Source organism: Neobacillus sp. S1115 (genome assembly GCF_055385565.1).
The window spans coordinates 5253990-5311660 of the sequence record NZ_AP038275.1 but is presented as its reverse complement, the minus strand read 5'-3'; the positions used below and the strand labels follow the sequence as shown (position 1 = coordinate 5311660).

The 57671-nt window shown below is 42.4% G+C and carries 61 protein-coding genes and 1 tRNA gene (2 of these 62 cut by a window edge); 40 read left to right on the top strand and 22 right to left on the bottom strand.

The window, feature by feature from the left end; translation table 11 throughout:
• The 22 genes from ACZ5B7_RS26175 to ACZ5B7_RS26070 all read left to right on the top strand — a co-directional run.
• A protein-coding gene (locus tag ACZ5B7_RS26175) for a DUF4097 family beta strand repeat-containing protein (RefSeq protein ID WP_464491519.1) crosses the window boundary here: on the top strand, nucleotides 1-381 show its 3' end. It extends 726 nt beyond the left edge of the window; 381 of the gene's 1107 nt are visible here — the last part of the coding sequence; its start codon lies off the left edge, out of view; the stop codon is at nucleotides 379-381.
• Nucleotides 382-449: 68 nt separating this feature from the next.
• On the top strand, nucleotides 450-818 hold the full coding sequence (locus tag ACZ5B7_RS26170) for a phage holin family protein (RefSeq protein ID WP_423799585.1): 369 nt from the start codon (nucleotides 450-452) through the stop codon (nucleotides 816-818).
• A gap of 168 nt (nucleotides 819-986) precedes the next feature.
• Complete coding sequence (gene hprK, locus ACZ5B7_RS26165) at nucleotides 987-1922, top strand: HPr(Ser) kinase/phosphatase (RefSeq protein WP_213144203.1); 936 nt, start codon at nucleotides 987-989, stop codon at nucleotides 1920-1922.
• A 66-nt stretch (nucleotides 1923-1988) separates the two neighbouring features.
• Entirely contained in the window at nucleotides 1989-2804 is an 816-nt protein-coding gene (gene lgt, locus ACZ5B7_RS26160; protein WP_213144204.1) for a prolipoprotein diacylglyceryl transferase, read from the top strand.
• Nucleotides 2805-2866: 62 nt separating this feature from the next.
• Nucleotides 2867-3802, top strand: coding sequence for a nucleoside recognition domain-containing protein (locus ACZ5B7_RS26155; protein WP_464491518.1), 936 nt, complete (start codon nucleotides 2867-2869; stop codon nucleotides 3800-3802).
• Nucleotides 3802-4440 (top strand): pyrophosphatase PpaX, encoded by a 639-nt coding sequence (gene ppaX, locus ACZ5B7_RS26150; protein ID WP_464491517.1) that lies wholly within the window; start codon nucleotides 3802-3804, stop codon nucleotides 4438-4440. The genes ACZ5B7_RS26155 and ppaX overlap by 1 nt, the downstream gene beginning before the upstream one ends.
• Nucleotides 4441-4463: 23 nt before the next feature.
• Nucleotides 4464-5000, top strand: coding sequence for an acyltransferase (locus tag ACZ5B7_RS26145; protein ID WP_464491516.1), 537 nt, complete (start codon nucleotides 4464-4466; stop codon nucleotides 4998-5000).
• Nucleotides 5001-5409: 409 nt separating this feature from the next.
• Nucleotides 5410-6579 (top strand): ATP phosphoribosyltransferase regulatory subunit, encoded by a 1170-nt coding sequence (locus ACZ5B7_RS26140; protein WP_464491515.1) that lies wholly within the window; start codon nucleotides 5410-5412, stop codon nucleotides 6577-6579.
• A complete protein-coding gene (hisG, locus tag ACZ5B7_RS26135; RefSeq protein WP_464491514.1) occupies nucleotides 6576-7205 on the top strand; it encodes an ATP phosphoribosyltransferase in 630 nt (209 codons plus the stop codon). Before ACZ5B7_RS26140 ends, hisG begins: the two co-directional genes overlap by 4 nt.
• 3 nt (nucleotides 7206-7208) lie before the next feature.
• Nucleotides 7209-8483 carry a histidinol dehydrogenase gene (gene hisD / locus ACZ5B7_RS26130; RefSeq protein WP_464491513.1) on the top strand — a complete coding sequence of 425 codons (1275 nt, stop codon included), beginning with the start codon at nucleotides 7209-7211 and terminating at the stop codon, nucleotides 8481-8483.
• Between the two features lie 12 nt (nucleotides 8484-8495).
• Nucleotides 8496-9083, top strand: coding sequence for an imidazoleglycerol-phosphate dehydratase HisB (hisB, locus tag ACZ5B7_RS26125; RefSeq protein WP_464491512.1), 588 nt, complete (start codon nucleotides 8496-8498; stop codon nucleotides 9081-9083).
• 61 nt (nucleotides 9084-9144) lie between these two features.
• Nucleotides 9145-9771, top strand: coding sequence for an imidazole glycerol phosphate synthase subunit HisH (gene hisH / locus ACZ5B7_RS26120; RefSeq protein WP_464491511.1), 627 nt, complete (start codon nucleotides 9145-9147; stop codon nucleotides 9769-9771).
• The gene (gene hisA, locus ACZ5B7_RS26115) at nucleotides 9768-10496 is read left to right on the top strand and encodes a 1-(5-phosphoribosyl)-5-[(5-phosphoribosylamino)methylideneamino]imidazole-4-carboxamide isomerase (RefSeq protein WP_464491510.1); all 729 of its coding nucleotides are present in this window, start codon (nucleotides 9768-9770) and stop codon (nucleotides 10494-10496) included. The genes hisH and hisA overlap by 4 nt, the downstream gene beginning before the upstream one ends.
• Before the next feature lie 21 nt (nucleotides 10497-10517).
• The gene (gene hisF / locus ACZ5B7_RS26110; protein WP_213144213.1) at nucleotides 10518-11279 is read left to right on the top strand and encodes an imidazole glycerol phosphate synthase subunit HisF; all 762 of its coding nucleotides are present in this window, start codon (nucleotides 10518-10520) and stop codon (nucleotides 11277-11279) included.
• 67 nt (nucleotides 11280-11346) lie between these two features.
• Nucleotides 11347-11976 carry a bifunctional phosphoribosyl-AMP cyclohydrolase/phosphoribosyl-ATP diphosphatase HisIE gene (gene hisIE / locus ACZ5B7_RS26105; protein ID WP_464491509.1) on the top strand — a complete coding sequence of 210 codons (630 nt, stop codon included), beginning with the start codon at nucleotides 11347-11349 and terminating at the stop codon, nucleotides 11974-11976.
• Between the two features lie 347 nt (nucleotides 11977-12323).
• On the top strand, nucleotides 12324-13820 hold the full coding sequence (locus ACZ5B7_RS26100; protein ID WP_464491508.1) for a tetratricopeptide repeat protein: 1497 nt from the start codon (nucleotides 12324-12326) through the stop codon (nucleotides 13818-13820).
• A gap of 125 nt (nucleotides 13821-13945) precedes the next feature.
• A complete protein-coding gene (gene trxB, locus ACZ5B7_RS26095; protein WP_423799571.1) occupies nucleotides 13946-14896 on the top strand; it encodes a thioredoxin-disulfide reductase in 951 nt (316 codons plus the stop codon).
• Between the two features lie 356 nt (nucleotides 14897-15252).
• The gene (locus tag ACZ5B7_RS26090) at nucleotides 15253-15711 is read left to right on the top strand and encodes an 8-oxo-dGTP diphosphatase (RefSeq protein WP_213144217.1); all 459 of its coding nucleotides are present in this window, start codon (nucleotides 15253-15255) and stop codon (nucleotides 15709-15711) included.
• Between the two features lie 21 nt (nucleotides 15712-15732).
• The gene (rapZ, locus tag ACZ5B7_RS26085) at nucleotides 15733-16629 is read left to right on the top strand and encodes an RNase adapter RapZ (RefSeq protein WP_213117727.1); all 897 of its coding nucleotides are present in this window, start codon (nucleotides 15733-15735) and stop codon (nucleotides 16627-16629) included.
• Complete coding sequence (locus ACZ5B7_RS26080) at nucleotides 16626-17609, top strand: gluconeogenesis factor YvcK family protein (protein WP_464491507.1); 984 nt, start codon at nucleotides 16626-16628, stop codon at nucleotides 17607-17609. Before rapZ ends, ACZ5B7_RS26080 begins: the two co-directional genes overlap by 4 nt.
• A 106-nt stretch (nucleotides 17610-17715) precedes the next feature.
• Nucleotides 17716-18666 (top strand): DNA-binding protein WhiA, encoded by a 951-nt coding sequence (whiA, locus tag ACZ5B7_RS26075; protein ID WP_213144220.1) that lies wholly within the window; start codon nucleotides 17716-17718, stop codon nucleotides 18664-18666.
• Nucleotides 18667-18742: 76 nt separating this feature from the next.
• A complete protein-coding gene (locus tag ACZ5B7_RS26070) occupies nucleotides 18743-19000 on the top strand; it encodes an HPr family phosphocarrier protein (protein WP_213117730.1) in 258 nt (85 codons plus the stop codon).
• A gap of 726 nt (nucleotides 19001-19726) precedes the next feature.
• On the opposite strand, the gene clpP is transcribed toward ACZ5B7_RS26070, so the two are convergent.
• Nucleotides 19727-20329 carry an ATP-dependent Clp endopeptidase proteolytic subunit ClpP gene (clpP, locus tag ACZ5B7_RS26065; protein ID WP_378583067.1) on the bottom strand — a complete coding sequence of 201 codons (603 nt, stop codon included), beginning with the start codon at nucleotides 20327-20329 and terminating at the stop codon, nucleotides 19727-19729.
• A 246-nt stretch (nucleotides 20330-20575) separates the two neighbouring features.
• Between clpP and ACZ5B7_RS26060 the strand changes: the two genes are divergently transcribed.
• Both ACZ5B7_RS26060 and ACZ5B7_RS26055 read left to right on the top strand, forming a co-directional pair.
• Nucleotides 20576-20647, top strand: a tRNA-Arg gene (locus tag ACZ5B7_RS26060).
• A 643-nt stretch (nucleotides 20648-21290) separates the two neighbouring features.
• Nucleotides 21291-21518, top strand: coding sequence for a hypothetical protein (locus ACZ5B7_RS26055; protein ID WP_464491506.1), 228 nt, complete (start codon nucleotides 21291-21293; stop codon nucleotides 21516-21518).
• A gap of 680 nt (nucleotides 21519-22198) precedes the next feature.
• Here the strand turns inward: ACZ5B7_RS26055 and ACZ5B7_RS26050 are convergent.
• On the bottom strand, nucleotides 22199-22351 hold the full coding sequence (locus tag ACZ5B7_RS26050) for a hypothetical protein (protein ID WP_464491505.1): 153 nt from the start codon (nucleotides 22349-22351) through the stop codon (nucleotides 22199-22201).
• A gap of 588 nt (nucleotides 22352-22939) precedes the next feature.
• On the opposite strand from ACZ5B7_RS26050, the gene ACZ5B7_RS26045 reads away from it, so the two are divergent.
• Nucleotides 22940-23647, top strand: a complete 708-nt coding sequence (locus ACZ5B7_RS26045; RefSeq protein ID WP_464491504.1) for a hypothetical protein — start codon at nucleotides 22940-22942, stop codon at nucleotides 23645-23647.
• 296 nt (nucleotides 23648-23943) lie between these two features.
• Here ACZ5B7_RS26045 and ACZ5B7_RS26040 read toward each other — a convergent pair whose 3' ends face one another.
• From ACZ5B7_RS26040 to ACZ5B7_RS26020, 5 genes are all read right to left on the bottom strand, one after another.
• Nucleotides 23944-24096, bottom strand: coding sequence for a hypothetical protein (locus tag ACZ5B7_RS26040; RefSeq protein WP_464491503.1), 153 nt, complete (start codon nucleotides 24094-24096; stop codon nucleotides 23944-23946).
• Nucleotides 24097-24156: 60 nt separating this feature from the next.
• Entirely contained in the window at nucleotides 24157-24951 is a 795-nt protein-coding gene (locus ACZ5B7_RS26035) for a hypothetical protein (RefSeq protein ID WP_464491502.1), read from the bottom strand.
• A gap of 362 nt (nucleotides 24952-25313) precedes the next feature.
• Nucleotides 25314-25640: a hypothetical protein gene (locus ACZ5B7_RS26030; RefSeq protein WP_464491501.1), complete on the bottom strand. Its 327-nt coding sequence runs from the start codon at nucleotides 25638-25640 to the stop codon at nucleotides 25314-25316.
• A 252-nt stretch (nucleotides 25641-25892) separates the two neighbouring features.
• A complete protein-coding gene (locus tag ACZ5B7_RS26025) occupies nucleotides 25893-26225 on the bottom strand; it encodes a hypothetical protein (RefSeq protein WP_464491500.1) in 333 nt (110 codons plus the stop codon).
• A gap of 84 nt (nucleotides 26226-26309) precedes the next feature.
• Nucleotides 26310-27512 carry a glycosyltransferase gene (locus ACZ5B7_RS26020; protein WP_464491499.1) on the bottom strand — a complete coding sequence of 401 codons (1203 nt, stop codon included), beginning with the start codon at nucleotides 27510-27512 and terminating at the stop codon, nucleotides 26310-26312.
• A 158-nt stretch (nucleotides 27513-27670) separates the two neighbouring features.
• Between ACZ5B7_RS26020 and ACZ5B7_RS26015 the strand changes: the two genes are divergently transcribed.
• The 5 genes from ACZ5B7_RS26015 to ACZ5B7_RS25995 all read left to right on the top strand — a co-directional run bounded on the left by ACZ5B7_RS26015 (nucleotide 27671) and on the right by ACZ5B7_RS25995 (nucleotide 32530).
• Entirely contained in the window at nucleotides 27671-29080 is a 1410-nt protein-coding gene (locus tag ACZ5B7_RS26015) for a glycosyltransferase (RefSeq protein WP_464491498.1), read from the top strand.
• Between the two features lie 3 nt (nucleotides 29081-29083).
• Nucleotides 29084-29368, top strand: coding sequence for a hypothetical protein (locus ACZ5B7_RS26010; RefSeq protein WP_464491497.1), 285 nt, complete (start codon nucleotides 29084-29086; stop codon nucleotides 29366-29368).
• Nucleotides 29365-30492 (top strand): glycosyltransferase, encoded by a 1128-nt coding sequence (locus tag ACZ5B7_RS26005; protein ID WP_464491496.1) that lies wholly within the window; start codon nucleotides 29365-29367, stop codon nucleotides 30490-30492. The genes ACZ5B7_RS26010 and ACZ5B7_RS26005 overlap by 4 nt, the downstream gene beginning before the upstream one ends.
• A 152-nt stretch (nucleotides 30493-30644) precedes the next feature.
• Nucleotides 30645-31610 carry a GDP-mannose 4,6-dehydratase gene (gmd, locus tag ACZ5B7_RS26000; protein ID WP_464491495.1) on the top strand — a complete coding sequence of 322 codons (966 nt, stop codon included), beginning with the start codon at nucleotides 30645-30647 and terminating at the stop codon, nucleotides 31608-31610.
• Nucleotides 31607-32530 (top strand): GDP-mannose 4,6-dehydratase, encoded by a 924-nt coding sequence (locus tag ACZ5B7_RS25995; RefSeq protein ID WP_464491494.1) that lies wholly within the window; start codon nucleotides 31607-31609, stop codon nucleotides 32528-32530. Before gmd ends, ACZ5B7_RS25995 begins: the two co-directional genes overlap by 4 nt.
• Nucleotides 32531-32661: 131 nt before the next feature.
• Here ACZ5B7_RS25995 and ACZ5B7_RS25990 read toward each other — a convergent pair whose 3' ends face one another.
• The 11 genes from ACZ5B7_RS25990 to ACZ5B7_RS25940 all read right to left on the bottom strand — a co-directional run bounded on the left by ACZ5B7_RS25990 (nucleotide 32662) and on the right by ACZ5B7_RS25940 (nucleotide 44030).
• Nucleotides 32662-33948: a glycosyltransferase family 2 protein gene (locus ACZ5B7_RS25990; RefSeq protein WP_464491493.1), complete on the bottom strand. Its 1287-nt coding sequence runs from the start codon at nucleotides 33946-33948 to the stop codon at nucleotides 32662-32664.
• Nucleotides 33941-34726, bottom strand: coding sequence for a cephalosporin hydroxylase family protein (locus ACZ5B7_RS25985; RefSeq protein WP_464491492.1), 786 nt, complete (start codon nucleotides 34724-34726; stop codon nucleotides 33941-33943). Before ACZ5B7_RS25985 ends, ACZ5B7_RS25990 begins: the two co-directional genes overlap by 8 nt.
• Nucleotides 34727-34764: 38 nt before the next feature.
• Complete coding sequence (locus ACZ5B7_RS25980; RefSeq protein WP_464491491.1) at nucleotides 34765-35670, bottom strand: NAD-dependent epimerase/dehydratase family protein; 906 nt, start codon at nucleotides 35668-35670, stop codon at nucleotides 34765-34767.
• Nucleotides 35667-36197, bottom strand: coding sequence for a dTDP-4-dehydrorhamnose 3,5-epimerase (gene rfbC / locus ACZ5B7_RS25975; protein ID WP_464491490.1), 531 nt, complete (start codon nucleotides 36195-36197; stop codon nucleotides 35667-35669). The genes ACZ5B7_RS25980 and rfbC overlap by 4 nt, the downstream gene beginning before the upstream one ends.
• A gap of 1 nt (nucleotide 36198) precedes the next feature.
• Nucleotides 36199-37431 carry a methyltransferase domain-containing protein gene (locus ACZ5B7_RS25970; protein ID WP_464491489.1) on the bottom strand — a complete coding sequence of 411 codons (1233 nt, stop codon included), beginning with the start codon at nucleotides 37429-37431 and terminating at the stop codon, nucleotides 36199-36201.
• Nucleotides 37432-37435: 4 nt separating this feature from the next.
• On the bottom strand, nucleotides 37436-38509 hold the full coding sequence (gene rfbG / locus ACZ5B7_RS25965) for a CDP-glucose 4,6-dehydratase (protein WP_464491488.1): 1074 nt from the start codon (nucleotides 38507-38509) through the stop codon (nucleotides 37436-37438).
• A 1-nt stretch (nucleotide 38510) separates the two neighbouring features.
• Nucleotides 38511-39281, bottom strand: coding sequence for a glucose-1-phosphate cytidylyltransferase (gene rfbF / locus ACZ5B7_RS25960; RefSeq protein WP_464491487.1), 771 nt, complete (start codon nucleotides 39279-39281; stop codon nucleotides 38511-38513).
• 407 nt (nucleotides 39282-39688) lie between these two features.
• The gene (locus ACZ5B7_RS25955) at nucleotides 39689-40567 is read right to left on the bottom strand and encodes a hypothetical protein (RefSeq protein WP_464491486.1); all 879 of its coding nucleotides are present in this window, start codon (nucleotides 40565-40567) and stop codon (nucleotides 39689-39691) included.
• Nucleotides 40568-40887: 320 nt separating this feature from the next.
• Entirely contained in the window at nucleotides 40888-42177 is a 1290-nt protein-coding gene (locus tag ACZ5B7_RS25950) for a hypothetical protein (RefSeq protein WP_464491485.1), read from the bottom strand.
• A 573-nt stretch (nucleotides 42178-42750) separates the two neighbouring features.
• A complete protein-coding gene (locus ACZ5B7_RS25945) occupies nucleotides 42751-42921 on the bottom strand; it encodes a hypothetical protein (protein WP_464491484.1) in 171 nt (56 codons plus the stop codon).
• A 38-nt stretch (nucleotides 42922-42959) separates the two neighbouring features.
• Nucleotides 42960-44030, bottom strand: coding sequence for a hypothetical protein (locus ACZ5B7_RS25940; RefSeq protein WP_464491483.1), 1071 nt, complete (start codon nucleotides 44028-44030; stop codon nucleotides 42960-42962).
• A 358-nt stretch (nucleotides 44031-44388) separates the two neighbouring features.
• Here ACZ5B7_RS25940 and ACZ5B7_RS25935 point away from each other — a divergent pair, with 358 nt between their 5' ends.
• Nucleotides 44389-45771 (top strand): sugar phosphate nucleotidyltransferase, encoded by a 1383-nt coding sequence (locus tag ACZ5B7_RS25935; RefSeq protein ID WP_464491482.1) that lies wholly within the window; start codon nucleotides 44389-44391, stop codon nucleotides 45769-45771.
• 70 nt (nucleotides 45772-45841) lie between these two features.
• Here ACZ5B7_RS25935 and ACZ5B7_RS25930 read toward each other — a convergent pair whose 3' ends face one another.
• The 4 genes from ACZ5B7_RS25930 to ACZ5B7_RS25915 all read right to left on the bottom strand — a co-directional run bounded on the left by ACZ5B7_RS25930 (nucleotide 45842) and on the right by ACZ5B7_RS25915 (nucleotide 47498).
• Nucleotides 45842-46126 carry a hypothetical protein gene (locus ACZ5B7_RS25930; protein WP_464491481.1) on the bottom strand — a complete coding sequence of 95 codons (285 nt, stop codon included), beginning with the start codon at nucleotides 46124-46126 and terminating at the stop codon, nucleotides 45842-45844.
• Between the two features lie 177 nt (nucleotides 46127-46303).
• Entirely contained in the window at nucleotides 46304-46531 is a 228-nt protein-coding gene (locus ACZ5B7_RS25925; RefSeq protein WP_464491480.1) for a hypothetical protein, read from the bottom strand.
• A gap of 74 nt (nucleotides 46532-46605) precedes the next feature.
• Complete coding sequence (locus tag ACZ5B7_RS25920; protein ID WP_464494571.1) at nucleotides 46606-46881, bottom strand: hypothetical protein; 276 nt, start codon at nucleotides 46879-46881, stop codon at nucleotides 46606-46608.
• 8 nt (nucleotides 46882-46889) lie between these two features.
• Nucleotides 46890-47498, bottom strand: a complete 609-nt coding sequence (locus ACZ5B7_RS25915) for a hypothetical protein (RefSeq protein ID WP_464494596.1) — start codon at nucleotides 47496-47498, stop codon at nucleotides 46890-46892.
• Nucleotides 47499-47796: 298 nt separating this feature from the next.
• Here ACZ5B7_RS25915 and rpoN point away from each other — a divergent pair, with 298 nt between their 5' ends.
• The 9 genes from rpoN to ACZ5B7_RS25870 all read left to right on the top strand — a co-directional run.
• On the top strand, nucleotides 47797-49119 hold the full coding sequence (gene rpoN, locus ACZ5B7_RS25910) for an RNA polymerase factor sigma-54 (protein WP_464491479.1): 1323 nt from the start codon (nucleotides 47797-47799) through the stop codon (nucleotides 49117-49119).
• Nucleotides 49120-49613: 494 nt separating this feature from the next.
• Complete coding sequence (locus ACZ5B7_RS25905) at nucleotides 49614-49862, top strand: glutaredoxin family protein (RefSeq protein ID WP_464491478.1); 249 nt, start codon at nucleotides 49614-49616, stop codon at nucleotides 49860-49862.
• Between the two features lie 142 nt (nucleotides 49863-50004).
• Nucleotides 50005-51027, top strand: coding sequence for a sugar-binding transcriptional regulator (locus ACZ5B7_RS25900; protein ID WP_464491477.1), 1023 nt, complete (start codon nucleotides 50005-50007; stop codon nucleotides 51025-51027).
• Between the two features lie 68 nt (nucleotides 51028-51095).
• Complete coding sequence (gene gap / locus ACZ5B7_RS25895; protein WP_213144245.1) at nucleotides 51096-52103, top strand: type I glyceraldehyde-3-phosphate dehydrogenase; 1008 nt, start codon at nucleotides 51096-51098, stop codon at nucleotides 52101-52103.
• A 165-nt stretch (nucleotides 52104-52268) separates the two neighbouring features.
• Nucleotides 52269-53453, top strand: a complete 1185-nt coding sequence (locus ACZ5B7_RS25890) for a phosphoglycerate kinase (protein WP_464491476.1) — start codon at nucleotides 52269-52271, stop codon at nucleotides 53451-53453.
• 152 nt (nucleotides 53454-53605) lie between these two features.
• The gene (gene tpiA, locus ACZ5B7_RS25885) at nucleotides 53606-54367 is read left to right on the top strand and encodes a triose-phosphate isomerase (RefSeq protein ID WP_464491475.1); all 762 of its coding nucleotides are present in this window, start codon (nucleotides 53606-53608) and stop codon (nucleotides 54365-54367) included.
• Nucleotides 54360-55892, top strand: coding sequence for a 2,3-bisphosphoglycerate-independent phosphoglycerate mutase (gpmI, locus tag ACZ5B7_RS25880; protein ID WP_464491474.1), 1533 nt, complete (start codon nucleotides 54360-54362; stop codon nucleotides 55890-55892). Before tpiA ends, gpmI begins: the two co-directional genes overlap by 8 nt.
• A gap of 180 nt (nucleotides 55893-56072) precedes the next feature.
• Nucleotides 56073-57371: a phosphopyruvate hydratase gene (gene eno, locus ACZ5B7_RS25875; protein WP_213144249.1), complete on the top strand. Its 1299-nt coding sequence runs from the start codon at nucleotides 56073-56075 to the stop codon at nucleotides 57369-57371.
• 289 nt (nucleotides 57372-57660) lie between these two features.
• On the top strand, nucleotides 57661-57671 hold the 5' end (the start) of the coding sequence (locus ACZ5B7_RS25870; RefSeq protein WP_464491473.1) for a DUF6241 domain-containing protein. 532 nt of this gene lie beyond the right edge of the window; the window shows 11 of its 543 coding nt (coding positions 1-11); its start codon is at nucleotides 57661-57663; its stop codon lies beyond the right edge, outside the window.

Sequence of the window (57671 nt, the reverse complement as noted above, 5' to 3'; positions counted from 1 at the left end):
AGCCGCTTTGATGAGCTCGAGGCCGAGACGATAAATGGTGCGATAAAGCTTGACGGTGATTTTAAAAAGGCGGAGGCCCAATCCTTTAATGGACACGTCAGCGTGAACTTGAGTGGTGACCGCTGCGAATGGATTCATGCCAAAACAACGTCAGGCCCAATTGATTTGTATATTCCGGAGAGTCTGCCGGTAAATGGTGAGCTTAAAACTAATCTTGGCGGCTTTAATCTAAAGCTTGTCGGCGTACAGATTTTAGAGGAAAAGAGCGAAATGATTCAAAAATCGCTTCGCTTCCAATCCGTCAATCATCCTGATAAAATGTTAAAAATATATGCGGACTCTAAATCGGGTTCAATTTCGTTGCAAAAATCTTTTGAATAATTAGGGCTTTTGCTAATATATTTAAATGAACAAGCTTTATTAATTTTTGGTAATAGGGGTTTGGTTACATGAGATGGCTAATAGGATGTTTGATCAATGCAGTATTGTTCATGGCGTTTGCCGGTTATTTTGATGACAGCTTGTACCTGACAGGATTTTGGGCTGCGCTGCAGGCCAGCATCCTTTTGTCCATCTTAAATATATTAGTGCGTCCGCTTCTGATTCTGTTCACCCTACCGGTGACGGTTCTGACAATGGGGTTGTTCCTGTTCGTGATTAATGCGATGACGCTTGAGCTGACAGACTATTTAATGGGAGATGCATTCGAAATCTCCGGTTTTGGCATGGCCCTCTTTTTCTCCTTGCTCATGTCGCTCATCAATATTATCCTTCAAAAAACGATTATGGACTCAGACAGATCTTCAAGGAAAAAATAAACGAAATACCCGCCCCTAACTTGGGGCGGGTATTTTTGTATGGAGACACGTTACACATTTAAACAACTAAAGTATGGTTTCGATAAAAAAAATGTTAAAATAGGAGAAAATTGATTTTTTGATGTAGTTTGTTTTGAAATGAGTGGAAATTTGAAGGAGGTAGCTTCCTTGCCTAAGGTCCGTACAAAAGATGTGTTAGAAAAATTTCAGCTTGAATTGATTTGCGGAGAAGAGGGTATTAATCGCCCGATTACGATGAGTGATATTTCCCGGCCTGGAATTGAAATGGCCGGTTACTTTGAATATTACCCGGCAGAACGCATTCAGCTTTTAGGAATGACAGAGTTATCTTTTTTCGAAGAGCTTCCTGAAAGAGATAAAGCTTCCAGAATGGAGCGGCTATGCACCGATATCACACCGGCTATTATTGTGACGAGAGGCTTGGAGGTTCCTCCTGTGTTAATTGAAGCAGCAGAGAGGGAATCAGTACCGGTTCTCAGAACCACTTTAAAGACGACCCGGTTCTCAAGCCGTCTGACCAATTATTTGGAAAGTAAACTGGCGCCTACCACTGCTGTGCATGGGGTATTGGTGGACGTTTACGGCATTGGTGTGTTAATTACCGGAAAAAGCGGCGTTGGTAAGAGTGAAACAGCGTTGGAGCTTGTTAAGCGCGGACACCGTCTCGTTGCCGATGACTGCGTGGAAATCCGTCAGGAGGACCAGGACACACTGGTGGGAACGTCGCCGGAATTAATTGAGCATTTATTGGAGATTCGCGGTCTCGGTATCATCAATGTGATGACGCTGTTCGGTGCTGGGGCAGTCCGCAGCAACAAACGGATTACTCTTGTCATCAACCTGGAAATCTGGGATGCCAAGAAGCAATATGACCGCCTTGGCTTGGATGAAGAGAAAATGAAAATCATCGATACTGAGGTAACGAAGCTGACCGTACCGGTCCGTCCAGGACGGAACATTGCCGTCATCATTGAAGTGGCAGCGATGAACTACCGCCTCAAACGTATGGGTGTCAATGCCGCTCAGCAATTTACCGACCGCCTGTCCGACGTTATCGAAGATGTCGAGCATGAAGAGATGTAAAGGGTAGGAATTCGTGGCGGAACTAATGAACCACATGAACAGTTTTTATAGGAAGAGGAGAGTTAGATGAACGAAAATATTCAGCCGCTTAACCCCATTGCCTTTTCGCTTGGTCCCATCCAGGTGCATTGGTACGGGATTATCATAGGCTCCGGCCTTGCTCTTGCGTTGTACCTGGCAATTCGTGAAGGAAACCGCCGCGGTCTCCCGAAGGATACGTTTGCCGATTTAATGCTTTGGGCGATTCCGATTGCCATCATTTCTGCCCGCATTTATTATGTTATTTTTGAATGGGGCTATTACAAAAACCACCTGGCGGACATTCCGCAAATTTGGAACGGTGGAATTGCTATTCACGGCGCCTTGATTGGTTCCGTCCTGACGGCATACATTTTTTCGAAAAAACGGGGGATTTCTTTTTGGAAAATTGCCGACATTGCAGCGCCGAGCATCATCCTCGGGCAGGCTATCGGCCGCTGGGGCAATTTCATGAACCAGGAAGCCCACGGCGGGGAGGTTACCCGCACATTCCTTGAAAACCTGCATTTGCCGGAATTTATTATTAATCAAATGTACATTAACGGGGCTTATTATCATCCAACATTTTTATACGAATCTCTTTGGGACTTCGCCGGTTTTATCCTGTTAATGCTCCTTCGCCGCGTTAATTTCCGCCGCGGGGAATTGTTCTTAACGTATGTGATCTGGTACTCCATCGGCCGCTTCTTCGTCGAAGGCCTTCGTACCGATAGCTTAATGCTCGGCAGCCTGCGCATGGCACAAACCATTTCAATTGCGCTAATTGTTGGTGCGATTATCATTTTAATTTACCGCCGGAAAAAACAGCTGTCGGAAACAAGGTATTTGGAGCAGACAAACTAGGTTCTTAAAATTATTAGATAAAATGAAACCACATGTAAAACATAAAAGGGAGTTTTGGGGAAATGCTGTTCAACTCGATTAAAAATGGACTGCTGTCCGGCTTAAAGACAACTTGGACATTGGGGAAAATCATTTTTCCAGTTACGCTGATCGTCGCCGTGCTGCAGTATACACCAGTATTGCCGTGGATCATCAAGCTGATTTCCCCGCTGATGAAGCTTTTGGGACTCTCTGGAGATGCCGCCATTCCGCTTGTTCTTGGCAATTTCCTAAACCTTTATGCGGCAATCGGAGCCATATTGACACTCGATTTTTCTGTAAAAGAAGTGTTTATTTTAGCCGTTATGCTATCCTTTTCACACAACTTATTTATCGAATCCGGTGTTGCGATGAAGGCTGGCGTCAAGCTTTGGGTCGTCCTGACAACAAGGCTGGGATTGGCGATTGTTTCTGCTGCGGTGATCAATCTTGTCTGGCATGGCGGCAGCGCCCCAGCCAAGTACGGCTTAATCGAAGCGCAAACAGGGCATCCATCAAGCTTCGGCGGAATCTTTTTACAAGCGATTGAAAAAGCGGGCCTCGGTATCCTGCAACTCGCGATGATTGTTATTCCGCTTATGGTGGTCATTCAGATTTTGAAGGATATTAACTGGTTGAAAAAGTTTTCGAAAACGATGGCTCCTGTTACCAAATCGCTTGGAATGAAGGAGAATACCTCCACGACCATGGCTGCAGGTCTCTTGTTCGGGCTGGCGTACGGTGCAGGCGTCATGATTCAAGCCGTTAAAGAGGACGGAGTCAGCCATAAAGACGTGACCTTAGCATTTATTTTTCTCGTCGCCTGCCATGCAGTTGTCGAGGATACATTAATTTTTGTACCGTTAGGCATCCCGGTTTGGCCGTTGTTCTTAATCCGGCTGGGGGTAGCGATTATCTTAACCTTAATCGTCGGCACCATTTGGCGGCGGTCAGGTCTACTAAGAAAGGAAGCGGCATAGTGAAAATTACTACAATCCTATTTGATTTGGATGGAACTTTGATTGATACAAATGAATTAATTATAGCATCGTATTTGCATACATTGGAGAAATTTTATCCCGGCAAGTATCAGCGCGAGCATGTTTTGCCGTTCATGGGACCAACTCTCAGTGAGGCGTTTAGCACCGTAGACCCCGAGCAGGTAGACGATATGATTGCTGAGTACCGGGCATTTAATGTTGCAAATCATGATTCCTTTGTGAAAGAATTCCCTGGTGTATTTGAAACCATTCAAGCTTTAAAGGAAAAGGGCTATAAGCTTGCGATCGTTACGACTAAACGTCTTGATGTGGCGATGATGGGGCTGCGCTTGACGAAGATGGATTCGTTTTTTGAAACGGTCATTGCTTTGGATCATGTCACCAAGGTCAAACCTGATCCAGAACCAATTTTGAAAGCATTGGAACAGCTTGGTTCGTCTCCATCTGAAGCGATGATGGTCGGCGATAATCTCCACGATATTTTAGGTGGAAAAAATGCTGGGGTGTTGACGGCAGGTGTCGCTTGGTCGGCTAAAGGCCGCAATCACATTGCCGAGCAAAATCCAGATTACATCTTAGAGGAAATGCCGGATTTGTTAAAAATCCTTGATAAATAAAGAGTCCTCGGAGAGTGAGAAGTATGAGGAAAACGACCCGCTACCCTGTTAAGGGCGCGAACTCCCTTTGGCAGGTTTACAAAACGGTGTCTTTCTGGAAGGTTGCCAAAAATTTTATTGTTATTCAATTGGCGCGCTATACTCCTTTTATGAGTGTGAAAAACTGGCTGTATCGAACTTTTCTCGGCATGAAGGTAGGGGAAAAGACTTCGTTTGCTCTGATGGTTATGCCGGATATCATGTTCCCGGAAAAAATCAGCGTCGGCCGCAACACGGTCATCGGTTTTAATACGACGATCCTCGCCCATGAGTATTTGATAAAGGAATACCGCTTGGGTGAAGTTATCATCGGAGATGAAGTGATGATCGGCGCTAACTCACTTATCATGCCCGGGGTGACGATTGGCGACGGGGCCATTGTCTCAGCGGGTACGATGGTACATAAGGATGTTCCACCCGGCTATTTTGTCGGGGGTAACCCAATGCAGGTCATTTATACAAAAGAGCAGCAGGCCGATCGCTGGGCCGATGATCCGATTTATGGGAAAAAGAATAATTGAAATGGAAGTCTGGTCTGGGGTGTTTGACCAGGCTTTTTTTGATAGTTGGTTTTTGTGGTTTGGCGGATACTTACAGGGGTTAGGCGGATTTTCAGATAAAGTTGGCGGATACGTTTCCTAGTTTGGCGGATATTGGACTATGTTTGGCGGATAACACTCTAAAATTGGCGGATAGTTGCCAGTCTGATCTTTTGAAAGCAACCTTTTTGGAGTATAAAATCCAGAATCCGGCGAATAATACATAAGATTTGGCGAATCAGCCAATACCCCCAGCCAGAAATCCCACAAAAAGTCTTTATATTCAATGTTTTTTCATTGACGAAAACCACGACAAGGTTTAAACTACATATAATTAACTTTAATTCTCTAATACATTAGCAGACTAAAGTGTTCGAAAAGGATGGGAAAGATGAGCCGCTTGTTTATGTTTGAAAAGCCTTTAGGGATGCGGGATACGCTCCCAGAATTATATGAAAAAAAGCATCAAGTACGTTCCTCAATTGCGGATACGATGAAGCTTTGGGGCTATCAATTTATTGAAACCCCGACTCTTGAATACTATGAAACCGTTGGTGCAGCATCGGCGATTCTCGATGCCCAGCTTTTTAAATTGCTTGATAAAGAGGGGCATACCCTCGTTTTACGGCCGGAAATGACAACTCCGATTGCACGCGTGGCGGCTTCCAAACTGTTAAACGAGGACCTGCCGGTTAGATTGGCGTACTCGGCAAATGTATACCGGGCCCAGCAGCGCGAGGGCGGACGGCCCGCTGAATTTGAGCAGATTGGTGTCGAATACTTGAATGACAATACTGTCTCCTGCGACGGTGAGACGATAGCTTTATTAATTTCTTCTTTAAAAAAAGCAGGCTTGTCAGAATTTCAAGTCTCAATCGGACATGTCGGGTTTTCCCAGGAACTGTTCATGCAGATTCTTGGCACCAACGGCAGGGCGACAGCACTAAGGAAGTTTTTATATGAAAAAAATTATGTCGGCTATCGCGAAAGCGTACAGTCGTTCAACCTCTCTTCGATTGATAAACAAAGGCTGTTGAAGCTGCTTCAGCTAAGGGGTGGCGAAGAGGTGATCGAATACGCCTTGGACGTTATTGAAAATGACAAAGGCAAGCAGGCAATCACAGAATTACAAGAGCTGTGGGATGTCATTAAGGATTATGGTGTCGAAGAGCATGTGAAGTTTGACTTTTCAATCGTCAGTCATATGAGCTACTATTCTGGCATTTTATTTGAGGTTTATGCCGGGAATGTCGGCTTTCCGATTGGCAACGGCGGCCGCTACAGCTTACTTGAGAAGTTTGGAAAAAATGCAACTGCAACAGGGTTTGCGGTCCGGCTTGATATGCTGCTCGAGGCAATGGGAGGCGGCCAAACGGAAACTACCGGGCATTGCATTTTGTTCAGTCAGGAACGGCGGAAGGAAGCCTTCGAACTCGCTCGGAAACTGCATGAGGAAGGAACCAGAACAGTGCTTCAGGATATTACAGGCGTTAAAGACATAGATGCTTTTACTAAAAAATTCGCCGATACGACCTTTTTAATCGGAGGTGGACAGCGATGAACGATGTATTGACGATTGCCATGCCAAAGGGCCGAATTTTTGAAGAAGCGGCGGAATTGCTGCGGAAAGCAGGCTATAAACTTCCGCCGGAATTTGATGATTCCCGTAAACTCATCATCGATGTTGCCGAGGAAAACCTGCGCTTCATTCTCGCAAAGCCGATGGATGTGGCTACCTATGTCGAGCACGGCGTTGCCGATGTCGGGATTGCCGGAAAAGACGTATTGCTCGAAGAAGAGCGCGATGTCTATGAGCTTCTTGATTTAAAAATCAGCTATTGCTATTTAGCAGTTGCTGGTCTGCCTGATACAAAAATGAACGAGGTAGCACCAAGAGTGGCGACGAAATATCCGAATGTTGCTGAAGCTTATTTCCGTGAGCAGGGGGAGCAAGTCGAAATCATTAAATTGAATGGCTCCATCGAACTCGCCCCGATCATCGGGTTATCTGACAGAATTGTTGACATTGTCTCTACTGGCCGGACCCTAAAGGAAAACGGGCTTGTGGAATACGAAAAAATTGTTGATATTACGTCAAGACTCGTTGTAAATCCAGTCAGCTACAGAATTAAAGATGCGCAAATTGACGACCTAGTCGCACGTCTTCATGAAGTTGTGGGGGGTTAATAAATGAAAATACAAAGAGTGCAGGATTTAGTTTCGATAAAAAGGTCGATTGAAGCCGGGACCTCTGAGCAGCAGGCGGTTGTAAAAGGAATTATCGCCGATGTCCGCAGCCGTGGGGACGAGTCATTAAGTGAATATACAGAGAAATTCGACCGTGTAAAGTTATCTTCTTTTTCCGTAACAGAAGAGGAAATTGAAGAAGCCTACGGGAAGGTTGATGAGCAATTTATTTCCATCGTTCGTGAGGCAGCGGAAAATATCCGTACATACCACGAAAAACAGCTTCGTCCTTCCTGGATGACGACGGAGGAAAATGGCACAATTCTTGGTCAAAAAATTACCCCGCTTGATTCAGTCGGCGTATATGTGCCGGGCGGAACGGCTGCTTACCCTTCATCGGTGCTAATGAACGTGGTTCCAGCAAAGGTTGCCGGTGTGAAAAGGATTGTCATGGTTTCCCCGCCGGATGCGGATGGGAAACTTCCTGCAGCGGTACTTGTTGCCGCAAAGGAAGCAGGTGTAGTAGAAATTTACAAGGCAGGCGGAGCCCAAGCCGTGGCGGCGTTAGCGTACGGTACGGAAACCATTCAAGCCGTAGATAAAATCACCGGTCCGGGAAATATTTACGTTGCGCTTGCTAAACGCGAAGTATTCGGCGATGTCGACATCGATATGATTGCCGGCCCAAGTGAGATTGCTATTTTAGCAGACGAAACAGCCATGGCAGACGAGGTGGCAGCTGACCTGTTATCCCAGGCGGAGCACGACCCGCGGGCCTGCAGTGTATTGGTAACACCTTCATTGGAGTTGGCCGAAGGGGTTGCAACAGAGGTTGAAAAGCAGCTTGCTGTGCTGCCACGAAGAGAAATTGCCGCCCGATCAATTGCGGATTATGGAGCTATCTATGTAACGGAAAATATCGATGAGGCGGTTGAAACGGTTAACCAGCTAGCGCCAGAACACCTTGAAGTGATGACAGCAAACGCAATGGAGCTGTTGGGGAAAATTCGTCATGCCGGAGCCATTTTTATCGGACGATACAGTTCTGAACCAGTTGGCGACTACTTTGCCGGACCGAATCATGTGCTTCCGACAAATGGAACGGCACGCTTTTCGAGCCCGCTCAACGTGGATGATTTTCAAAAGAAATCCAGTGTCATCATATATAGTGAAAAAGCATTAAAGGCTAACGGTGCAAAAATTGCAGCATTTGCCAGAATGGAAGGGCTTGAGGCCCACGCTCGCGCCGTTGAGGCGAGACTAAAAAACGATAACTAGTGGGGTGAGCTCATGGAACGAGTTGCAAGTGTGGATAGAAAAACAAATGAAACGAAAATAAAGCTGACGTTTGATGTGGATGGCGAAGGAAGTTCCAACCTGGAAACAGGGGTACCATTCTTAAGCCACATGCTCGATTTGTTTACAAAACACGGACAATTTAATTTAACAGTGGATGCAAATGGTGATATTGAAGTCGATGACCATCACACTACGGAGGATATCGGCATTTGTCTGGGACAGGCGCTTCGTGAAGCCCTTGGCGACAAACGTGGTATCAAACGTTATGGCAATGCATTTGTTCCGATGGATGAAGCATTGGCGCAGGTAGTGGTCGATCTTAGCAATCGCCCGCATTTGGAAATGCGGGCGGAGTTCCCTGGCCAGAAGGTAGGAACCTTCGATACCGAATTGGTTCATGAGTTTCTCTGGAAGCTAGCCCTGGAGGCCCGGATGAATCTCCATGTAACCGTCCATTATGGAAAAAATACACATCACATGATTGAGGCTGTTTTTAAAGCACTTGGCCGGGCACTCGATGAAGCCACAACCATTGACCCGCGCATCAAAGGTGTTCCATCTACAAAAGGAATGCTGTAGATTTTAGAAAATTCGGGGAGTAACAGGCACCGCGTGCCACTGTACCAGAAAGGATGTTTATATGATCGGTATTGTAGATTATGGCATGGGGAATTTATTTAGTGTAAGCAAGGCGCTGGAACGTCTGGGGGCAGATTATTTCATTTCAGCCAATCATAGTGAATTGCTTGAGGCTGATGCCCTGATTTTACCTGGGGTTGGTGCCTTTCGTGATGCGATGGAGCGTCTGCCTGCAAATACAATCAAGGAATTTGCTGCCACTGGAAAACCGTTACTTGGTATTTGCCTTGGCATGCAGCTTTTATTTGAAAACAGTGAGGAAAATGGTTTTACGGAAGGTCTTGGTCTCTTGCCGGGCAGTGTCCGCCGTTTCCCTGGCCGCTCCAAGAACGGTGAACCATACAAGGTTCCCCACATGGGCTGGAACCAGCTTAAGTTCGTGAATGCATCGCCGCTAACTAGCAATTTGGAAGAGGATTATGTCTACTTCGTTCATTCTTATTTTGTGAATGCGGAAAACTCAGAGGTCCTCATTGCCAAAGCGGATTACCATGAACTGGTTTCCGCTGTTGTCGGCCGCGATAACATTTTCGGAATGCAATTCCATCCCGAAAAAAGCAGCCGGCTTGGAATGGCCCTGCTTGATAATTTTTTAAAAATAGCAGTTGAAAGGAAGGCAGTACGATGACTTTCACCATTTATCCCGCAATTGACATGCGGGGCGGGAAATGTGTCCGCCTTCTGCAAGGCGATTACGACAAAGAAACAGTTTACGGCGATTCTCCATTTGACATGGCTCATACCTTTGCGTCTGATGGTGCCGAATGGATCCATATGGTGGACCTAGACGGGGCAAAGGATGGCAAGCGGGTAAATGACCGTTTTGTGATTGAGGCGGCTCAGCAGCTCGCTAATGTGAAAATTCAAATCGGCGGCGGGATTCGTTCCGAGGCTGATATTGCCCATTATTTAGAGAATGGTGTTGACCGAGTTATTATCGGAAGCATTGCGGTTTCAAATCCAGAGTTCGCTATTGATATGATTAAAAAGTTCGGCGGGCGGATTGCCGTCGGAATCGATGCGAAAAATGGCTATGTGGCTACACATGGTTGGCTCGATACTTCTGAAGTGAAGGCGGTCGAGCTTGGGAAACGCTTCGCGGATGCAGGGGCTGAGACCTTTATTTTTACAGATATTGCCACAGACGGAATGCTTTCTGGGCCCAATATTGCTGCTGTCAGTGAACTGGCTGAAATTACTGGTAAAAACGTCATTGCCTCAGGCGGAGTGAGCAGCCTTGCGGATTTACAGACCCTAGCCACGGCAAAAGGCATCGGTGGAGCAATCGTTGGCAAGGCCCTTTATGAAAAAAGATTTACCTTAAAGGAAGCTTTAAAAATTGGTCAGCTTTAAAACAAGGGCGGGGGAGAAATCATGACTTTAACGAAAAGAATTATACCCTGCTTGGACGTGAAGGACGGGCGGGTAGTAAAGGGAATTCAATTTGTCCAGCTGCGCGACGCCGGCGATCCGGTAGAACTGGCGCGGATTTACGATGAGCAAGGGGCCGACGAGCTTGTGTTTCTTGATATCTCGGCTTCGGTTGAGGGACGAAAGACAATGGTTGAGGTCGTTAAGGCGGTTGCCTCCGAATTGGCCATTCCTTTTACGGTTGGCGGCGGCATCAATTCATTGGAAGATATGAAAAAAATTCTTCGTGCCGGGGCAGATAAGGTTTCTTTGAATACTGCGGCGGTCCAGAATCCGGAACTTATTCGTGAAGGGGCCGACTTTTTCGGATCCCAGTGTATCGTTGTAGCCATTGATGCAAAATATGATTCAGAGCTTGGAACATGGCGTGTTTATACACACGGCGGCCGCAAGCCCACTGACAAAAAGGTAATTGATTGGGTGAGGGAGGCAGCGGAGCTTGGAGCCGGTGAAATTTTGCTGACCAGCATGGACAGCGATGGCGAGAAAAACGGTTTTGACCTCTCTCTTACGAAGGCGGTCAGTGAAGCCGTTACGATTCCGGTGATTGCCTCAGGCGGTGCCGGAAATGCGGAGCACTTTGCTGAAGCCTTTTTGGAAGGTAAAGCCGATGCTGCACTTGCCGCATCCATTTTTCATTACAAGGAAACTTCAGTACAGGAAGTTAAAAGCTATTTGCGCGAAAAGGGACTGGCCGTCCGTTAAATACGCCGTTCTCGGGATTTTTTTATAAAAAACTAAGTTCGATTTCAAAAAAGGAAGTGAAGGTCCGATGAATCCGGACACTATCAAATTTGACGAAAAGGGATTAGTCCCTGCTATTATTCAGGATGCAGAAACATTAGAAGTTTTGACGCTTGCTTATATGAATAAAGAGTCGCTTGCGAAAACATTGGAAACAGGTGAAACTTGGTTCTACAGTCGCTCTCGCCAGGAATTGTGGCATAAGGGGGAAACAAGCGGCAATACGCAGTCTGTAGTCAGCATTAAGTACGATTGCGATCAGGATGCCTTATTGGTGCTTGTGAATCCTAAAGGACCAGCCTGCCATACAGGAGCAGTCAGCTGTTTTTCAGGGGAAGAGGTTGCGGATCGCAAATCCAGCCTAGGGGACTATCAAATTTTACAAACCCTTGAAAAGGTCATTTTGGAACGCGAACGGGAGCGTCCGGAAGGTGCCTATACCACGTACCTTTTTGAAAAAGGTGTCGATAAAATTTTGAAAAAGGTTGGCGAGGAAGCTGCCGAAGTCATCATCGCAGCCAAAAACCGCGACCATGGAGAACTGAAATGGGAAGCGGCGGACTTGCTTTATCACCTGCAGGTATTGCTGGTGGAACAAGGCCTTCCATTCAAAGAAGTATTACGTACATTGGAAGAAAGACACAAGGACCGGTCCTGATTTTGGACCGGTTTTTCTATTTAAAAATACCTATTTTAGGAAGGGTTCGTCTTTTTTTAAACGGTTTGGCGGATATCTATTCCATTTTGGCGGATATAACGCGCAGTTCGGCGGATATTGCCCCCAACTTGGCGGATATCTCCGTGTACTCAGCGGATAACTTTCCATATTTGGCGGATTCCCTTTTCAGGTCGGGTTTGATTAACCTTCTTATCCCAAATAATAACCATTTTTAGCAAAACCCCGCTCCGGAAATTTTTCCATACCGCCCAAAGCCCTAAATCCTTCTCGTACAAGACTCAATTGTGTTATACTACATTAGTTATGAAAGGATGATGGAGGACTGCATGAGTAAAGACGCAAAAGCAAGAATGCAAAAGGGGAAAATACTCTCATTTGTTCCTACAGGGGAATATTATTTCAAGAAAGGAATTAAGGCATACCATCGCCGTGATTTTTTCAAAGCGAAAAAATATCTGGGACGGGCGTTGCAGCTTGAGCCGGGCGAACCGATGATTGCGTGCCAGCTGGCCATTGTATCGACTGAACTTGGCGAGTTTGAAGATTCCAACCGACTCCTGCATCTCATCCTTGAAGATCTTGACCATGAAATGGTGGAGTGCCACTACTTCTTAGCAAATAATTATGCCCATTTGGGATTTTTTAAAGATGCTTATCACCATGCCAACTTGTATATGGAATTGGATGCAGGTGGGGATTTTTCAGAGGATGCGGAGGAATTGCTTGAGCTTCTCGCATTGGAGTCGGATGATTTGGCTGAAGAGTTCTTTCAGCAGGACGACCTAATCGTTAAACAGGAGCAGGCTCGCGAGCTGCTCGAATCAGGTTATTTCCCAAAAGCGATAGAACTATTAAAGGAAGTCATCAAGGAGTACCCGGAATACTGGTCTGCCTACAACAACCTAGCGCTCGCTTATTTCTATTTAGGCAAAGCCGAGAAGGCGGACGCCATCTTAAATGATGTTTTGAAAAAGAACCCCGGGAATCTGCACGCGCTATGCAATAAAATGATATTTGCCCATTATCAAGGGCGTATCAAATATGTCAATGAGCTGTTTGATAGCTTGAAAAAAATTCAGCCGCTTTTAAGCGAGCACCAATTTAAGCTCGGAACCTCTTTCGCGCTTGTCGGCGAATATGAGCATGCTTATGTTTGGCTGAAAAAATTATATAAAAACGGCTTTGTTGGGGATGGTCCCTTTTATTATTGGCTCGCCTATTCTGCTTATTTCACAGGCAGGGAAGTTTTTGCCCAAAACGTTTGGAAAAAGCTGCTTGAAATTAATCCTGACAAAGAAGGCCAGGAACCGTGGAATACAAATGAGCAGGACCGTGCAAACGGATTTGAGGACCATTCCGGCTCGATCTTTCAAAAACTAGAAAGCGATTATGTCGAGGAACGGTTATTTGCTCTATTCCTGACAACTGTTTCGGATAAAAAGGATGAAATTATCACCTCAAAGCGCCTTTTTCAAAATCAGAAATTTACGGCGCTGGAGAAGGAATACATCTCGTTAATCCGCTCGGGAAGACCGTCACGGACGGCCGATGCGCAGGAAGTCGCTGAGCTGTTTTATGAAAACCATCAGCCAATTGGGACAATTGAGGCCGGTTTATATTTAATGTGGTTTTCCGTTTTTGTGGAAATGTTTAAAGCAAATATGCAATTGAAAAATAAAAGCGCCTGGGCAGGTGCAGTCGAGTACGTATGGCACAGGCTGCGCAGTGAAAAAGTGTCCCAGCAGGAAATTGCACAGCGCTACGGAACCTCATCGGCAACAATCGGAAAATACGTAAAGTTAGTCAATGAGCTTTTAAATTAAAATTAAAATCACCCCAAAATCGCCGGAAATGAGCAGATTTTTGGACTATAAATCAATTGTTTAATACGATTAAGTTGGGAAAGCTAAACTTAATCGTTTTTTTTATACAAGGAGTGAAAACGACCATGACTGAAGAAAAAATTTATGATGTCATCATTGCTGGGGCGGGTCCTGCCGGGATGACAGCTGCTGTATATACATCACGTGCAAATCTATCGACTCTCATGATTGAACGCGGAATGCCGGGCGGCCAGATGGCCAATACCGAGGATGTTGAAAACTATCCGGGTTTTGAAAGCATTTTAGGTCCGGATTTATCAACGAAAATGTTTGAGCATGCGAAGAAGTTCGGTGCCGAATATGCTTATGGTGACATTAAAGAAGTTGTTGATCACGGCGATTATAAACTCGTCAAAGCCGGATCAAAGGAGTATAAAGCCTATTCTGTCATCATTACAACAGGTGCAGAGTATAAAAAAGTCGGAGTGCCAGGCGAAAAAGAGCTTGGCGGCCGTGGAGTATCCTATTGTGCTGTCTGTGACGGAGCATTTTTCAAAAATAGAGAGCTTTTTGTCATCGGCGGAGGGGACTCTGCAGTTGAAGAGGGTGTATACTTAACTCGATTCGCATCTAAGGTTACCATCGTGCATCGCCGTGACCAGCTTCGTGCACAGAAAATTCTTCAAGACCGTGCCTTTGCCAATGAAAAGGTTGATTTTATTTGGAATCATACCATTAAATCGATTAATGATAAGGACGGTAAGGTTGGCAGTGTGACATTGGTATCAACAGTGGATGATACAGAACAAACCCTGCCTGCTGATGGCGTGTTCATTTATATCGGAATGGTGCCGCTATCTAAACCATTCGAGAGCTTAGGCATCACAAACGAAAATGGCTACATTGAAACAAACGAAAAAATGGAAACAAAAGTGCCGGGCATTTTCGCAGCAGGAGATATCCGTGAAAAAACACTCCGTCAGATCGTAACGGCGACTGGCGACGGCAGTATTGCTGCCCAAACAGCCCAGCACTATGTGGAAGAATTGAAAGAGGAAATGAAACTGAAAAAATAATGAAAAAGTTTCCCAACATTTTTTACAAAAAGTTAATCCTGTTTTAATTCAACTGTAACAATAGTGAAATAAAAATATAGTATGATTATGGAAATTGACCCCCTTTAAAAATATATACCTTTTCTGCACAGGTCCAGCAGCCTGTGCTCTTTTTTTGTGTTCAGTAAGAAAGCTACATAATACGGGAACTCGCCAATCTGGCTCTAATTGTAATATTTGTAAGCGGGAATTTGCAGAAATATCAATTTTCAATTGATTGTGAGCGGGTTATAAAAATAGTATAATGAGAAGAATATATGAGGTTGTTATCTTAAGATATTTTGCAATATGTGTTTATATAAAGAGGGTGAAATGTTGTGCAGCGGGTCACCAATTGTGTGTTAATTAGAGAAAATAAGGTATTGTTGCTGCAAAAACCGCGGCGTGGCTGGTGGGTGGCACCTGGCGGGAAAATGGAGCCGGGCGAGTCTGTCCGGGATTCCTGCATCCGGGAATACCGTGAAGAAACGGGCGTATATTTAAAGAATCCCCAGCTAAAAGGAATTTTTACGATGATCATGATGGAGGGCGACCAGCTTCTGTCGGAGTGGATGATGTTCAGCTTTGTGGCCCATGATTCCGATGGCTTGGACCTTGATGAGTCGGAAGAAGGCAAGCTTGAATGGCATCTTTTTGACCAAATAAAAGGATTGCCGATGGCAGCCGGAGACTACCATATTATCGATTATATGATTCACGGCAAGGGAATGATTTACGGTACTTTTACTTATACAAAAGACTTTCAGCTGATTAGTTACCGATTAGATCCAGGTTAATTCGAAATAGGAGGAATCAAAATGAGTACCGGTTCGACAAGCGATATCCAAATGGTCATTATTACTGGCATGTCCGGCGCAGGGAAAACAGTCGCCATCCAAAGCTTTGAGGATTTAGGATTCTTCTGTGTCGATAATCTGCCTCCTACTTTACTCCCGAAATTCCTAGAACTTATGAAGGAATCAGGGAATAAAATGAATAAAGTTGCCCTTGTCATGGACCTGAGGGGTCGGGAGTTTTTCGATCATCTTTTTAAAGCGTTGGATGATAATCTTGCAGAAACCTCCTGGGTTACACCGCAGATTTTATTCCTTGATGCGGATGATGCCACATTGGTCCGCCGCTATAAGGAAACAAGAAGGTCGCATCCACTCGCAAAATCAGGGTCACCTCTTGAAGGTATTACCCTTGAACGGGAGCTTCTTGAGGAGTTAAAAGGCAGGGCACAATTAATTTACAACACTTCCCAGATGAAACCGCGGGAATTACGTGAGAAGATATTAACGGAGTTTACGGCGAATAAACAATTAATTTTTACAGTTAACGTTATGTCGTTCGGTTTTAAACACGGCATTCCCATTGATGCCGACCTTGTTTTTGATGTGCGTTTTTTGCCCAATCCGCATTATATTGAACATATGCGCCCGAAAACAGGACTCGACGAGGATGTCTCCAGCTATGTCTTAAAATGGAACGAAACACAGAAATTTTTGGAAAAAGTAACAGACCTTCTGAGTTTCATGCTTCCTCATTACAAAAGGGAAGGCAAGGCCCAATTGGTGATTGCGATTGGCTGTACGGGCGGCCAGCATCGTTCTGTGGCGCTCGCTGAATACATCGGCCGATTTTTCCAAAAGGATTATAAGACGATTGTTTCTCACCGTGACATCGAGAGGAGAAAGGAAAAGACAACATGAGAGAATTTGGGCAGCCTAGAATAGTCGTCATCGGCGGAGGCACAGGGTTACCTGTTTTGCTTAGAGGCTTAAAGCAGTATCCTGTTGATATTACCGCTATTGTCACCGTAGCTGACGATGGCGGCAGTTCAGGCCGAATCCGAGAGGACCTGCATGTTCCTCCGCCGGGTGATGTCCGTAATGTTTTGGTGGCACTTTCCGATGTGGAGCCTCTCGTTGAGGAAATGTTCCAGCACCGGTTTAAGACGTCAAACGAACTATCCGGCCATTCGCTTGGCAACCTGATTATCGCCGCAATGACCTCGATAACCGGTAATTTTGTTCATGCGATTCAGGAGATGAGCAAGGTATTGAATGTAAGGGGAAAAGTGATGCCTGCTGCCAACCAAAGTGTTGTGTTACATGCAGAAATGGAGGATGGCACGATTGTATCAGGAGAATCGAAAATTCCCTACTCCGGTAAAAAAATTAACAGGGTTTTTTTGACCCCAAAGCAAATCCGGCCGCTTCCGGAAACGATTCAGGCGATTCGCCAAGCCGACCTGATTATTCTTGGACCGGGCAGTTTATATACGAGTCTATTGCCTAATCTGCTTGTTCCACGGCTAGGCGATGAGGTGTGTCGTTCACATGCCAAAAAGGTTTACATTTGCAATTTGATGACACAGGCCGGCGAAACGCATGGTTATACTGCAAGCGATCATGTGCGAGCCATTTATGATCATTTGAGCAGCGCGTTTATCGATACGATACTCGTGAATAATGAAGAAATTCCGCAGGATGTTCAGCTTCGCTACAATGAGGAATTGGCCCATCCTGTCCTCTACGATGTGGACCGGTTAACGGAGCTTGGGCTTGAGACGGTTTATGCCGACATTGCCAATCTAGAAAACGGTGCACTCAGGCATGACCCGAAGAAGGTCGCCAAAATTTTATATAATTTGTTAATAAATGAAACCAAAAGACGTTATGAAGCGTAAATAAGTTAATATTATTTAAAAAGCTTATTTAACATGTTCTTTTTTGAAAGAAATTACTTTCAAAAAGGAATATTTATGTTAGTGTTGGTCATAAGGAGGTGAGGGAATGTCTTTCGCTTCGGAAACGAAAAAGGAATTAACGAACTTGGAAGTGAAATCCTGCTGCAGCCGTTCTGAGCTTTCAGCCCTGATCCGCATGAACGGTTCCCTTTCCTTTTCAAATCGAAAAATCATTGTCGATATTCAAACCGAAAATGCTGCGATTGCCAGAAGAATTTATACCTTGATTAAAAAGAATTACCAGGTTCAGGTTGAGCTGCTCGTCCGCAAAAAAATGCGCTTGAAAAAGAATAATGTTTACATCGTGCGCTTGGCAGAGCAGGCGAGGGAAATTCTCGAGGATACAAAAATCCTTGGTGAGGGTTTTACCTTCATCCATAATATCTCCCCCGAACTAATAACAAAGAAGTGTTGTAAGCGTTCTTATCTGCGCGGTGCGTTTTTGGCCGGAGGTTCCGTGAATAATCCGGAAACATCCTCCTATCACTTGGAAATTGCTTCACTATATAAGGAGCATAATGATTCCTTATGTGAATTGATGAATACATTTGACTTGAATAGCAAAACGCTAGAGCGCAAAAAAGGCTATATTACGTACTTAAAAGAGGCTGAAAAGATAACCGAGTTTTTAAATATTATTGGCGCGCATAATGCCCTGCTCCGCTTTGAGGATGTCCGAATTGTCAGGGACATGCGTAATTCGGTTAACCGCCTGGTAAACTGCGAAACCGCCAATCTTAATAAAACCATCGGAGCCTCAATCAGGCAGGTCGAAAACATAAGGTTCATTGATCAAACGGTAGGCCTGCAGATTTTACCTGATAAATTAAGGGAAATTGCCGAGCTTCGGTTAAATTATACAGACGTTACCTTAAAGGAACTAGGTGAAATGGTTTCCGGCGGGTCTATTAGCAAATCTGGCATCAATCATCGCCTGCGTAAAATTGATGAAATTGCCGAAAGGCTGCGGGCCGGAGAAATGCCGTCTGTGAAGTAGATATAATTTTAAAATAGTTTGTTAGTGAATGAGCATTCATTTAATATTATAGTGGGATAATGAGGAGGAATTTGAAATGTTGGTAAAAGAAGTAGAAGTTAAATTAAGAACTGGTTTACAGGCGCGTCCTGCCGCTTTATTTGTACAGGAGGCGAACCGTTTTTCGGCAGATATTTTTCTGGAGAAAGACGGCAAGAAAGTAAATGCGAAAAGCATTATGGGCTTAATGAGCTTGGCTGTCGGCTCTGGGGTTGTCATCAATATTATTGCAGACGGCTCTGATGAAGAAACTGCCATTAAGGCATTATCTGAGTTTATTCAGAAGGATCATTAAGGAATAAAGGGTTTTGGCTATAGTGGTGCCAAGCCCTTTTTTGTTATCGCTGATATTTTTGTATAGTTAGTAATCGATAAATCTAGTCATAATGCCTTGGACTGACCCTTTTTTAATAATTGGTATTTATGCGCCATTCATAACCCCCGGAGCAGAAATTCGTCGGAGAGTTCGGTAGTTATAAATCGTTTCATAACGCCAGGAGCAGAAAACAATCGAAGAGTTCGGTAGTTATAAACCGTTCATAACGCCTGAAGCAGAAAACAATCGGAGGGTTAGGTAGTTATAAACCGTTCATAACGCCTGGAGCAGAAAACAATCGGAGAGTTCGGTAGTTATAAACCGTTCATAACACCTGGAGCAGAAAACAATCGGAGAGTTCGATAGTTATAAACCGTTTATAACGCCCCGAGTAAAAAACAATCGGAGAGTTCGGTAGTTATAAACCGTTTATAACGCCCGGAGTAGAAAACAATCGGAGAGTTCGGTAGTTATAAACCGTTTATAACGCCCGGAGCAGAAAACAATCGGAGAGTTCGGTAGTTATAAACCGTTTATAACGCCCGGAGCAGAAAACAATCGGAGAGTTCGGTAGTTATGGACGGTTATAACACCTAAAAAGAATTTCAAAACACCTGGTCCTTATCTCTCACAACCAATACAAGAATAATTCCTTTAGGACGAAAAAAAGCAATCGGCTTGCCCGCCGATTGCCCGTTTTAAGTATTATTTTTCTTTCTTATCAAGAATATTGCGTGTAATGATGTTGTCAATTAAACCATATTCTTTCGCTCTTTCAGCAGTCATGAAGTTATCGCGATCAGTATCTTGGCGAAGTACTTCGATTGGCTGGCCAGTACGCTCAGCTAAAATGCCGTTTAGTTTTTCACGAAGGAATAAAATGCGCTTAGCGGCGATTTCAATTTCAGTAGCCTGACCTTGAGCTCCGCCCAGCGGCTGGTGAATCATTACTTCAGCGTTTGGTAATGCAAAACGCTTGCCCTTTTCCCCAGCGGCAAGTAAGAATGCGCCCATTGATGCTGCCATACCTATACAAACAGTGGATACATTTGGCTTAATATACTGCATCGTATCATAAATGGCCATTCCAGCGGTGATGCTTCCGCCTGGGCTGTTAATATAAAGAGTAATGTCCTTTTCAGGATTTTCCGCTTCAAGGAACAACAATTGCGCTACAATGCTGTTGGCAACATTATCATCAATACCGCTGCCAAGCATGATAATTCGGTCTTTTAATAAACGGGAATAGATATCGTATGCCCGTTCGCCGCGATTCGTTTGTTCAATGACTGTAGGAATCAAATTCATTTTTCTTCCTCCTTTGAATAAAAAATGTAAAAAGCTTATGTATTGTTATCATACACTGATGGTCAATAAAGGTCAAACAATTCATCTCGAAAAATGTTCGACAACTTTCCCTCATTCAGCATAACCAATCGTGAGCGGTTTTAAAACTATTTTTTAGCTTTGGAGAAACGGAAACTGTTAAAAATTCTATTAGCTCTTGCCAAAATAGAAATAATGAAATATAATATGTAAGTCGCTAATAATTTTGCCCTCGTGGTGCAACGGATAGCACGTAAGATTCCGGTTCTTAAAATGTGGGTTCGATTCCTGCCGAGGGCGTACATAAATTGTTCAGTTTGCGGTGCCTCTACGCGTTATTCCATGCGTGGGGGCATCGCTTTTTTTAGGATATTTTTCGTTAGGAAATATCACGAAAAAGAACACACAATCAAAGCAGCAAACTTCCGATTATGTTGAAAATCAAAAACTCCCTCAGAAATAATGACTTGTGGGAATTACATTACATTTCACTTTATTAGTTTAGTGTTTAAAAGCTACTTTTCTCGTGATGTATTAAATCATTATTCATCAGTACTTGTTCTTGGCACATTAACCAAAGCAAGAACTACATTTTCCCCAGATACTTTTTCGTCCTCCGATCTTCTTACTGTGGATACAAATTTTCAAACAACCCTTCGTGACACATTACTAAGAAAGAAATACTGCTGGACTTCAAATTTGAAAATATTCTTGACTTAATTGGAACATCACCTGCCAGCCAATGACTCAATTGACGGCTGCACCTGAGCAAGTCACCGTTCAAGGAATATCAAAGGTCTTAGTGCGCATTAATCACGGGCGGAGTCACTCTGGTAGGCGGTAATACTGTTTTCGTACCATTAGAAGGTGATTATGAGTTTCATAAATTGTACACGTTTGGAGAAACGGCACAAATCAAATTCAGCCGGGGGTTGGTATTTTCTTGAATGCCTCTATAGTTCCAAATGGCCAGACTAACAATCAATTATTTTACCCTGACCCAAACGATGCCCAAGATGTTAGAGAGCTCAGCGGGGAAGCTATTATCCATATTCCGGCAAACTCTACATTACAATTAGGAAATATCAGCGGTAGTTTTGATACAACTATTAATGCATTCGATGGGCAAGGTTTCCAATCAGTTGAATTAACTGTTATTAAAGTTAGCTGATCCGTCTTTAGTGGAACTAAAAAAAGACAGCATTTTTGCTATCTTTATAGCAAGTTTCAATCTATAGCATAATCAAAAAAGTTTGTTACGGCTGCAAAAAACGCTGTCAATTATAGAACAGGGACAAAAATGGGATGGAGAAGATCCGTCTCATTTCCAGTTTCAGAGGGAGTTTTGTGTATAAAACAATATTGTGAAGTTTTTCGCTTAAACGGGAGCGATGCTTTTATAAGGCATCTTCACCACAGGAATCAAACTATCGACCCTCGTCATGTAAAATGGATAGAATATGTCCGTAATCTCCTATAGATCCATGTCCTTTATCCCACACGTGAAACATCTCCCTTGCCTTATTCCTGACATTCTTGAGTTAAAACAACACCCAGTCCGAAAATCAAAATGGGTGTTGTTTGTTAAAAAGATCCATTTTTTGCAATGATCAGTACGCACAGGAATTATCAGCTGATTTCTTAAGGGGGATGCTTGATTTGTTAATTAAGTGATGTTGATATTTTTAATTCAGCGAATTCTGGCGTTACTTCGATATTGCTAGATTATGCATGCCAATCAGGAGTAAATAATAATAACTTGGCCGTCTCCCATGCCAACACCCGCTGTGTTGACCTGGTTGATTCCGTTGTTTTGAGAGCCGCCGCCGCCGCCGCCGCCGTTTGCAAGATTCACAGATCCATCGCCGCCGCCGCCGCCGCTAAATCCGCCGCCGCCGCCGCCGCTAAATCCGCCGCCGCCGCCGCCACCGTTATCACCGCCGCCGCCGCCGCCAAATCCTCCGTTGGCTCCAGCACGACCGATACCTCCGAAGCCACCTGCATTAATAGCTGTACCCCCAGTAACCGGAGGGGTGCCATTGCCCCCGTTTGTGAGGATTCCTGCTCCTCCTGCTCCCGGTTCTAATGGTCCGCCAGCTGATCCTCCGTTACCGCCGACACCTCCGGCGCCACCAGGTTGTCCGGCCGTGCCGTTAGGTTGGATATTTGCATCAACCCCTACATTATTTACCGAGCCGCCGCCGCCCCCGGACTTTTGAACGGGAACCTTCAGCAGGAGAAACAGTTACTTTTGAGGTTAGTGACTCTAATCTCAGATCTTGCCATGGTTCAAATACATAAAAAGGGGCTGTAAATAATAGACAAGCGCCGATTCAATAGTCAACACCCATTAATATATTGCTAATGTAACCACATTGGATATACGAGCGATTCACTTTGTCACAAGTGTATTTTCCCAAATTTCCGCTTCGATTTCGTTGAGCACTGCACCGGAAAGCGCTGGCGGTGCTGGAGATTCTTTTAGTGAGTGGCTATAGCGCGGTGGCAGGTAGGTAGAATCCGAAATCACTACCGTTAGTTGTAGTGGTGGACATTGAAATTATCTCGATGAAAGCGAGGTTATCATATACTGTGAATTTTGAAGATAATACAGATCCAAACTCAATTTTATCAGATGCTTTAGAAAATCTTGAAAACGCTGAAGAGATCAATGAGGCTGCTGAAAACGTACAACAAGTTCTGGGGACCGGACCGGGATCTACAGGAGGTCCTGTCACCATCGATGATCTTCTGGCAGCTAATGAAAAAGCTGATGAGACTTTGCAAGAAGCGATTGCTGATGAGCTTGCCCCTCCACCTCCACCACCATTTTGCGTTTGTGCTGTAACTTTTAATATTTCAAACGCTGAATTTACGCTCGTTGGGGACGGTACAGAAAGAGCCGATCTGCAAAGGAGAATGGGAGACGATCTTGTTGGGCGTGGTAATATCTGTGGTTCTGGTGAAGGTTCAGACGAGTGTAATCCAGCAATAAGAGACCTTTTTGGTTTTCAATTTCCTAGACTCACTCCTACTTATACATTTTTAGCTGATCAATATGATTTAAATCCCGATGGGTCTATAGGTACTTGTGTCAGCACTCCAATGGGGATTGTATTTACTATTACAGGAACGGGAACATTAAACGGTACTCCAGGTTTTAATTTCATACTTACTTTAATAGATGGTGGTATGGGTAATCAAGATTCCGCTGTCCTGACAATACCCGACGCAGGATTAGTATTTACAGCGAATCAAACTATCCCCTCTGGTCAAGTAATGGTTAGAATGTGTCCGTAATCTCCTCCAGAGCCATGTCGTTCATCCCGCACGGGGAACATCTCCTTGCCCTTATCCTTGATATTCATTGAGTAAAAACAACACCCATTCCAATAATCGGAATGGGTGTTGTTTGGTAAAAAATAATAATTTAAATTGGATTAAAAAGAAAGAGGATTTATTCCTTTTTCTTTCCCTAAGGCTTAGAAAAATGTATAACTTTGTATAAAGGAAGATTACTAGTATACACTTTTTCATTCAGTATTCTATTATTTATGGGCTTTGCATGCCCGCCTCATTTCTAGTTTGTAATTATTTTATAATTGGCGGCGTTTTCCACAGCCGCAACCACCTTGTTTAATGATTGGAATGGATTTTTTGATAATTGGCTGGGAATCAGACAAATTTATAGTATTTTGCGTGTTTTGTGGGCTTGCTGTATTTTGCTCATTATTGCTTTGTTCATTCATAGTTTGTCCCTCCTTTTAAAAAAGACAGCAAAAATGCTGTCTTTTTATGATTCAATGCGCTTAACTACAAGTAGGTCGAATTATTGATCCTATTGGTGGTATTGGAATAGTAATAGTCGCTCCTCCCACTGTTACCGTAATGGAATTGTCTGGATTAACTGTAATTGTCATAGTACCGTTTAAATTCAGAAGAGTGGTTGTGCCAGCAGTTACAGTTAAATGTCCGTTACCAACAATGATTATACTACCACTAGGATCACAAGTAACACTTGCAAGTGAATCAAGAGCCACATTGATATTAGTAATGCCGAATGGTAGTCCAGTCGTGAAGTTTAAATTAAAAATTGAACCGTTTGACTGACAATCAGGACAGATATTAAGATTAAGAACTCCAGCAGTTGTGATAGGTCCAATTATAATAGGGCCGGGAGGAAGCACTATAGTAATACCAGGAATTGTTACGGCACCACCTATTGCACCACCTGCGCCTACTGTGGCAACACTACACCCACATCCAAATCCGCCTCCGCCTCCACCAGCAGCACCAGAACCGATCAAATCCAGAACATTTTCAAATTTGAACTCTAACAGCATTTCTTTCTTGATCACGTCACGAAGAGTTCTTTGAACACTCGCGTCGATAGCAAGAAGAGTGGTTAACGAAACGGTTGCTGGAGAGAGTGTCCTTGCTGGGGTTAAGGTGCCAAGAACAAATTGGAGTTTTTCGGCTTCTGCGTTCACTAGGTGAGCGAGAGCCAACTCTTCAAGGGCGATGGAAGCCAACAGTAATGGAACAGTCTGTGCAGTGCTAAGTGAAATGGTAGGGGCTATGTTGGAGATATTTGGAAGTGACATATTTTTCCCTCCTTAAAAGTTTAAAGATAGAGAACATAGGCTTGTACAGCTTTTGTTCTCTATATTTTATTCAATAGGATTTTAAGAGATTGTGTATTCGTCCATTTTTATAAAAAACTAGTAGAAGACGGAAAAAATGATTTACTAAATAATAGCAAATGGGGTTAAGCCCAAAAAATAGGGATAAATCTCTATAAGAGATTTATCCCTATTTTTTAAGAAAGCTACTTAGAATGGAACCTTACCTTCGCGAACCAAAGAGTTAATACGAAATTATAATGTTATGGTAAGTTTACAAATAAGTAGGTTATTATCGGAATTGCAACACCCTTCATCCCAACAAAACAGTGAATCCCAATCGACTATTGCTGAGGCTTTTTATCCATTAAATCCAGAACATTTTCCAATTTAAATTGCAGTAACATCTCCTTTTTGATCACATCCTGAAGGATTCTTTCAGCACTGCTATTGAGGGCAAAGAGGTTTGATGCGGAAAGCTTTGAGGGAGAAAGTTGTGTTTTTGTTGGCTTTAATTTTCCGAGTGCGAATTGAAGTTTTTCAGCTTCGGCATTAATGACGTGGGCAAGGGCTAACTCCTCAAGGGCAATGGAAGCCAGCAGCAATGTAACGGTCTGATCAGTATTAATTGAAGTAATTGGACTCATATTCGGAATATTGGCTTGAGACATTGTTATCACCTCGTTTATCTTTAGTGCTGATGTTAGTTTATTTTTACAGGCTGAATAATGACACAACTCTTATTATGATATTTTCCTTGGGGAGTTTATTTCATTAAAAAGCTCCCGATTGGATACGTTTGTATACCAATTGGGAGCTGGGTAAACAGTAAGGTATTCGCCCATGTGTGTAACAAGTTTGTGCTTGTACTAACCCCAACCATATCCTCAATTCTTCTTTAAAAGAAGTGCTTATGCTTTACATTAACGTGGGAATGGTGTAATAGCAATCAAATCGAGGATATTTTCAAACTTAAACTCCAGCAGCATTTCCTTCTTGATCACATCACGAAGTGTTCTTTGGACACTAGCGTCGAGAGCAAGCAGATTTGTCAAGTTAACAACTGCAGGAGAGAATGATGTTCTAGGAGCAGGAGTTATTGTTCCTAGAACGAATTGAAGCTTCTCAGCTTCAGCATTAATGATGTGAGCCAAAGCCAATTCCTCAAGGGCAATAGAGGCTAAAAGCAATGGAACAGTTTGTGCTGTAGAAAGAGAAATTGTTGGTGTAATGTTTGGAATATTTGCTTGAGACATTAAATCACCTCTTTTCTTTGTTATCTGTTACATTGTATTTATAAACCTTGTACAGAGACACGGTCATTAAACTATTTTTAATCCTTATTTATTTTTTGCAGAATTGAGGTTGAGCGCCATTGCAATTAGCGTTTGATCGTCACAGTCTGCAGTTAACGGACTAAATAGGCTTTGATGCTTCGTCATCAGTTCTCGAAGCGCTTCTACGGGAGAATTAAATGATTTCGATTGGCTTGCCGCCATTGCATAGCATCTTGCTGCTTCCTCAATCTGCCCCAGCTTTTCGAAGCAGCATCCTTTATAGTGTAGGGCTTGAAAGCTGCCAACCCCCTTTTGGGTAAGATACTGTAAATTCGCTTCCCCCATTTCGAGACAGTAATCAAACACCTCCAATGCTTCTTTAAACATGTCCTTCAAATATAAGATTAAGCCTTTATAAAAATGTAAATCTACATAATCCGGATAGAGAATACATGCTTTTTCAATACCTGGCCACGCCCCGTCAATGCTTCCTGTTGCAATCAATATGGAATACTTTAATCGATATAAAAGCGAAGGGGGAGTGTGTAACCTCATTAGGAAATCCTTAATGGAATGATTAACATGATCAAATGCTTTACTATATTCCTCATTACCGTAATATTCGGCCGCAATATGGTAGTGGGTCCAAGGGCTATAGTCTTTTTGTTTTAGTTCTTCCTTTAACATCGTAATATTTCGTTCAAATTTCTTTTTATTTTCAGTAACGGAATTCATATATCCATAATGGTGAATTTTAATTGGCACATGCTTGATGATGAGGCCATCCTCTGGTATCGTCAGAACCTCTTCTACGTTCAGCATTTCATGTATTTTACCTTGAAATTTAAATCCTTTATGATTTCGCAATAGGCGGGTATGGACGATATCGAAGGTTTTTTCCGGTTCTGGCCGTTCCCCATAATAATTAATCAAATGAATAGATAAAATATCCTCATTCGAATATAGAATGTCACGTAATTTATAAACATCCGAAGCATCAACTTGTTCATCTGCGTCCATCCATAAAATCCAGTCCCCTGTTGCGCGTTCCAATCCAAAGTTTCGGGCGTCAGCAAAGCTTTTGTTCCAGGGGAATTCGAAAACCTGTGCTCCAAATGATTTACAGATCTCAACCGTTCGGTCTGAAGATCCCGTATCTACAATAATGATTTCGTCTACAACCCCTTTAGTGCTGCTGAGGCACTTTTCGATAAATGCTTCTTCATCTTTCACAATCATACATAACGACAAACGCTTAAAGTCCATTTTTCTCCCTCACTCCTTTTAAAAAACATTAAACAATCATTTTCCATATTATGTTTTTAACTAGGTAAAAGTGCTTTTTTTGGCAACATCCCAAGCGGTGTTCAATATAATGTGTAGGTGAAGAAAGAAACCCTATGATGAAGCCTGAGGTGGAAACTGTGAAGAAAGATTCACTAAAAATTAACTGGATTGGCCCTCAATTTGCCGGTCATAGTCTTGCGATCGTTAACAGGAATATTTGCAGTTTATTAAACAAGGAACATTTCAACATTAGAAAGAAAGTCCCAGACGAAGAAATTCCGTTAGCACTCTCTGTCCGAGAAGAACAGAGTAAAATAGGAGAATTGTTGCCCTTTCCTGAATCGGATTTTACAGTTGTTCATCAGTGGCCGCCAGTCTGGGACATACCAAAAAGTAAGAAATGGATATGTATGCAGCCTTGGGAATTTGGTGCAATTCCCAGGACCTGGTATATTCCCATGAAGTATTGGGTTGATGAAATCTGGGTATATAGCCAATACAATAAGGAAAGCTATGTACGCTGCGGGATTCCAGAGGACAAAATTCATGTAATCCCGCTTGGGGTGGACGAAAAGGTTTTCCACACTGATGTGGAACCTCTAGATTTAACACCTTCCTCTTTTCGATTCCTATTCGTTGGTGGGACTATTGGACGTAAAGGAATTGATACTCTCATTCAAGCTTATCTAAATGAGTTTTCTGCTAATGATGATGTTTGTTTGTTTATTAAGGACACCGGTACCCAATCTTTTTATAAAGGAATAACGCTGGAAAAGATGATTCATGAAGCCATGTTAAATCCTAAAAATCCCCGTATTGTATACATGGATCATGACTTTTCGGAAACAGAGCTGGCGGGATTATATAAGGCGTGTGATTGTTTAGTTCATCCGTACAGGGGAGAGGGGTTTGGGCTGCCTATTGCGGAATCCATGGCGTGTGGAATTCCGGCAATTGTGCCCGATAAAGGCTCATGCAGGGATTTTTGCAGTGCCGAAACAGCATTACTTGTACCCTCTAAGGAGGTTCTTTTATCAGAAAAAAAAGTCGGTGACCTCGATACAGTGGACTATCCATGGTGGCTTTCAATTGATAGGGTCGATTTGCAGCAAACTATGCGGTTTGCGTATGAAAATCCTTCATTGGTGAACCAAAAAGGACAGGAAGCAAGCAGGCATATTTTAGCTTCATTTACATGGAAAAAAAGTGCCCAGACAGTGGCTGAAAGAATCAGACTGTTGGCTGATAAGAAAACAGACTCCAAATTAACACACGAGGATATTGTTAAAATGGAGCTGGAGTATGGAAATGAACTTTATCAAAATAAATTGATGGAAGATGCCTTAAATAACTATCTCAACATTCTTTCAATATATCCCCTTACATTAATGGCAAGGTACAATGCCGTCATCATTCACATCCAACAAAAAAACTATGTCGCTGCAATTGAACATCTGGAATACATTGCCGACAACATGGAGCAACAAGATCATAACTTTCAGGAGAATATCTTGCTCATGAAGACATTTTGTAATGCGCAGCTGTAGTCCATGAAGGGGTTTTTATCTAATCCATCCAGAGAAAACATAGCATTTATGTCAGGAATTCCTATTGTATCAGTTTCAGAAATACAAGGGAATTATTATCCATTCCTAAATCAAAGCACCTTTGAAGTTCATGAAATAATTGAAAATGGAAAAGAGAGTTTTGTATTTGATAGCGTTCTAGAATTACGGAATTCATTAAAAGAATTACTGGGCAATTATGAACTTGTCTTTTACAGGGAAGACCGAAAATTTGTCCTTTACTCTTTAGAAAGGAAGATTGGTGAATGACTCAACCTACAGGAGTTCTATGGGTAGGCCCATTAGGTGATATAGGTGGGTACGGTAATGTCTCCAGGAATTATTTGAGGGCTTTGCAACATATTGATCTCCCTATTCATTTAGTATCATCAGTAAAGGCCCAAAGTGAAATTGGAGAAGATGATATTAAGCTGCTGTCTAATTTTAATAGGGTAATTAACAATCCGGGTGATAATCCTGTTCTTGTAATGCATGGTCCTGCAGAATCGTTTTTAGCGCTTGATAAAAAAGGTTATCATAAAACAATTGGAATCACATTGTTTGAGACGGATCGTATCCCGCCACATTGGGTAGATATTTGCAATAATTTGGATGAGATTTGGGTTCCCACGCACTTTAATTATCGGACATTTACAGAGTCAGGTGTAAATCCTTCAAAAGTACACGTTGTTCATTATCCTATTGAAAGCAGTATCTATACAAAAGAATTTGAACCTTACACTTTTCCAACTGAAGTAAAGTCTTTTAAGTTTCTATATACTTTAGCGTTTGATTACCGCAAAGGGTTGGATTTGCTCATTCAAAGCTATTGTGAGGAGTTCTCTGCGGACGATGACGTCAGCCTTGTTTTAAAAATCTATGTTCCCTTTTGGATTGCCGAGGGGAATTTTTCTGAGTTAATCACTTCGTATATACCAAAAAAGGAAAATAATCCACATATTCATTTAATGATTGAAAATACTCCTCGTGAAGATTTAATGCGTTTATATTCAAGCTGTGACTGCTATGTTTCTACTGAAAGGGCAATCGGATGGGGGATGCCTCAGATGGAGATGATGGCGATGGGGAAACCAGTGATATCGATTAATTGGGGAGGAGTTACAGAATTTATGAACGATAAAAATAGCTTTTTAATAGAACCAGAGCATGAACTAGAACCTGTACATCCTCAACTGCAGCTCACAAGAGCTATTCATTATTTTGGCCATAAATGGGCAATGGTTAAAGAGGAAAACGTGAGGTTGGTTTTGCGGGAAGCGTTTGAAAATCATAAAAAAAGAGAGGAAATTTCATTGCAGGCAAAACAAGATATAAAAAATCATTTCTCTCCACAAATTATTGCAGAGCAAATGAAGGCTCGATTATTTTCTTGAATTTGACTTCTTTATATGGAGGGTCATGGCAAACTGCTGGACCTTAAATATAAAGATTTTTTTTGGTTTCTTAGATAAAGGGAATATAAGAGGCTGATAACAGCATAAAAAAATAAATGGGGATTTCTTACACAAAAGAATAGGAGGGCATCATGAAAAGAACTCTAATAACGGGTATTACAGGCCAAGACGGCTCATATTTGGCAGAACTTTTACTTGATAAGGGATATAAGGTATATGGTTTGAAAAGGAGAACTTCAACAGAAAACTATGACAATATTAAACATATACGAAATGACATTGAATTTATATCCGGTGATTTAGCCGATCTATCATCATTGATCCAGGCAGTGAAACTTTCTAAGCCAGATGAGGTATACAATCTTGGTGCACAGTCCTTTGTAGCGGATTCATGGTCGCAGCCGTTATATACTGCAGAGGTTACTGGCCTTGGCGCACTGAATATGTTGGAAGCAGTTAGGCAAATAAAGCAGGATGCGCGTTTTTACCAGGCTTCGAGTTCTGAAATGTTTGGGAAGGTAATTGAAACCCCTCAAACGGAAACGACCCCGTTTTATCCCCGAAGTCCCTATGGTGTTGCGAAAGTATATGGACATTGGATTACTGTCAATTATCGTGAAAGCTTTGATATATTTGCGTGTTCAGGGATTTTATTCAACCATGAATCGCCAAGAAGGGGAATACAGTTTGTGACAAGAAAAGTGACAGATGCAGTCGCGAGAATTAAACTCGGCCTGCAAACGGAGCTTCGTCTCGGAAATCTTGATGCAAAGCGGGACTGGGGTTTTGCAGGAGATTACGTGAAAGCAATGTGGCTGATGCTTCAACAAGAAAAGCCCAACGATTATGTCGTAGCAACCGGAAAAACCCATACAGTGCGTGAACTTGTAGAAATCGCTTTTACTCATGTCGGATTAAATTGGGAAGATTATGTGATTCAGGATCCAGCTTTTATGAGGCCGGCAGAGGTAGATTTGCTCCTGGGAGACCCACAGAAGGCAAAAAAAGAGTTGGGGTGGGAGCCAAAGGTTTCTTTTGAGGAATTAATAAAGATGATGGTAGATCATGACATGCAAAAGTACGGTCAAAATCAATGAAGGCACTTATTACGGGAATTACAGGTTTTGTCGGGAAACATCTTGAGTCCTTCTTGAGGGATAAAGCGGATGTTTATGGAACTTCCCGGTTGAATAGAAGCAAAGATCATATTTTTGAAGTAGATTTACTTTCTGAAACAAAAATCACCCGGTTAATTGAGGAAATTAAACCGACGCACATTTTCCACCTTGCAGGGTTAAGTAATGTTAAAGATTCTTGGAAACAAAAAGCGGATTTTATTCAGGCTAATGTGATAGGAACAATTCATTTATTGGAAGCTGTCAAAAAAGTAGATAACAAAATAAGGGTCATGACAGTCGGCTCTTCAGAGGAGTATGGACGGATTCAGGGAGAATTAGACAAGGTTATTGAGGAGACTGCATTACATCCGGTTAGTCCTTATGGAATTAGCAAGTGTGCCGTAAGTATGCTTGTCAGTTTATATCACAGGTCATATGGATTAAACGTGGTCCATGCCAGGCCATTTAATCATATAGGACCTGGGCAAAGGTTAGGATTCGTAACATCTGACTTTGCCTATCAAATAGCACTTATCAATAAAGGGAGAATAGACGATCCTGTCCTCCGGATTGGAAATTTAAAAACAGCAAGGGATTTTACCGATGTAAGGGATATAGTGGAAGCTTATTACAATATAGCATGTTTCGGTATAGCGGGGGAAGCTTATAATGTGTGCACTGGCCAAGGAGTTTATATTCAAGACATATTAGAGAAATTTTTAAGTTATTCAAATAAAAAGATTGAACTCGTGGTTGACCCAAGCAAAATAAGAGTGGCAGAGATTCCTAAACTAGTAGGGGGCCCCGAAAAATTATATAAATTAACCGGCTGGAAACCAAAACGAAAACTTGATGATACATTAAAAGATATTTATGATTATTGGATAAATAATCTGTGAAGCACCAACGGCTATTCAATCTCCTTGCAGTCGGTACGTGTGTTCATAGAAAAGAGAACAACGGCAAAGGGAAGCCCTTTGCCGTTGATTAATTTTGGATATTAAATATTGTTGCTTAACATTACTTAACATTATATTAGATATAAAAATGGTGCACTGCTGGCTACATATAAAAAATCTTTCCTATTTTCGTATCCTTTTTTTGTTAGATGTTGTGTATGAATGTTAGGCTGCACGGAAGCAATAATCACAAAAGGACGAACGGGCAGTTCAGAAGGGTCCGTTAACTTCTCGAAGAAATTTGGTTGTGTGGACAGCGCGGATTCTTCAAGAAATCCGTGAACCGGTATATGATTCTCAGAGAAATATTTCCACCATAGTATGATACTTACTTGTAATGACCCTATTAAAATGATGGGACGTTCTTTTGCTAACTTTTGGAACCTAACTGCTGAACTTTCTATACTGGCGACAATTTGTTCAGGTGGTTTCTCTGTTGTCATTAATGCATTCATAAATTCATAAACGAACTCTGGATCAATGACTCGATCTTTCAAAAAGGGGGTGTGTTCAAAACAGCTCATTTGTACCCAGCTCATTTGTTGAAAGAAAAGCACATCAAAGAAATCTTGAATAAGTTCCGAAGGCACATTTTTTTCTTTTAGAGTTAGATATAAATTTTTGATAAGTTGTGTATGAGATGTAGAGGCTATAGTTTGTTGTCTCTCGGGATTGGAAGTAATGGAATTAATTTGGTCATAATGGGTCTTCTCAGGGAAGTGACGATAAAAAAGTAGTCTCTCCTTTACCTTGACGGCACTCCCCAGCAAGAAAAGCTCTAAACAGAGAATAACATCTGGCCCATACTCCTCCATAAATAACCTTGTTTGTTTTAAATATTCAGAGCGCCACAAACCATAAATAACAGACCCCACCCAGGTAACGTTTAAGAAAAATTGGTGCAATCGTTCAGTAAAAGTAAGATTAATTGTCTCTATTGCTTCGTGCTCATCGTTAAGATATTTGCCTTCCGTATCAATGATGGAGATTTCTGTTACACATATAATTGCGTCAGGGTGCTGGTTTAATTTTTGTAGACACTTGCTGATATAGGCTGGATGCCGCAAATCGTCAAAGGCTTGCCACATAAAAAAGTCACCTTTTGACAACTCAAAAGTCCGGTTAAAGTTTTTTGCGGCGCCAATGTTCGTATCATTTCGGAAATAGTGAATACGTGGATCTTTTTGCTGATACTGTTGGCAAATTTGTGGTGTATTATCAGTGGAGGCATTATCGGATATGATGATTTCAAGGTTAGTATAATCCTGTGACAACAAGGATTCGATGGCTTTAGCGATATATTTTTCACCGTTATAAACTGGCAAACCAATACTGACCAGCGGTTTATGTTCAGTCAAGGCACTCAGCTTCTTTCGTTCTTTTTAACCAGGCCGATGGCCAATGGGTTACATTTTGTGTAAGGGAACTTTCATTGAAGAGCCATGCAGGCTGATCTAATGTAAACTCCGGATGCTCTTTTGCAAACTCCAAAACAGCCATACACGGATTATCCTCCATCCAGCCTTTTTCCCCTCTAGGGACATCATGCAATTCCTTCATAATCCCGTCTGTTGCAACTATATATGACCCGCTTGAAACAAAAGGATGGTAAGCTTCTAGTTCTTTTTTTACATGGTCTTTTGAATGGCATGAATCTAGAATAACCAAAACTGTTTCTTCCTTTTTAATCATAGATTTTACTGTTTTGATCGTATCGGCAGCAGCCGAATCTCCCTCAATCAAAGTAATATACGGGTAGAGTTCATGTCCTTCTATCGCCCGGCGATTATGAGGACGAATCTCAATATCAATTCCAATAACCCTTCCTTTTTCCATCGCTTTACACAGACTTGCATAATAGATTAATGAACCGCCATGGGCAACACCCGTTTCCAGAATTACATCGGGCTTTATTTGATAAATAACTTCCTGTATACGGATTAAGTCCTCGGGAAGCTGAATAATGGGTCTTCCCATCCATGAGAATGTATACACGTATTTCTCGTTCCAGCCGACCTTAGTCCAAATATCAGAAAGTATTTCAAAGGAGGTCTTACAATATAATGGAAGGGCTTTTTGGCTGCTTCCGTCATCAATGAATAACTGATTATTCTCTGAATCAATGGTAATTTTCATGATCGCTCTCCATTCAATTCATTAATTTAAAATTCAATTTACTCTTGTTTTTTTCTCCACCAGGATATGGTCTGCTCTAAGCCTCCATCTAAGTCAATTTTCGGACTCCATTTGATCTCTTCTTTTAGAAGTTTCACGTTTGCCCCGATAAATAATGGTTCTGTATCAGGAAATGGAATTGCCCCAAGTTTTACTAATTCTGGTTTGCCTAACTTATTTGCAATTCTAGAAATCAATTCCTTTACCTGAATGGAATGTCCAGAGGCTATATTCACGGGTCCTTGCGCATCATTTTCCAATAACGATACAAACGCTTCTGAAGCATCCTCGACATGTAAAAAATCCCGATATTGCTCTCCGTGGGTGCATAAAGCTTGTTTATTGTTTATTAACGAGTTAATCACAGTGGGTACCAGTCTTGAACGGTGTTCCTTTGGTCCATATAAAAAAAATATTCGCCCCCAGGCGCTGCTAAGTCCGACGGATTCCGAAAACGAACGAACAAGACTTTGAAGCGCATTTTTAGCGGAGGCATAAGGGGTTTTGTTCGAGCAAGGTGTGATGTTTTCTGAAAGGTATCCATAGCTCCAATCGTATTCAGCGCAAGTCCCTGCAAATACAGCCCTTTTACCGCCATATTTCACGAAGTTATATAGCAACTCTATACTAGCTTGAACCCAAAGATAATTATTTAGTGAATGCCAATATTGTCCGGGTGTCGCTTCCCATGCGAAATGGAGAAGATGGGTAGGTTTAATGTTTTCTATCAGATCCCTGGTTTCTTTTACATGCAACAGATCAGCTCTGTGCCATTTGCATTTCAACATAGGGGTATTAACAAATTTCCTGCTAACCGCATGAACCTCAAAATCTTTTTCTATTAATTTCTTTATGACATGACTGCCTATCCACCCATTTGCCCCTGTCACAAGAATCCGCTTCATGTTTTAAAATCCCTGTAGGATTGATCTTTATTAGAGGCGATAACATCCTTTATAGGCCAATCAATATTGAAGGAAGGATCATTAAACCTAACCCCTTCTGCATAATTCGGCTGATAAAATTCACTCATTTGATACAATACTTTGGTGTTTTCCTGCAAAGTTTGAAACCCATGAGCAAACCCTTTAGGGACATATAGTATTTTCTGATTTTCCTCACTTAATCTAACGGCCGTCCATTGTTTAAAGGTTTTAGAATCTGGACGTAAATCGATGATGACATCATAGATTTCTCCCTTTATGCAGCTAACCAATTTAATCTCTTCATAAGGAGGTGCTTGAAAATGCATCCCGCGGATAATTCCTATTTTATTATTAAATGAGAGGTTAGTTTGAACAAACTGGGTGTCCAAATCATGGTTAAGAAACTCCTGTCTGCACCAAGTTCTAACAAAAGAGCCCCGTTCATCGTAATAAGACTCAACTTCAATGATGTAGGCGCCTTTTAATTTGGTTTCTGTAAAAATCATCTTAAAGCACCTCAATTTCAGGAATTGCTACAACAAATTGGCCGCCCCATTCTCTTATAAAAGACATTTGGTCCATAATTTCTTCTTTCACGTTCCACGGCAGAATAAAAACATAGTCGGGCTTTGTTTCAGAAATCATATCCGGCGATTTGACAGGAATGTGTGTCCCGGGTAAATACAGCCCCTGTTTAAAAGGGTTTCTATCAACTGTATAGGGCAGAAATTCTTTCCCGATGCCGCAATAATTTAATAATGTATTTCCTTTTGCGGGCGCTCCATATCCTACAATTGTTTTTCCTGACTTTTTGGCCTGTATAAAAAAATCTAAAATCTTAACTTTTGTTTCCTTAACCAAATCAGAAAATTTTTGATATGCGTCAAGACGGTGCAAGGATAGGCTTTTTTCTTTTTCAATCAGTTTCCCTATATTGGAATGAATGACTTTTGACCGATCTTCTTCATGCTTTGAAAAGATTCTCAGTGAGCCGCCGTGCGTAGGAATTTCCTCCACATCAAAAACTTCCAGATTATGTGCTTTAAATATTTCCTGAACGGTTAACAGGGAAAAATAAGAGAAGTGTTCGTGGTAGATGGTATCGAATTGATTTTGACAGATAAGGTTTAATATGTGCGGGAATTCTACAGTAATGACCCCTAAAGGGTGCATTAATTGTTTCATCCCGCCTACGAAATCGTGCAGGTCAGGAACATGGGCCAAAACATTATTTGCGATAATTAAGTCTCCTTTAAGGCCTTCGTCAACTAATTGCCGGGCAAAGACCTTGCCAAAAAACTCAGTCCTAGTCGGAATTCCTTTCTCCATCGCTTTAAGAGCAACGTTTTCAGCCGGTTCCACTCCTAGGACGGGAATATTTTTTTCTTTAAAATATTGAAGTAAGTATCCATCATTACTAGCAATCTCAATAACCTTTGAATGGGGGCCGAGCTTAAATTTATCTATTACACTATTTACATAATTTTTTGCATGGTCTAACCAACTGTCCGAAAAAGAACTGAAATAAGCATAGTCTTTAAAAATATGTTCGGGAGATTCAAATTCTTCTAATTGGACTAAAAAACATTGGTCACATACATACGTATGCAATGGATAAAACGGCTCCATTTTACTAAGTTGATTTTCCTTTATAAAAGAATTTGCCAACGGGGAAACCCCAAGGTCCACAAATGTATGCTTTAAAGGAGACCGGCAAAAACGACAGGTTTTATCCGACATTTTCTCAAACTCCCTTTATTTGTTCGTATCTTTTAATCTGATTCACCGTAAATGGCCCCATCACTGTTCCTGACTCGTAATTTCTAAACCATTCCACCGTCCATTTAATTGCTTCCTTCGTAGATAGTTTAGGGACCCAGCCTAATAATTTCGAGGCTTTTGAACTATCAAGCTGTAAATAAGCAGCTTCGTGTGGATGCATTTCATTGTTTTCATAAGTAATGTCAATTTTTCTACCCCATAACTGCATTGTCATATTCAGAACATCCTGTACCGTAAATTCCTGACTTGTCGAAGGGCCAAAATTCCACCCTCCACCAAATGACGAATCTTCCCACAGCTTTTCGGCCAGGAGAATATATCCACTTAATGGCTCCAGTACATGCTGCCACGGACGTACTGCATTTCGATTTCTGATGGTTAATTTTTTGCGTTCTAAGAAGGAGCGCATCAGATCTGGCACTAATCGTTCCTCCGCCCAATCCCCGCCGCCGATTACATTTCCTGCTCTTGCTGAAGCTAGATTAATAGAAGGGATATGTTTGGTTTGAAAAAACGACCTTCTATACGATTCAGTTACAAGTTCAGCACAGCCTTTACTGGCACTGTACGGATCATGGCCGCCCATTCGGTCCTGTTCTTGGTAAGACTTTTTAACTATTGTGTTTTCATAACATTTATCACTTGTTATATTCACGATAACCTTAACGCTGCTTATATGTCTTGCTGCTTCCAATACATGGGCTGTACCTAAAACGTTCGTTTTAAACGTTTCAATTGGGTTTTGGTATGAATTCCTAACAAGAGGCTGAGCTGCTAGATGAAAGATAATTTCTGGCTGGTAATGCTTCATTGTTTGTTCAAGTTGTTCAAAATCGTTTATATCGCCATAGCAGGACTGGCATTCTGCTGCGGCATTCGTTAAATCAAATAGATTGGGTGATGTAGGTGGATGGAGCGAATAACCGATTACTTTTGCACCAAGAGATGAAAGCCAAAGGGACAGCCACGTACCTTTAAACCCAGTATGTCCGGTTACAAAGACTTGTTTTTCGTTCCAGAATGCATGATTTGGCATTTCACCACACCTTCCATGGAGCTTCATTTAAACGCCAATATTCTTCAAGCTTCATTTTGTCTCTTAATGTATCCATTGGCTGCCAAAAGCCCGTATGCCGAAAGGCTGCTATCTGTCCCAATTCAGCCAAACGCTCGAGTGGTTCTTTTTCCCAAGACGTTTGATCTCCTGCGATATATTCAATGACGGAGGGTTCCAATACAAAAAATCCTCCATTAATCCAGTTGCCGTCTCCTTGCGGCTTTTCTTTAAAGCCAGTCACTGCATCTTTAGCAGCTATGCTTAACGCCCCAAATCTTCCAGGAGGTTGAACTGCCGTGACTGTTGCTAATTTCCCATGTTTTTTATGAAATTCAATTAAATTTTCTATATTGACGTTGCTAACTCCGTCACCATACGTGAAACAGAAAGGTTCCTTATCCAAGAATTTTTGAACTCTTTTTAACCTTCCTCCTGTACTCGTATGTTCGCCGGTATCCACAAGCGTTACCTGCCATTGCTCAGAACTATTATTGTGAATCACCCGTTTATTATTGGATAGATCGAATGTAATGTCTGACATATGCAAAAAGTAGTTGGCGAAATATTCCTTTATCATATACCCTTTATAACCCAGACAAATAATAAATTCATTAATGCCGTAATGGGAATAAATCTTCATAATATGCCAAAGTATCGGTTTTCCCCCGATTTCAATCATTGGTTTAGGCTTGAATTCTGTTTCTTCACTGATTCTCGTCCCATAACCTCCAGCCAATATGACAGCTTTCAAATTCTCACCCCTTATGTGACAGCATCTTTTTTATGCTATGCAATCACATAATTGCGGGTTAACATTTTCCGAGCTTTGTTTAATTTTCCGAGCTTTGTTTAAGAATGAAAAGTAATCGGAAAGGAAAGAGTTGAAGAAAAAAATAAACAGAAACACCAATGTGTTGTCTGTTTGTTTTTTTGAAAAGTAAGATGAGGAACATATGAAAGGGTAATCGAATAAGGTCAGAATTAAAATTATGTAATATCAGGGACATTGATAGCAAGAGAGGCGACCCTAAAGGGCGGCCCCGCCGTTTGAGATTATAAAGAACTGTTTGTTTACCATGCTTTTAGAACCACTAAAACTAATGACTGCTTAAAGGCTTTAGAGATAGTGGTCTACATATGATTATTCATTTTGTTCTTTCATTTGTTGCAGTAATATCTCCATTTTTGCTGCTTTTCCATTTTATCTTCCTCTGTTGGTTGTGTAGCATGGAATTTTTGAAGCAATTGCTGGACTGTATCCTCGAAGCCTGCAGGACGTGCTAGGCCGAGCAAACCAGCGTCCCCAGTCTCACAAGTTGTAATATGCAATTCCCAACCACCAGCCATTATACCGGAATCGGCCAGTGCCTGGTCGATGATATAAAGATTCCATACTCCATTTGGATTCATTCCATTAAAGACGCTTAATAATGTATTTCCTGATGGTGCAGGTGCAGGTGGTGGGTAAGTGCCAAAAATTCCGTTGTTCGTAGGACGGTAAGTTCCTGAAACGATTGGAGTTGGTACTGTTGTCGCAGCATTGTCATCGAAGGTCAGTGTAACGTTATTTATATCAGTTCCGCCCCCAACAGCTGACATTAAAATTGTATTAGGGCCTGCATTCCCTGCTGGTCCCACCAGCATGGCACTTATATCAGCTGGAAATGTATGTGACAAATTATTAAATGTTACTGTTACCTGTATGATAGAACCTGTTAAACCAGACACTACAATTGGTGAAGGGTAAGGAGCTGCCGGACCCTCGGTGCCTTCTGCTGGGATTAAAATCGGTGTTGTATTTGAAAAAGTTGTAGTTCTTGTCGTACATGTTGCTGTTGCGGCTGCGAGATCCAAAACATTTTCAAACTTAAATTCTAGCAGCATTTCCTTTTTAATCACGTCACGAATGGTTCTTTGGACACTTGAATCAAGAGTAAGAAGATTCGATAGCGAAACTGTTGCAGGAGAAAAAGTAGTACGTGCAGGGGTTAATGTTCCGAGAACGAATTGAAGCTTCTCTGCTTCTGCATTTAGCAAATGATTAACATGAAAATTGTATTAAAGCGTCCATTTTTTGAAACACTAGTATGATAGTATTTTAAGTTAATGGAACCTTTTAGGTGATTTTCATTGGAATAGATTTAACCATTAAAGCTAAAGGTTCTACTGAGTGTCCATTACACAGTCAGGTTATTGGAAGATCTAGGGATGGGTATGGGAATACATTGACTGAGGATACGCAAAAAGAATATGTATTGGCAAGGGCTCAATTAGCAATGATGAAAACTTGATACCATGATGGGGCAATCCAAAATCTGGATTGCCCCATTGATTTATTTTTACTGATTAACAATTTACTATAAACCGGAGAAGCTAATCGTTACCTGACCATCTCCAGTGCCGACACCGGCTGTGTTGACTTGGCTGCTGCCAGCGTTGTAGGAACCGCCGCCGCCACCGCCGCCGCCATCAGCATTAATAGCATTAACACCGCCGCCGCCGCCGCCGCCACCGCCGGCAAAACCACCACCGCCGCCGCCGCCGCCGCCGCTAGGAGCACTGTCAGAGCCACCACCGCCGCCGCCAGCACCGAGACCACCTCTAGTACCATTACCTTGGGGACCAGTGCCGCCAACACCACCGAAACCACCAGCAATAATATTGGTACCGCCAGCACCACCAGTAGCGGTAAATATCCCAGTCGTATCCCCGCCTTTACCGCCAGAACCAGTTATTCCGCCGCCGCCGCCGCCGCCAGCATCAAAAGTAGAGGCACCGCCGCCGCCGCCGCCAGCACCGAAACCATTACCACCATTTCCACCAGGAAGACCAGTACCGCCGCCAGCACCACCAATGCCACCTAAAATATTAGTACCGCCAGCACCGCCTCCTCCGTTAACGTCACCATTACCTGCTTTTCCTGCAGTTCCATTTGAGAAGGTTGGGGGAAGACCTGCTAAAGGAACAGTAGCGTTCACTCCATCACTTACATTACTAGTTTCTAAAACACCACCAGCACCCCCGCCGCCACCTGCTGCAACCAGTAGTGTAGTTGAATTTAAAGTACTACCACGCCAAACAAACGATCCACCGCCGCCGCCAGCACCAGAAGTGGCATTATCGATACCCTTTTCCCCTACAAATATGGAAAGAGTTTCTCCGGGAGTAACAGAAAAAGTGCCTTCAATTGATGCACCTAACCCCCCTGTAGCAGATCCTAGGAAGTCTCCGCCTTTTGCACCAATAGCCTGGATTCTTGCAGTAGTTGCAAACTCGGGAACAGTAATTGTTGTAAGTCCTGGTGCTGTAAAGGTAAAAGTCCCTAAATTCGCTAAAAATCCAGCCAAATCCAACGTATTTTCAAATTTGAACTCCAAGAGCATTTCCTTTTTAATCACATCACGTAGGGTTCTCTGGACACTTGTATCAAGAGTAAGAAGATTGGTAAGTGAAACGGTTGCAGGGGTAAAAGTAGTGCGTGCAGGGGTTAATGTTCCAAGAACGAATTGAAGCTTCTCTGCTTCTGCATTCAGCAAATGAGCCAAAGCGAGTTCTTCAAGAGCAACTGAGCTAAGAAGTAATGGAACAGTTTGTCCTAAACTAAGCGAAATAGTGGGTGTGATATTAGGGATATTTGGATTAGACATTTAAACACTCCTTTATTATTAATTTATATAAGTTCGATATAGAACCTGCATCTTTATTTAGGTAGCTGTAAAAAGAAAGGAATACGACTAGGTCAATTATATGAGAACAGAATAGTTAAGGTTACTAATTGAAGCTTATACACTAGTAGAATACGAAAAACTTTCCAAATAGTACGGGCTAACCTCCGTAGAAACGGTTTCTAAGTGTCCATTTTTTTATCGCTGGAAAAAGCTGCGTTATACCTTCTATTTTAAGTGCAAAACTTCACTATTTGTTTTGGTAATAATAAAAAAGATTGACTTGCCCCTTTAATCAACTTGAAAAAGGTTTCCTGTCAATCAATAAACGTACAATTTCTAGGAATCGTGTTTGTCACACTTTTATAATAATGAAATGGCAGTAAATTCTTCTCTTTCTTCAGCATTGGTGCAACATCGGTTCTCCAAGAATTTGCAGCTGAGGTCATAAGCTTCTGAAGTAGAATTGGGATATTTCATCTCATGAGTGTGCCTCCCAATACAAACATCTCGTTCCACAAACAGCGGTCCCGACAATGGAATCCTGTGGGGGTTTTACCCTTTTTCCAGGGAATTGTAGTTAATTTTGAATTGGATTGCTTCGAAAAATTTCGGATCATTTTTCAAACCGTTGATAAGATAGTTTTTTTCCTCATCAGTTAATGGGCGGTCAAGAACAGTTTCCATCCTATTCCTCAATAAATTAAATTGCTCTTCAAGACTCATTGGATTCCCTCCAATTCATTAATTTTAAACATCGTTTACTATAAACCGGAGAAGCTAATAATAACCTGACCGTCTCCAGTTGCCGGACCAAGTGTATTGACAGGGTTTGTTCCGCTATTGAAGGAACCGCCGCCGCCGCCTGCGCCAACTTGAGCTGGAGTGCCGCCGCCGCCGCCGCCGCTGAAGCCACCGCCGCCACCACTGTCTCCGAAGCTACTGCCGCCGCCGCCGCCGCCGAAGCCGCCATTAGATCCATTTGCTCCGGCACCGCCAGCTCCCCCATTAAAGATCGAGGTTCCTCCTTGTCCAATACTATCTCCGCCATCGCCTAAAGGACTTGGTAAGATTCCTGCTCCTCCACCAGCGGAATTTGGTTGGGCGGCTCCCCCCATGCCACCGACACCACCGGTACCACCGGGATTTCCGTTAGTACCATTAGCAATAAGGGATGCGTCGCTTCCATTAATTCCATTGAATGGAGTAGCTCCACCTCCCCCGCCTGCTGCAACCAGAAGATTCCCTGCAGTTACGGGTCCATTTCCACGCCAAACGAAGGTCCCACCGCCGCCGCCGCCAGTATTTGCTCCAGTTTGTCCCTGTTGTCCTACTAAGATCGATAGGACCTCTCCCGGTGTTACAGGGAAATCACCTTGGATGGATGCGCCACGACCATTTACCGAAGTTCCTGCACCCCCGGCTGCACCGATCGCCTGGATTCTTGCAGTAGTTGCAAACTCGGGAACAGTAATTGTTGTAAGTACTGGTGCTGTAAAGGTAAAAGTCCCTAAATTCGCTAAAAATCCAGCCAAATCCAACGTATTTTCAAATTTGAACTCCAAGAGCATTTCCTTTTTAATCACATCACGTAGGGTTCTCTGGACACTTGTATCAAGAGTAAGAAGATTGGTAAGTGAAACGGTTGCAGGGGTAAAAGTAGTGCGTGCAGGGGTTAATGTTCCAAGAACGAATTGAAGCTTCTCTGCTTCTGCATTCAGCAAATGAGCCAAAGCGAGTTCTTCGAGAGCAACTGAGCTAAGAAGTAATGGAACAGTTTGTCCTAAACTAAGCGAAATTGTGGGTGTGATATTAGGGATATTTGGATTAGACATTTAAACACTCCTTTATTATTAATTTATATAAGTTCTATATAGAACCTGCACTTCAATTTAGGTAACTGTAAACAGAAAGGAATACGACTGAGTGAATTCTATAAAAATAGACCAGTTAAGGTTACTAATTAAAACTTATACACTAGTAGCATACGAAAAAAGTTCCGAATAGTACGGGCTGGTCTCTCATTTATAAATTTTTTTGTTGGTGCTAAAAAAATCAAAAGTAACTACTTTCATTTTATTTTTAATCAAGTATTCTTGGGAGTTTATCTATTACATAATGCCGGATGCACTCATATGATAATAATTCAAGTGGATTAATTATTTGACAATTTATTGTATAGAGGTGCATAAAATGAAACTTATATTGCTCTCAGGGGGGTCTGGAAAACGATTGTGGCCGCTTTCCAATGACTCCAGGTCGAAGCAATTTTTAAAAATGCTGACACGTTCTGATGATGAGCTTGAATCCATGGTCCAAAGGATCTGGCGGCAATTGGATTCGAATCAATTAAGCAATCATGCCTATATTTCTACCAGTAAAACACAAGTGGATATCATACAAAGCCAACTGGGGACTGAAGTACCGTTAATTATTGAACCGCAGCGAAGAGATACCTTTCCGGCCATCGCTTTAGCAGCAGCTTATTTATATTCCATCATTGGTGTTAATCGTGATGAAGTCATATCTATTATGCCTGTTGATCCATATGTGGAAAATCAGTTTTTTAATAAAGTCAAAGAATTAGAGGATGTCATTCTGGATTCAACAATGGATATCGCTTTAATTGGTGTAAATCCTACCTATGCTTCCACAAAATACGGGTACATTATTCCGGAAAAAGGAAAAGTGGACTGTGAACAGGCGCGTGGATATATAAATGTAATCGGCTTTAAGGAAAAACCGACAGAAGAACAGGCAGTGCACTTGAGAAAACATCAAGCACTATGGAACTGCGGCGTATTTGCCTTTAAACTCGGCTATATGATAGATCAGTTGGAAAAAAGAGGTTTTCCTACTCAATATGATAAAGTAATAGAAAACTATAGTAGTCTGCCTAAAATAAGCTTTGATTATGAGATTGTCGAAAAGGCAGAGCGAATTGCCGTAATTCCCTACAACGGTTACTGGAAAGACTTAGGAACTTGGAATACATTGACTGAGGAAATGGAGACAAATATCCTAGGCAGAGGGTCAATTAGTCATGATTGCACCAATACACATTTAATCAATGAATTGGAAGTACCTGTGTTTGTATTGGGTGCTTCGAATATAGTGGTGGCAACGAGTCCCGATGGTATTTTGGTTTCTGAAAAATCCGCAAGCCACCAAGTCAAAGAAATCGTCAAAGATATGGAACAACGGCCCATGTTCGAGGAGCGCCGTTGGGGGTGGTATCGTGTTTTGGACTACAAAAAGTCAAATGAGGGAAAAGAGGTACTGACAAAGCGATTATTCGTGTTTGCAGGGCATAACCTCAGCTATCAATATCATCATTACCGGAGTGAAGTTTGGGTGGTTGTTGAGGGGGAAGGGGAATTCGTTCTGGATGACAAATTGTCTTATGTAAAAAAGGGCGATGTGCTAACCATTCCTTTAGGTGCAAAGCATGGAATCAAGGCAAGCAGTGATCTTGAAATCATTGAAGTTCAAATGGGGAGTAAACTGGAAGAAGGAGATATTGTCCGGTTATTTATGTCTTGGGATGAAATGAAGAAATCCATCGGGAGTGAGTAAAATTTCTACACGATAATTATAGTTGAAATTCTTCAGGGCAATCCAGTTCTTAAGGATTGCCCTGAAGAATTTAAAGTAGGAAATCAATCGTATCTTCAAGCTCAAACAATAACAAAATTTCTTTCGCAATGATTGCGCGCAGTACTCGTTCGGCCTTCCTGTTTGCCTTTTTTAGATCTTTCTTTGATGCTTTTTTACATTTAACATCCTTCACTGTTTTTCGAAGTATTTTTACCTCTGTTTCTAATAAATTTGCCAGTGATTGTTCCATCATTGCAATGCCTGCGAGTTTCAGTGTAACGACATCCCGCCTTTTCGGTATATGAAAATCTTTTGGAATTTCCGGTAAACCCATTTTGGCCCTCCCTCTTTTCGTAATGCTTTTTCCTGACTAAACCTCCGCAAATTTCTGCACATTATACCCTATGTTTTCAATATCTTTTTGTGCAATTGAAATAAACTGATTCGTTCTTTAGAAAGTGAGTCCCAACTGGACCCATAAATAAAAACAGACAGCATTTTTGCGGTCTGTTCATTTTACAATTAACATCTTTCTCTTTTGGTCCGCCAGTCGCTTAAATTCTATAATAGAATCCCTGATAGCCTTTATATCTCTTAATACAATAAAAAAATCGTCTTTTTCCTCCATTGCATCTTCAAGCATACTGACGGAATCTATAAGGTGGTTGAAAGATGATTCAATATGGGAGAGAGATTCTGCAAACATTTGGCTAAACTTTTCACTTAAATGCTCCTCCATGTATATTTCCCCCTTTCCCATGGAAGACAAGATAAAAGTGATCAATCTTTACGGTCTTTATGATCTGTACATTCTCAATGCCTTTTTTTACATTTGTCACAAACAGCTTTTTCCTTTTTAATGACCTCTAGTGTATTCTCCAACTTCTTTAGTAAAAGCCATTCCTTCATCACGATGGTTTCGAGCATTTGTCTTACCGAATGATTTATATCAAGGATGTCATCATTACATGGTTTAGTAGGAAAATTGCCTTTTTTGCCTACAAAGGCTTTTATTTTATCGGCTTCTGCTTTAATAAGTTTGGCTAGAGCTTTTTCTTCCTTAGCAATGGATGCAATTAATTTAAACAGAACTTTATCTAATGCGTGTTTATTGCGGCAACTACACCAACCGCTGCTACCACAACTACCACAACTACCACAACTACCACTGCTGCCACTGCTGCCACTGCTGCAGCTGCTTTCACTGCTGCCGTAGCTGCTGTAGCTGTCGCTGCTTTCACTGCTGCCGTAGCTGCTGTAGCTGTCGCTGCTTTCACTGCTGCCGTAGCTGCTGTAGTTGTCGCTGCTTTCACTGCTGCCGTAGCTGCTGTAGTTGTCGCTGCTTTCACTGCTGCCGTAGCTGCTGTAGTTGTCGCTGCTTTCACTGCTTCCGCTGCTGCTGTAGTTGTCGCTGCTTTCACTGCTTCCGCTGCTGCTGTAGTTGTCGCTGCTTTCACTGCTGCCGCCGCTGCTGTAGTTGTCGCTGCTTTCACTGCTGCCGCCGCTGCTGTAGTTGTCGCTGCTTTCGTTGCCGCCGCTGCTGTAGTTGTCGCTGCTTTCACTGCTGCTTTCACTGCTGTCGTAGATACCTTTATGCGGATGCTTCTTCTTACTGGTGCTACCGCTGCTGCTGCCGCTACTTCCGGGACCTTTATGCGGTCGCTTTGGGCCACTATCCTTGTCATGATGCTTCGGCATTGTCCCACACCTCTTTTGATTTTTTTTCACACGTATATATATGTGTAAATGCCCGGATTGGTGTATAAAAACACAATGTGGAGAAAAGGAAATCCAAAAGAAATATTGGCTTACTAGAAGAAAAGATAAAAAAACGAGTTACAACCATTGGTGGGAAAATCATCTTGCCAAGAATTTACTCTTATTAAACTTGGCGGGGTTAAGTGACAGGATACCGGTATTCAAACTGAATAATTACATCCAACAAACTAATTTCCATTCACGAACTCTTCTCTTTCATGTAAAATAGAACGAGGGGGGATAGGAATGAATTTTAAAGCAGGTTTATGGCAACAGCAAACACTCAAATTGACTATGACACAGGAATTGTCACAGGCAATTGCCTTATTGCAGTATTCCGCGCAAGAATTAACAGCTTTTTTAGAAAATAAGGCACTTGAAAATCCCCTAGTACAAATTGAAAATGTCAATGAGCGACCGATGAATCCGCTGCTTGACAGGAACCGGCGCAAACATCAAAAGACGGAAAAAGACTGGATTGAGCAGATTGGTGCAAAGCCATACTCGCTTGAGGAACAATTAATTTCACAGTTAAATATATCAAAGCTGCCGGCGGAGGAGTTAAAAGCAATACGCTATCTTATTCAGAATTTAGATGAAAACGGTTACTTTACCGGCGATTTACACGAGGTAGCCGCAACATTAAGAATACCTCTTGAACTGGCTGAAGACGGCCTGGCCGTTCTTCAGACGCTTGAACCGGCGGGAATTGGGGCGAGAAACCTTCAGGAATGCTTGCATATCCAGGTTGACTATCTAATGCCTGATAACGAGCTTGCCAAAAAGATAATCTCTGACTATTTTATCCCGTTTGCCGAAAAGAAATGGAAGCAAATTGCGAAGGAGCTTCAGGTCTCGTTAAAAGAGATCCAAGGCGTTTTTGACGAGATCCAATTTTTGAACCCGAAACCAGGGGGCCTTCTGGGAATAGAGGCGGCTTCTTACATCATTCCAGATGTGATTATTGAACAAACACAAGAAGGGCTAATCGTCCGAATGTTTGATGACCCCATTCCGAAAATTAGTTTTAATGATAAATACTTTCATAAATTTAAGGACCAGGATCAACAGGTCAGCAAGTTTCTTCATGAGAAGGTACAGGATTACCAATGGATTTTAAAAAGCATTGAGCAGCGAAAGGAAACGCTGACAAGGGTGGTTACCAAGATTGTCGAAAAGCAGCCTGCTTTTTTCCAAAAGGGTCCGCAATATTTGGCACCGATGACGATGAAGGAAATTGCCTCCGAGTTGGATGTTCATGAATCGACTGTCAGCCGGGCGGTTCGGGAAAAATATGTGCAAACTCCGATTGGGACATTTCCGTTGAAGTCGTTTTTCTCGAGTACTATCCAAACCGTATCGGAGGAAGAGTCCACCTCGTCGACACAGGTAAAGAATGCTATTAGCAAACTTATTGAAAAAGAAAACAAAGAAAAGCCGCTTTCTGATCAGGATATCGCGGAACAATTAAAGGTCTTGGAGGGAATCGTCGTCTCCAGAAGAACGATTGCCAAGTACCGGGACCAACTTGGCATCCCTTCTTCTTCGAAGAGGAAGAGGTTTAATTAATAGGCATTGGTGCCCGAACAGGCGGGAAACCGAAGGATCCTGTCACCCATAAGGCTAATAGGTGCCCGAACAGGCGGAAAATCAGAGTTTCTGGTCACCCATAAGGCTAATAGGTGCCCGAACAGGCGGAAAATCAGAGTTTCCGGTCACCCATAAGGCTTATAGGTGACTGAACAGGCGGGAAATCAGGGTTTCCGGTCACCCATAAGGCTTATAGATGACTGAACAGGCGGGAAATCAGAGTTTCCGGTCACCCATAAGTCCCATTGGTGCCCAAACAAGCGAGAAATGAGAGTTTTCGGTCACCCATAAAGGGCATTGGTGCCCGAACAGGAAGAAAATGAGATCCCCTGGTCACCCATAAGAGTTTATTGGCACCCGAACGGACAATAAATATGAAGTCTCAGTCACCCATAAGATTCATAGGTGCCGAACAAACAAAAATTCGTTAAAATATGTCGCCAATGCTCTCAAAAAAAAGAAAGGACAAAACCATGCCGCAATCAACCATTACCCTATACACAAGAAACGGCTGCCCTCTATGTGATAAGGCCAAATTGACCCTGCTCGAACTGAAGGAGGAATATAATTTTTCTCTGGAAGAAATCGATATTGAGCAGGATGATGAGCTCCATGAGCGCTACGGACTGATGATCCCGGTTGTCCACATTGATGGGGAAGAAGCTGCATACGGATTCATTGATAAATATGAAATAAGTAATCGTTTGCAAGAAAAATCCTAAGTTTTATTTGTTGAATTAAATTTTCACTCCTGCTACAATAAAAAACGTAGTAAGGGTGATTTTTTTTTGGTGGTTGTGGGACACAATATGTCTATGGTGGACATTTTTTGACCAACTGCATATAATAAAGGAGTATGAAAACATGCAGTCATTCATCGATATGACAAAAAGATTATTGCCCGATTTCCTTCCAGTCCTGCAAAAACGTCATTCCATCCTAAGATACATAGGAATGATGCAGCCTGTAGGCAGGAGGAGTTTAGCCACAAGCCTTGGACTGACCGAAAGAATCCTTCGTAGTGAAGTAGAATTCCTCAAAGAGCAAAATCTTATTTATACAAACAATGTAGGAATGAGTTTAACTCTTGAGGGAAAAAATTTGCTTGAGGATTTAAACGGGTTTATGCGTGAGTTGAAGGGTATCGACGTCATGGAGCTTGAACTAAAGCATCAGCTTGGTATTAAAAAAGTAATCATTGTTCCAGGAGACAGCGACGAATCACCGATGGTCAAAAGCGAGCTTGGCAAGGCGTCTGCGGCCTGCATGAAAAAGCTTTTTCAAGGGGAAAATATCATCGCTGTTACAGGCGGTTCAACGATGGCTGCTGTAGCGGAATGGCTCTCACCTATAGCCTCTGGCAAGGAATTGTTGTTTGTGCCAGCACGAGGCGGGGTTGGCGAGGATGTTCAAAATCAAGCCAACACAATTTGCTCCAATATGGCGCAAAACACCCATTCTAGACACCGCGTCTTTTATGTTCCTGATCAGGTCAGCACGGAAATTTATGACTCCTTGATTAAGGAACCCGGCATCCACGAAGTTTTGGAATTAATCCGCTCTGCCAACATGGTTCTCCATGGAATTGGGGATGCTATGACAATGGCCGAACGGCGCAAGACGAACCCTGATATATTGGAAAAGCTGGAAAATGGTAAAGCTGCCGGCGAGGCTTTCGGCTATTATTTTAGCGAAGCAGGCGAGATTGTCCACAAAGTGGTCACCATTGGGCTTCAGCTAGAGGATTTGGCAAAGATTCAAAACGTGATTGCAGTCGCTGGCGGAGCGTCAAAGGCGAAAGCAATCAGGGCCTATATGAAGCAGGCACCGCCATCCACGATATTAATTACGGATGAAGGGGCCGCAAACAATTTATTAAACCAGTAATCGTTAATGAAAAGGATTATTCCTTTTTAAAAATAAAACCCTGCCCCATTTACAAGGAGGAAATTAACATGACAGTAAAAGTTGGTATTAATGGTTTTGGACGTATCGGTCGTAACGTATTCCGTGCGGCATTAAACAATAGCGAAGTGGAAATTGTAGCAATCAATGACTTAACAGATGCAAATATGCTTGCTCACCTTTTAAAATATGACACTGTTCACGGAACACTTGCAGAAGATGTAACTGTTGATGGTGAATACCTAGTAGTTGGCGGCCACAAAGTGAAGGTTTTAGCTGAGCGCGACCCTGCACAATTAGGCTGGGGCGACCTTGGTGTAGACGTAGTAGTAGAATCTACTGGCCGTTTCACAAAGCGTGAAGATGCTGCGAAACACCTTGAAGCAGGTGCAAAAAAGGTTATCATCTCTGCTCCAGCAACTAACGAAGATATCACAATCGTTATGGGTGTTAACGAAGACAAATACGATGCAGCTAACCACCATGTACTTTCAAACGCATCTTGTACTACTAACTGCTTAGCTCCATTTGCAAAAGTATTAAATGACACATTCGGTATCAAGCGCGGTATGATGACTACTGTTCACTCTTACACTAACGACCAGCAAATCCTTGACTTGCCACACAAGGACTACCGTCGTGCTCGTGCAGCAGCTGAAAACATGATCCCAACTTCAACTGGTGCTGCAAAAGCGGTTGCGTTAGTTTTACCAGAACTAAAAGGCAAATTAAATGGTATGGCAATGCGTGTACCAACTCCAAACGTTTCTATCGTTGACTTAGTAGCTGAATTAGAAAAAGATGTAACTGTTGACGAGATCAATTCAGCTCTTAAAGAAGCTGCTGAAGGTCCATTAAAAGGTATTCTTGCATACAGCGACCTTCCATTAGTTTCTAGCGATTACAACGGTGCTACAGTTTCTTCTACTGTTGATGGTTTATCAACAATGGTTCTTGAAGGAAACATGGTAAAAGTATTATCTTGGTACGATAACGAAGTTGGTTACTCTAACCGCGTTGTTGACCTTGTTGATTACATCGCTAAAAAAGGACTTTAATTCTTTTTCTCCAATCCCGTTGGATAGGAATGGAATTTTTGCCGCAAACTATTTATAATGATTAATGGTATTCCAAGGGGAGTGGGTGATGGGAACCCCTCTCCTTTTTTACTGTGTTTTACCAGGGATTTTTTCAATAGCCATACATAAGGAGGTCCTTTTTCAATGAACAAAAAGTCAGTAAAAGATGTTGATGTGAAGGGTAAACGCGTGTTTTGCCGGGTGGATTTCAACGTTCCGATGCAGGATGGAAAAATTACCGACGAAACGCGAATTCGTGCGGCACTGCCAACGATTCAATATTTAATCGAGCAGGGTGCAAAAGTAATTCTGGCGAGCCATTTAGGCAGACCAAAGGGCAAAGTGGTTGAAGAAATGCGACTAACTCCAGTAGCGGATCGACTTTCTTCACTTCTTGGAAAAGAAGTGAAGAAAGCAGATGAAGGCTACGGGGATTCTGTTAAAGTGTTAATCGACTCCATGACTGAAGGCGACGTTTTATTGCTTGAAAATGTTCGTTTCTACCCTGGTGAAGAAAAGAATGATGCAGAACTTGCGAAGTCATTTGCAGAGCTTGCCGATGTTTATGTAAATGATGCATTTGGTGCTGCACACCGTGCTCATGCTTCCACAGAAGGAATCGCACACCATCTGCCAGCAGTATCAGGATTCTTAATGCAAAAAGAGCTTGATGTTCTTGGCAAGGCATTGTCAAATCCGGAACGTCCATTCACAGCGATTATTGGCGGGGCAAAGGTAAAGGACAAAATTGGTGTTATTGAAAATCTATTAGAATTAGTCGATAACTTGATTATTGGCGGCGGCCTTGCTTATACGTTCGTTAAGGCACAGGGCCATGAAATCGGTAAATCGCTGCTTGAAGAAGACAAAATTGACTTAGCTAAATCCTTTATGGAAAAAGCAAAAGCGAAGGGCGTTAACTTCTATATGCCGGTTGATGCAATAGTTGCTGATGATTTCTCAGCCGATGCCAATACAAAAGTAGTTGCGATCGAAGAGATTCCTGCCGATTGGGAAGCACTTGATATCGGACCAAAAACAGCAGAAATTTACCGCGATGTCATTCAAAAATCCAAGCTTGTCATTTGGAACGGGCCAATGGGTGTGTTCGAAATCGATAAGTTCGCTGGCGGCACGAAGGCTGTTGCACAGGCTTTGGCAGATGCTGAAGGTGCGTATTCCGTTATTGGCGGCGGCGATTCAGCAGCGGCAGTTGAAAAATTCGGCCTTGCTGATAAAATGAGCCACATCTCTACAGGCGGCGGTGCTTCATTGGAGTTTATGGAAGGAAAAGCACTTCCAGGTGTAGTGGCGTTGAACGATAAATAATTTTATCTACAAATTTAAGGTGGATATCTACAAAGATTGAGCCGATATCTACAATTTTTAAAATATATCTACAAATTTTAGGCAGATATCTACAAATTTTGTACTGATATCTACATTTCAATTTTTTTAACCAAAGAAAGGGATGTTCCAGCATGCGTAAACCAATTATTGCAGGTAACTGGAAAATGCACAAAACACTTTCCGAAGCAAAGAGCTTTGCGGAAGAAGTGAAAGGCCTTGTGCCTGCTGCTGATAAGATGGATTCTGTTATTTGCGCACCTGCGTTATTTTTACAAAGCCTTGTGGAAACGGTCAAAGGCAGCGAAGTGAAAATCGGTGCTCAAAATATGCATTTCGAAGAAAAGGGTGCCTTTACAGGTGAAATCAGCCCTGTAGCACTTGCTGACTTAGGCGTTCAATACGTCATTATCGGCCATTCTGAGCGTCGTGAAATGTTCAATGAAACTGATGAATCAGTTAATAAAAAGGTACTTGCAGCATTTAAACATGGCCTAACACCAATTGTTTGCTGCGGAGAAACATTAGAGCAACGCGAAAACGGCGAGACGATGAACCTCGTAGGTTCTCAGATTGAAAAAGCTCTCACAGGCTTAACTGAGGACCAAGTAAAACAAACAGTGATTGCTTATGAACCAATTTGGGCAATTGGAACTGGTAAATCTTCGACTTCTGCAGATGCAAACGAAGTGTGCGCACACATCCGCCAAGTTGTTGCCAAGCAATTCTCTGAAGATGTGGCAGCGGCTATCCGGATTCAATACGGCGGCAGTGTAAAACCAGAAAACATTAAAGAATACATGGCACAGCCTGATATCGACGGTGCCCTTGTTGGCGGCGCAAGCCTTGAACCGCAATCATTTTTGCAATTACTAGAGGGTGGAAAATATGAGTAAAGCTCCTGTTGCCCTCATCATTCTTGACGGCTTTGGCTGCCGGGACGAGCATAAAGGTAATGCGGTCTACCATGCGAAAAAGCCAAATTTTGACCGCTATTGGGAAACATACCCGCATAACCATTTAACCGCGAGCGGTGAAGCAGTCGGCTTACCTGAGGGGCAGATGGGGAACTCGGAAGTCGGTCACCTGAATATCGGTGCTGGCCGGATTGTTTACCAAAGCTTAACTCGTGTTAACATTGCTATCCGTGAAGGGGAATTTGAAAAAAATGAAACCTTCATTGGCGCGATGGAGCACGCAAAGAAAAATGGGACAGCTTTGCATCTGTTTGGCCTTCTGTCAGACGGCGGGGTGCACAGCCATATTAATCATATGTTTGCCCTTTTAAAACTGGCCAAGGAAGAAGGCGTGGAAAAAGTATATATTCACGCATTCCTTGACGGCCGCGACGTCGGCCCACAAACAGCACCAACATATATTAAAGAAACAATGGTAAAAATGAAGGAGATTGGTGTCGGCGAAATCGCCACCATTTCCGGACGCTATTATTCCATGGATCGTGACAAGCGCTGGGAGCGTGTTGAAAAATCTTATCGGGCAATGGTATATGGTGAAGGTCCTTCTTACAAGAGCCCGCTAGAGGTTGTAGAGGATTCTTATTCTCACGGAATCTATGATGAATTCGTCCTGCCTTCCGTAATCGTCAAGGAAGACGGACAGCCTGTTGCAACCATCCAGGACAACGATGCAGTTATTTTTTATAACTTCCGTCCGGACCGGGCCATCCAGATTTCGAATACCTTTACCAACGAAGATTTCCGTTCGTTTGACCGAGGACCGAAGCATCCGCAACATTTACACTTCGTTTGTTTAACGCACTTCAGCGAGTCAGTGGACGGCTATGTTGCCTTTAAGCCGACAAACTTGGACAACACGTTAGGTGAAGTGTTGTCGCAAAATAATATGAAACAGCTGCGCATTGCTGAAACGGAAAAATATCCGCATGTTACGTTTTTTATGAGCGGCGGACGCGAGGATAAGTTCCCTGGCGAGGAGCGGATTTTAATCAACTCGCCAAAGGTACCAACTTATGACCTGCAGCCGGAAATGAGCGCCTACGAAGTGACTGATGCTTTGTTGAAGGAAATTGCAGCGGACAAGTTCGATGCGATTCTCTTAAATTTTGCTAACCCAGATATGGTTGGCCACTCAGGTAAGCTCGAGCCAACCGTTAAAGCGATCGAGGCAGTAGATGAGTGCTTAGGAAAAATTGTTGATGCAATTCTTGCAAAAGGCGGTACAGCGATTATCACTGCCGACCACGGAAACGCTGATGAAGTCGTCACACTTGAAGGTAATCCAATGACAGCGCACACCACTAACCCCGTGCCGGTTATTGTCACAAAGCAGGGTGTTGAGGTGCGTGACGGCGGTATCCTTGGAGATTTAGCGCCAACTATACTGGATCTTCTGAATGTGAAGCAGCCGGCGGAAATGACAGGAAAGTCGTTGATTAAGTAAGCTGCTATATCGATTCGCTAATAGAACTGTGAAATTCGCTAATAGGACTTCTGAATTCGCTAATAGAATAAAGAAATCCACTAATAGAACCAGAAAATTCGCTAATAGGATGTAATTTTCCACCTAAAATTGAACAGAACTTGATTAATAAAATTAATTTTTCAAAGGAGAGAATTAAAAATGCCATATATTATTGATGTTTATGCTCGTGAAGTATTAGATTCCCGCGGTAACCCAACAGTAGAAGTTGAAGTTTTCACTGAATCAGGCGCATTTGGCCGTGCATTAGTACCAAGTGGTGCTTCTACAGGTGAATACGAAGCAGTTGAACTTCGTGACGGCGATAAGAGCCGCTACCTTGGCAAAGGTGTTCAAAAAGCAGTTGACAACGTAAACGACATTATCGCGCCAATGCTAGTAGAAGAAGGCTACAGCGTACTTGATCAAGTATCTGTCGATAAAGCTCTTATCGAGTTAGATGGAACTGAAAACAAAGGCAAATTAGGTGCTAACGCGATTCTTGGCGTATCTATGGCAGTGGCTCATGCTGCAGCAAACTACCTGGATGTTCCTTTATACCAATACCTTGGCGGCTTCAACTCCAAGCAGCTTCCAGTGCCAATGATGAACATCGTAAACGGCGGCGCGCATGCTGATAACAACGTAGACATTCAGGAATTCATGGTTATGCCTGTCGGTGCTCCTAGCTTCAAAGAAGCTCTTCGCATGGGCGCAGAAATTTTCCACAGCTTAAAGTCTGTTTTAAAAGGCAAAGGCTTAAACACTGCTGTTGGTGACGAAGGCGGTTTTGCACCAAACCTAGGCTCTAACGAGGAAGCATTACAAACAATCATCGAAGCTATTGAAAAAGCTGGCTACAAGCCTGGCGAAGAAGTTATGCTTGCTATGGATGTTGCTTCTTCTGAACTTTACAGCAAAGAAGACGGCAAATACCATCTTGAAGGCGAAGGCAAAGTCAAGACTTCTGAAGAAATGGTTGCTTGGTACGAAGAGCTTGTTTCTAAATACCCAATCATCTCTATCGAAGACGGTCTTGATGAAAACGACTGGGAAGGCCACAAGCTATTAACTGAGCGCATCGGCGGCAAAGTTCAATTAGTCGGTGACGACCTATTCGTTACAAACACTAAGAAACTTGCAGAAGGAATTGAAAGAGGCATTGCGAACTCTATCCTGATCAAAGTTAATCAAATCGGTACATTAACTGAAACTTTTGATGCGATCGAAATGGCTAAGCGTGCTGGCTACACTGCCGTTATCTCTCACCGTTCTGGTGAAACAGAAGATGCAACAATCGCTGACATCGCTGTTGCTACAAACGCTGGTCAAATCAAGACTGGTGCACCATCTCGTACAGACCGTGTTGCGAAATACAACCAATTGCTTCGCATTGAAGATCAATTAGGTGAAACTGCACAATATAACGGAATCAAGTCTTTCTATAACTTGAAGAAGTAATTTTTAATAAAATTAGGACCTCCTGCCGTACTGGGCTGGAGGTCCTTTTATTATGTTTCGGAGGTTACTGTCGGATAAATCGCTTTTACTATCGGATAAATCGCTTTTACTATCGGATAAATCGCTCCAACTGTCGGATAAAACCAGTTTACTGTCGAGGAGTTTTTTCACTGTCGTAGTATCCATTTATGAAAAAAATTGGAATGTAAAGCAGGGAATCAACTTGCCTTTGTATAATAATACTTAGAAAACAACATTGTTTAAAACAGATAGACTGGGGAAGATGGGAATGAAAAAAAT

Coding starts and splice junctions, on each gene's coding strand:
- hisF (WP_213144213.1), top strand. CDS start 10,518: ATGACTTTAACGAAAAGAATTATACCCTGCTTGGACGTGAAGGACGGG.
- ACZ5B7_RS26155 (WP_464491518.1), top strand. CDS start 2,867: ATGCTGTTCAACTCGATTAAAAATGGACTGCTGTCCGGCTTAAAGACA.
- ACZ5B7_RS26080 (WP_464491507.1), top strand. CDS start 16,626: ATGAGAGAATTTGGGCAGCCTAGAATAGTCGTCATCGGCGGAGGCACA.
- hisIE (WP_464491509.1), top strand. CDS start 11,347: ATGAATCCGGACACTATCAAATTTGACGAAAAGGGATTAGTCCCTGCT.
- ACZ5B7_RS26100 (WP_464491508.1), top strand. CDS start 12,324: ATGAGTAAAGACGCAAAAGCAAGAATGCAAAAGGGGAAAATACTCTCA.
- ACZ5B7_RS26145 (WP_464491516.1), top strand. CDS start 4,464: ATGAGGAAAACGACCCGCTACCCTGTTAAGGGCGCGAACTCCCTTTGG.
- hisD (WP_464491513.1), top strand. CDS start 7,209: ATGAAAATACAAAGAGTGCAGGATTTAGTTTCGATAAAAAGGTCGATT.
- rpoN (WP_464491479.1), top strand. CDS start 47,797: ATGAATTTTAAAGCAGGTTTATGGCAACAGCAAACACTCAAATTGACT.
- ACZ5B7_RS26035 (WP_464491502.1), bottom strand. CDS start 24,951: ATGTCACTTCCAAATATCTCCAACATAGCCCCTACCATTTCACTTAGC.
- hisA (WP_464491510.1), top strand. CDS start 9,768: ATGACTTTCACCATTTATCCCGCAATTGACATGCGGGGCGGGAAATGT.
- ACZ5B7_RS25890 (WP_464491476.1), top strand. CDS start 52,269: ATGAACAAAAAGTCAGTAAAAGATGTTGATGTGAAGGGTAAACGCGTG.
- ACZ5B7_RS25945 (WP_464491484.1), bottom strand. CDS start 42,921: ATGAGTCTTGAAGAGCAATTTAATTTATTGAGGAATAGGATGGAAACT.
- gpmI (WP_464491474.1), top strand. CDS start 54,360: ATGAGTAAAGCTCCTGTTGCCCTCATCATTCTTGACGGCTTTGGCTGC.
- gap (WP_213144245.1), top strand. CDS start 51,096: ATGACAGTAAAAGTTGGTATTAATGGTTTTGGACGTATCGGTCGTAAC.
- ACZ5B7_RS25995 (WP_464491494.1), top strand. CDS start 31,607: ATGAAGGCACTTATTACGGGAATTACAGGTTTTGTCGGGAAACATCTT.
- ACZ5B7_RS26010 (WP_464491497.1), top strand. CDS start 29,084: ATGAAGGGGTTTTTATCTAATCCATCCAGAGAAAACATAGCATTTATG.
- hisH (WP_464491511.1), top strand. CDS start 9,145: ATGATCGGTATTGTAGATTATGGCATGGGGAATTTATTTAGTGTAAGC.
- ACZ5B7_RS26005 (WP_464491496.1), top strand. CDS start 29,365: ATGACTCAACCTACAGGAGTTCTATGGGTAGGCCCATTAGGTGATATA.
- gmd (WP_464491495.1), top strand. CDS start 30,645: ATGAAAAGAACTCTAATAACGGGTATTACAGGCCAAGACGGCTCATAT.
- trxB (WP_423799571.1), top strand. CDS start 13,946: ATGACTGAAGAAAAAATTTATGATGTCATCATTGCTGGGGCGGGTCCT.
- eno (WP_213144249.1), top strand. CDS start 56,073: ATGCCATATATTATTGATGTTTATGCTCGTGAAGTATTAGATTCCCGC.
- ACZ5B7_RS25940 (WP_464491483.1), bottom strand. CDS start 44,030: ATGTCTAATCCAAATATCCCTAATATCACACCCACAATTTCGCTTAGT.
- hisB (WP_464491512.1), top strand. CDS start 8,496: ATGGAACGAGTTGCAAGTGTGGATAGAAAAACAAATGAAACGAAAATA.
- whiA (WP_213144220.1), top strand. CDS start 17,716: ATGTCTTTCGCTTCGGAAACGAAAAAGGAATTAACGAACTTGGAAGTG.
- ACZ5B7_RS26025 (WP_464491500.1), bottom strand. CDS start 26,225: ATGTCTCAAGCAAATATTCCAAACATTACACCAACAATTTCTCTTTCT.
- ACZ5B7_RS26170 (WP_423799585.1), top strand. CDS start 450: ATGAGATGGCTAATAGGATGTTTGATCAATGCAGTATTGTTCATGGCG.
- ACZ5B7_RS25950 (WP_464491485.1), bottom strand. CDS start 42,177: ATGTCTAATCCAAATATCCCTAATATCACACCCACTATTTCGCTTAGT.
- hisG (WP_464491514.1), top strand. CDS start 6,576: ATGAACGATGTATTGACGATTGCCATGCCAAAGGGCCGAATTTTTGAA.
- ACZ5B7_RS26070 (WP_213117730.1), top strand. CDS start 18,743: ATGTTGGTAAAAGAAGTAGAAGTTAAATTAAGAACTGGTTTACAGGCG.
- ACZ5B7_RS26030 (WP_464491501.1), bottom strand. CDS start 25,640: ATGTCTCAAGCCAATATTCCGAATATGAGTCCAATTACTTCAATTAAT.
- rfbG (WP_464491488.1), bottom strand. CDS start 38,509: ATGCCAAATCATGCATTCTGGAACGAAAAACAAGTCTTTGTAACCGGA.
- ACZ5B7_RS26020 (WP_464491499.1), bottom strand. CDS start 27,512: ATGGACTTTAAGCGTTTGTCGTTATGTATGATTGTGAAAGATGAAGAA.
- clpP (WP_378583067.1), bottom strand. CDS start 20,329: ATGAATTTGATTCCTACAGTCATTGAACAAACGAATCGCGGCGAACGG.
- tpiA (WP_464491475.1), top strand. CDS start 53,606: ATGCGTAAACCAATTATTGCAGGTAACTGGAAAATGCACAAAACACTT.
- ACZ5B7_RS26040 (WP_464491503.1), bottom strand. CDS start 24,096: ATGAATGAACAAAGCAATAATGAGCAAAATACAGCAAGCCCACAAAAC.
- ACZ5B7_RS25930 (WP_464491481.1), bottom strand. CDS start 46,126: ATGGGTTTACCGGAAATTCCAAAAGATTTTCATATACCGAAAAGGCGG.
- ACZ5B7_RS25905 (WP_464491478.1), top strand. CDS start 49,614: ATGCCGCAATCAACCATTACCCTATACACAAGAAACGGCTGCCCTCTA.
- ACZ5B7_RS25925 (WP_464491480.1), bottom strand. CDS start 46,531: ATGGAGGAGCATTTAAGTGAAAAGTTTAGCCAAATGTTTGCAGAATCT.
- rapZ (WP_213117727.1), top strand. CDS start 15,733: ATGAGTACCGGTTCGACAAGCGATATCCAAATGGTCATTATTACTGGC.
- lgt (WP_213144204.1), top strand. CDS start 1,989: ATGAACGAAAATATTCAGCCGCTTAACCCCATTGCCTTTTCGCTTGGT.
- ACZ5B7_RS25900 (WP_464491477.1), top strand. CDS start 50,005: ATGCAGTCATTCATCGATATGACAAAAAGATTATTGCCCGATTTCCTT.
- ACZ5B7_RS25935 (WP_464491482.1), top strand. CDS start 44,389: ATGAAACTTATATTGCTCTCAGGGGGGTCTGGAAAACGATTGTGGCCG.
- ACZ5B7_RS25980 (WP_464491491.1), bottom strand. CDS start 35,670: ATGAAGCGGATTCTTGTGACAGGGGCAAATGGGTGGATAGGCAGTCAT.
- ACZ5B7_RS26050 (WP_464491505.1), bottom strand. CDS start 22,351: ATGCAGGTGGCTTCGGAGGTATCGGTCGTGCTGGAGCCAACGGAGGAT.
- ACZ5B7_RS25985 (WP_464491492.1), bottom strand. CDS start 34,726: ATGAAAATTACCATTGATTCAGAGAATAATCAGTTATTCATTGATGAC.
- rfbC (WP_464491490.1), bottom strand. CDS start 36,197: ATGATTTTTACAGAAACCAAATTAAAAGGCGCCTACATCATTGAAGTT.
- ACZ5B7_RS25970 (WP_464491489.1), bottom strand. CDS start 37,431: ATGTCGGATAAAACCTGTCGTTTTTGCCGGTCTCCTTTAAAGCATACA.
- ACZ5B7_RS26140 (WP_464491515.1), top strand. CDS start 5,410: ATGAGCCGCTTGTTTATGTTTGAAAAGCCTTTAGGGATGCGGGATACG.